Here is a 57,546-nt window from a genome sequence, read left to right on the forward strand (position 1 = left end):
GGGCGGCCCGGTTGCACCGCGAGCGCGGGGACCACGACCGGCATGTCGTGATCCGCCCCGACCGCTCGATCCCCGGCCAATCCCGCATCACCGGCACCCTGCCCGCCGACCGCGCCGCCGCACTCAACGCCCGCATCGACGCCATGGCTGCCGCCGTCCACCGCGACGACGGCCGAACCGTTGCCCAGCGCCGCGCGGACGCGTTGATCGCCCTGGCCCACGACGAACCGGCCCTGACCTGCCAATGCCCCGACTGCACTCCGTCAACCGCCGCGCCCTCGGCTGCCGAGAGGCCCATCTCCCGGTCCGGCCCTGCCGACTGCGCCGAGGGGCGGAGCACTGCTGACGGGCGGTCCTCCACCCCGCGCCCCGCATCACCGACAGCCCCGAAGCCGACCTTCCACATCATCGTCTCGCTCGCCACCCTGCTCGGCGCGAACAACTCCCCCGCCTACCTCGACGGCCACGGCGTCATCGACCCCGCCGTCGCCCGCGAACTGATCGCCGAAGCCACCCGCAGCTACATCCACACACCCCACACACCGGCCCTGCCACCCGGCTCACCACCCGGCGCCCTCCGCCCGGGCACTCCCGAACCGCCGGCCACACCGCCGGCGGCACCCGCTCCCGGCAGCAACAGATACGTTCCCAGCCGCTCCGTGCGCGCCCTGGCCACCGCCGCCGAACTGTGCTGCACCTTCCCCGGCTGCACCACACCGGTCCACCGCACCGACCTCGACCACACCACCCCGTACGCCACCGGCGGTGCCACCACCCCCACCAACCTCAAACCCCTCTGCCGCCCCCACCACCGCATCAAGACCTTCACCCCCGGCTGGCGCGACTACCAAACCCCGCTCGGCCACATCTTCTTCACCACCCCGACCGGACACACCTTCCTCGGCAACGCCTTCACCGGCCGCGACCTGTTCACCGAACTACGCCCACCACGCGCACGCAACATCACACCCGCACACACCAAGGTCATCCGACAGCGCCATACCCGCGCCGCGGCACACCACCGCGTGAGAGATCGGTACGACGCCGCCCACCCGCCGCCGTTTTGACGTAGGCGTCTCCCCAGGCCGCCACGGCGTCGAGCGCGGCCTCGAGACGTCGGCCGTCGTCGGTCAGGAGGTACTCGACGTGCAGGGGGTAGCCGGGGTACTGCCGTCGATCGACCAGGCCGTCGCGTTGCAGGTCGCTGAGCGGTTGGGCGAGGACCTTCTCGGAGATGCCGGGCATACCGCGGCGCAGCTCGGCGAAGCGGCGCCGGCCGGTGGACAGCAACCACAGGATGGTGGGCTTCCATTTACCGCCGACCACCCCGAACGCCACGTTGACGCCGCAGACCTGCGAGGTCTCGTCCGAAGGGTGCGGCGGGGCGATCACATCGGCATCGGGTGCGGCCATGGTCGAAGTGTGACAAACCGGACCGACACGGAGCGGGTGATACCCACCTGAAAGTGCGTACTGTTGCCCGCCCGCTCGGGCTGCGACGGTCGATCCATGACCGCACCGGATTCACCCTCCCCGACCCGCTCCACCACCTCGCCAACCGCGTCTACCGCGCCGACCATCGCCGTCCTCGGTCTCGGGCCGATGGGCGCCGCACTGGCCCGCGCCGCGAGGGCGGCCGGACACCCCGTCCACGTGTGGAACCGCTCCCCCAAGGATCTCGCCGCGCTCGGACTATCCGCCGCCGCGCCGATCACGGACCCGGCGGATCCGGGCGAGGTCGATCTCGTGGCGATCTGCGTGCGCGACCACGCCGCCGCCCGACCGCTCATCGATGCCCTGGCGGCGCGCGGAACGCGAGTGCCGGTGGTCAACCTGTCCACCGGCACCCCGCGCGAGGCCCGCGAGTCGGCCGACCACGCCCAACAGCTCGGCCTGACCTACGTCACCGGGGCGATCATGGTGCCCACCCCGATGGTCGGCACACCGGACTGCCTCGTCCTGTACGCGGGCGCCCCGGCCGCGCGGCCGGTGGTCGAACCGATCGTCGCGGCGTTCGGTGGCGCCGCCGAGTGGACGGGCGACGACCACGCGATCCCGCCGGTGCTCGACCTGGCGATGCTCGACCTCTACTTCGTCGGCATGTACGGATTCCTGCATTCCGCCGCGCTCGCCGAGGCCCACGGCATCCCACCGGAGCGGTACCTGCCGTTCGCCACGAGTATCACCGCCACCCTCGGCGCGTCACTGCCCGACCTGAGTGCGGCGATCACCGGACGCACCTACGACGGCGGGGAGGCGCGCCTGGACATGTGCCTGGCATTCCTCGAGAAGATCACCGCCGCCAGCGCGGAGTCCCGCGTTCCGGACGTACTGCCCGCCGTTGTCCGCGATGCGTCGCGATCCGCCCTGCAGCGCTGGTCGCCGGACACCGACTGGGACTGTGTGATGGAGGGGCTGCGCCGGCTCCCGGCCGACCCCCGATAAACCCGAACAACCACCAAACAATGGCGTCGCCACTCTCGTTACGCCATTGTTTGGGCGCGGCGGGTTGGACCCGTTCGATCGTCACGAGCGGACAAGGACTCGAGGAGCCGACACGGTTGAGCATCCGCGCGGCTACCCTGAAAGGACACGACCTGCGATAACAGTCGATCAGCCAACCGGCGGACATGTTGTAGGCGCTACACCTCACACAGCGGTATGTGCCCCGGGGCAGGATGAACCCCATGACCGCTACGCCCGCTCAATGGTTTGAAGGTGCCCGTCCCCGTACCTTTCCCAATGCCATCGCCCCGGTTATTGCCGGCAGTGGCGCCGCCGCCTCGCTCGGCTCCTTCCGACCCCTGCCCGCGGCGCTCGCGTTGGTCGTCTCGCTGGCACTGATCGTCGGCGTCAACTACGCCAACGACTACTCCGACGGCATCCGCGGCACCGACGACGACCGGGTCGGCCCGATGCGGTTGGTCGGTTCGGGGCTCGCGGCGCCCGGCCAGGTGCGGACCGCAGCGTTCATCGCCCTGGGTATCGCCGGGCTGGCGGGCATCGCGCTGGCGGTCATGACGGCGTGGTGGCTCGTGCTGGTCGGGCTGGTCTGCGTCGCCGGGGCCTGGCTGTACACCGGTGGCCCCAAGCCGTACGGCTACGCGGGGTTCGGAGAGATCGCGGTCTTCGTCTTCTTCGGCCTGGTCGCGGTGCTGGGCACCCAGTTCGTGCAGGCGGAGCGCGTCGACTGGGTCGGCCTGGCCTGCGCGATCGCGATGGGGTCGTTCTCGTCGGCGGTCCTGGTGACCAACAATCTGCGCGACATCACCACCGACGCCGTCGTCGGCAAACGCACCCTCGCGGTCGCGCTCGGCGATCGGGCCACCCGGATGGCACATGCGGGCCTGCTGCTGGTGCCGTTCCTTGCCTCGCTGGCGTTGATCGCGCGCACCCCGTGGGCGCTGCTCGCGGTGGTCGCCGTCCTACCGGCCGTGCGCGCCCACAAGCCGCTCTGGGACGGCGAAACCGGCCCCGCGCTGATCCCCGCGCTGCGCGATACCGGCCTGGCGATGCTGCTCTGGGCGGTGGTGACTGCGATCGCGCTCGCCGTGGCGGCATAGGCTCTTCGGCAGTCGCGGACGGTGGGGGTACCGACCGCGACGGGTGAGCACGACGACAGGGCCGTGCCCGGAGAGACGTGGGGGATGGCGATGTCGGGGTCGAGCGCGAATCTTCGACGTTCGGAGACCGCGAAGCGAGCGGACACGATCGGCGCGGTCCGCTACCGCATCGAACTCGACGTCACCGGCTCGGTCGACCCGTCGATCGCCGAGTTCCCCGTCGTCGCCACGATCAGCTTCGACGTCGCACCGCGGCCCGCGGACGTCGTCTGGTTGGACTTCCTCGGGGCCGCCATCGACGCGGTCCACATCGACGGCGCCCCGCAGGCGGTCCGCTACGACGGCGCCCGACTGCTGCTACCGGGCCTCACGCCGGGCGCGCGCAACGAGGTCGTCGTGCACGCCCGCGGCCGCTACAGCCGCAGCGGCGAGGGCCTGCACCGGATGGTCGACCCGGCCGACGGCGAAACCTACCTGTACACCCAGTTCGAACCGGCCGACGCGCGCCGGCTGTACCCGTGCTTCGAGCAGCCCGACATCAAGGGGACGTTCGAATTCGTGGTGCGCGCCCCGTCGGATTGGGTGGTCCTGTCGAACGGGTCGCTCGACCGGATCGACCAGGACGCCACCGCGACGTCCTCGTACTTCGCGGCGACCAAGCCGATCTCGACGTACATCACCGCGGTGGTCGCCGGACCGTACTACCGCGTGCAGGAGGGCTACCGGCGCGGCGATCTGAGCATCCCGCTGGGCGTCTACTGCCGCGCCTCACTGGCGAAGTACCTCGACGCCGACGAGATCTTCACCATCACCCGCGCCGGCCTGGACTTCTTCCACGACCTGTTCGACTACGAGTACCCCTTCGGCAAGTACGACCAGGTCTTCGTGCCCGAGTACAACCTCGGGGCGATGGAGAACCCCGGCTGCGTGACGTTCACCGAAAGCTACATCTACCGGGGTCGGGCGAGCCGGGCGCAGCGGGAACGGCGGGCGACGACGATCCTGCACGAGATGGCCCACATGTGGTTCGGCGATCTGGTGACGATGCGCTGGTGGAACGAGCTGTGGCTCAAGGAGTCGTTCGCCGACTACATGGGCACCCTCGCCTGCGCGGAGGTCACCGAATTCACCGAGGCCTGGGTCAGTTTCGCGATCCGCCGCAAGGCGTGGGCCTACCAGCAGGACAAGCTGCCGACCACCCATCCGATCTCCGCCGACGTCGAGGACATCGAGGCGGCGAAGCTCAACTTCGACGGCATCACCTACGCCAAGGGCGCCTCGGTGCTCAAGCAGTTGGTCGAGTACGCCGGGCGCGATTCGTTCATCGCCGGCTGCCGCGAGTACTTCGTCAAGCACGCCTACGGCAACACCACCCTCGACGATCTGCTGCACGAGGTCAGCCGGATGTCGTGGCGCCCGCTCGGCGAGTGGGCGAACGCCTGGCTGCGCACCACCGGGGTGACCACCCTCGGCGCGCGCCCGTCGGGGCCCTCGGCCATCGTCGTCACCCAGGATCCGGTGCGCCCGCAGCGCATGACGATCGCCCGGCTGTGCCCCGATGCCGGCGGCACCTTCCGCACCCAGTGGCGCACCGAAACCCGCCTGACCAAGGCGAAGACCAAGTTCGAGGTGCCGACGCTGCCGGCGCGCACCCCGGCGATCATGTTGCCCAACGACACCGATCACACCTACGCGGTCGCCGACCTCGACGAGCGCTCCCTCGAGACCGTCCGCACCTCCCTCGATCGGGTGGAGGACCCGCTGGCCCGCGCGGTGATCTGGTCGTCGCTGTGGGAGATGACCCGCGAGGCGGCGCTGCCGGCGCGCGACTACGCGGACCTGGCGATGCGCTTCGGGCCCAAGGAATCCCACTCCGGACTGCTCAGCGCGATCGTCGACAACACCGCGTATGCGATCGAACGGTTCGCCCCCGACGCCGACCGCGACACCCTGCGCGCCCGCTGGCTGGCCGCGACCTTTGCCGCCGCCAACGACCTCGACGAGGGCAGCGACGAGCAGCTGATCTGGTTCCGCGCCTACGCGGCCGCGGCGGCGCGCGACGCCGGGGACGTCGAACGCATCGCCGCCCTGCTCGCCGAGGATCTCGAGGTGCCGGGAGTTCCGCTCGACCCGCCGCTGCGCTGGACGTTGTGGCTGGCGCTCGCCGCACACGATCACGCCGACCCGGCCGACCTCGAGCGCGAATTGGCCGCGGACGGGACCTCCGCCGGGCGCATCGGATACCTGTCGGCGACCGCCGCCTATCCCGACCCGGACGGGGTCGCGCGGTTCTGGCGCAGCCTCACCGAGTCGGATGATTCGACCAACGACGAGGTCGACGCCACGATCCGCGGGCTGCGCGCCGGCCCCTCCGCCGAGTTGCTCGAGCCCTATCGGGCCCCCTACTTCGAGCTGCTGGAACGCTTCTGGTTCCAGCGCAGCATCGAGATCGCCCAGCGCCTGGTGATCGGGCTCTACCCGCGGACCGGGTCGACCGATGACGTCGACGCCTGGCTCGCCGCCCACCCCGACGCTCCCCGCGCGCTGCTGCGCCTGGTGAACGAGCAGCGCGACCACCACCGGCGTTCGATCGCCGCCCGCACCGCCGGCCGGTAGCCACAACCGCCGCGCGCCGCCGCCGTGATCCCGGGCGGCGGCGCGGTCCGACCCTGCCCGAACCGGCACCGATCTGCGGACTTTCCTTGACATCGCCGAAGTGAATGAGTATTCATCATAAGTGAGCACTCGTTCACTCGCCCCGGAGGGACCACATCATGGATCTCGCATTGACGCAGGATCAGCAGAGCTTTCGCGACCTCGCGCGCGATTTCCTGGACAAGGAGGTCATCCCCCACCGGCGGGATTGGGACCGCGCCGAGTCCGTCGACACCGCGATCATTCCGAAGCTCGGCGAGATCGGCTTCTTCGGGCTGACCATCCCCGAGGAGTACGGCGGCCTCGGCGGCGACTACATCACCTACTGCATCGGCATGGAGGAACTCGGACGCGCCGACTCGGCGATCCGCGGGATCGTGTCGGTGTCGATGGGCCTGGTCGGCAAGGTGATCCTGTCGCACGGCACCGAGGAGCAGAAGCACCGGTGGCTGCCCGGCATCTCCACCGGTGAGGTGCTCGCCTGTTTCGGGCTCACCGAACCCGACAACGGTTCGGACCCCGGCCATTTGAAGACGCGCGCGGTCCGTGACGGCGACGACTACATCATCAACGGGTCGAAGATCTTCATCACCAACGGCACCTGGGCGAACCTCTGCCTGGTCTTCGCCCGCACCGGCGGCCCGGGCCCCAAGGGGGTTTCCGCGTTCCTGGTGCCGACCGATACGCCGGGCTTCGAGTCCCGCGAGATCCACGGCAAGCTCGGCCTGCGCGGCCAGGCGACCGCGGAGCTCTACTTCACCGATATGCGAGTCCCGGCGAGCAGCCGGCTCGGCGAGGAGGGGCAGGGCTTCTCGATCGCGATGCACTCGCTCGACAAGGGTCGCGTCTCGGTGGCCGCCGGTTGCGTCGGCATCATCCAGGGCTGCCTGGAGGCGTCGGTCGAGTACGCCCGCGACCGCAAGCAGTTCGACCGCCCGATCGCGTCGTACCAGCTGGTCCAGGACATGATCGCGCAGATCTCCGTCGACGCGGACGCCGGGCGGCTGCTCGCCTGGCGCGCAGCCGATCTCATCGAGCGGGGCCGGCCCTTCGGCACCGAGGCATCCAAGGCGAAGTACTTCTGCAGCGAGGCCGCCGTGCGCGCGGCGAACAACGCGATCCAGATCTTCGGCGGCTACGGCTACGTCGACGAGTACCCGGTCGCGAAGTACATGCGCGATGCGCGCGTGATGACCCTGTACGAGGGCACCAGCCAGATCCAGAAGCTGCTGATCGGCCGCGCGGAGACCGGGATCAGCGCCTTCCTCTAGATTCTCGCGGCGCAGGTTCGGACCGGGGTGGCGCGGCTATGCTGAGCGCGACCCCGGGTCGAACCTTCGGGGGCCGAATCTCATGCAGGGGGATGCATGACATCGAGCGCGTCGTCGACCGATATCTGGCCGCAACTGGCCGTGGACAGCTGGCAACCGACCCGGCGCACCCTGCACATGTGGTTGCAGATCGTCGGCAAGGTGCAGTTGATGTCGAGCTTTCTGGTCAACCACTGGTGGAATGCGTCGTACACCGTGACCGCCCGGGGCCTGCGCACCGGGCTCATGCTGAGTCCGGACGGCAGGTTCGACGCCGAATTCGACTTCCTCGCCGATCGGTTGGTCTTCCGCACCGACAGCGGCGGCGAAGCGACCGTCGCTCTGGAACCGCAGTCGGTGGCCGACTTCTACGCCGCTACGATGCGGGCGTTGACCTCGCTGAAGCTCGACGTCGCCATCTACGCACGACCCAACGAAGTCTCGCCGGCCATCCCGTTCGCCGAGGACACCGCGGACGCGAGTTACGACGCCGACGCCGCGCGTACCTGGTGGCGACAGGTGCTCGCCGCCGAGCGGGTGATGTCCTATTGGCGAGCGGGATTCGGCGGGATGGCGAGCCCGGCGATGGTGTTCTGGGGGTCGATGGACCTCACCGCCACCCGGTTCAACGGCCAACCGGCGCCGCCACATCACGGGGGCAATCCGCCCAACTGTCCCGGGTGGGTGATGCAGGAGGCGGAAAGCCAGGTCAACGCCGCCGCCGGTTTCTGGCCGGGCGGCAGCGCCGAGGGCAGCTTCTACGCCTACCTCTCCCCCGCCCCGCAGGGTTACGACACCGGGAAGGTGTCGGTCGGCAGCTTCGACCCGGTCCTCGGCGAATGGATCCTGCCGTACGAGCAGGTACGCACGAGCGCCGATCCGCAGCAGACCCTGCTGACCTTCCTGAACGAGACGTACGCCCTGGGCGCCGACCTCGGCGGCTGGGACCGTCCTCGATTGGACATCAACCCCCGCCGCCTCGACTCGGAATTGTTCGATGGCGCACACGGCGGATCGACCCGACCGCCGACGCTCTGATTCCGAAGACCCTTCGCCTCATATAGTTTCGCTCTCCGCACGGGCCGCGGGCAGGTGACCGGACCGGGCGGGTGCGCCTGTCTCCGAGTCGCGAATCCGGACAAAACTGGCAAGCTGGAGGTAACGAGACGAATCGAGGGCGGATGAGCGACGTCGACACCGCGCAGCGCAACGAGACCGATCCGGACACCACCCATCCGGACGAATCCGTCCTGGACGCGCCCCACGCGGCGGAACCCGATCGGGTCCTTCGGGCATTGCAGGTATCCGAGGACGGACTGACCAGTGACGACGCGCAGCGTCGCCTGGACGAATACGGGCCGAACAAGCTGCCCGAGGCGAAGCAGTCGCACGTCATCGTCCGGTTCATCAAGCACTTCAACGATGTTCTGATCTACATCCTGCTGGTCGCGGCGGTCCTCAAGGCGATCTACCAGGACTGGATCGACTTCTGGGTCATCCTGGCCGTCGCGGTCGGCACCGCGGCGATCGGCTTCATCCAGGAGGGCCAGGCCGAACGCGCCCTGGCCGGAATCCGGAATCTGCTATCGCTCGAGGCGCGCGCCAGACGTGATGGTGAATGGTCGGATGTCGCTTCCGACGAACTGGTTCCCGGTGATGTCGTGCGTATTTCGCCCGGGGACAAGGTTCCCGCCGATGTGCGGCTGCTCTCGGCCAGCCAATTGCAGATCGACGAATCCGCTCTGACCGGCGAATCGGTGCCGGCGATGAAGGACCTCGAAACTGCTTCTGCGGATGCGGTTGTCGGCGACCGGCACGGTATGGCGTTCTCGGGCACCGTCGTCGCCACCGGTAACGCCACCGCGGTGGTCACCGGCACCGGATCGAATACCGAGATCGGCCGGATCCAGTCGATGATCAGCGATGTCGAGGATCTCGGCACCCCGCTGACCCGGCAGCTCGGGCGTATCGGCACCCGCATCGCCGGCGCGATCCTGGGTATCGCAGCGGCGATGATGCTCTACGGCAGGCTCGTTCACGACGACGACCCGCAGGAACTGATCGATGCGGCGATCACCTTCGCCGTCGCGGCCGTTCCCGAGGGGCTGCCGGCGATCGTGACGATCACCCTGGCGCTCGGCGTCCAACAGATGGCGAAGCGCCGGGCGATCACCCGCAAGCTGACCGCCGTGGAAACCCTCGGCCAGGTCACCACGATCTGCTCGGACAAGACCGGCACGCTGACCCTCAACGAGATGACGGTGCGCTCCGTCGTCACTCCGACGGGTCGATACGACGTCGACGGGGCCGGCTACGAACCGGAGGGGCGGATCACCGTCGCCGGCGGTGACGAGGTCGCACACGCCGCGGAGCACCCGGAGCTGACGGAATTGGTGTCGGCGATGGTGTTGTGCAACGACGCGGGCGTGCGCGAGGAGGACGGCACCTGGTCGGTGGTCGGCACCCCGACCGAGGGCAGCCTGATCGTGTTGGGCCACAAGTTCGACGCCGACTTCGGCGAGCACGAACGATTGGCCGAGTTGCCCTTCGATTCGGCCAACAAGTTCATGGCGGTCCTCGACCGCGCCCCGGACGGTGACGTGCGCCTGCTGGTCAAGGGCGCGCCGGACCGGCTGCTCGAACGCAGCACCCGGCAGGCCGGCGCGGACGGCTCGACCGAGGAGATCGACGTCGACCGGTGGGAGGCGCGGATCGAAGACCTCGCCTCGCAGGGGCTGCGGGTGCTCGCGGCCGCCTACGCTCCGGCGGACGCCGCCCCCGATTCCGAGGCCGTCAACGGCGAATCGCAGATCGACGTCGACGACGTCGCGGATCTGATCTTCCTGGGCATCGTGGGCATCGTCGATCCGCCGCGCGAGGAAGCGATCCGGGCGATCGCGGATTCGAAGCGCGCCGGTATCCGGGTCACCATGATCACCGGCGACCACGCCGCGACGGCGGCGTCGATCAGCAAGGAACTCGGCATCCCGAAGGGCGACGAGCCGGTGGTGGTCACCGGCGCCGAACTGCAGGAGATGAAGGACGCCGAGCTGATCGACATCGCCCCCGACGTCGATGTCTTCGCCCGCACCAGCCCCGAGCACAAGCTGCGGATCGTGCGCGCCCTGCAGAAGAAGGACCAGGTGGTCGCGATGACCGGCGACGGCGTCAACGACGCCCCCGCCCTCACCCGCGCCGATACCGGTATCGCGATGGGGATCGCCGGGACCGAGGCGACCAAGGACGCCGCCGATATCGTGCTGGCCGACGACAACTTCGCGACGATCGAAGCCGCGGTGTCCGAGGGGCGTCGCATCTACGACAACATTCAGAAGTCGCTGATCTTCATCCTGCCGACGACGTTCGGGCAGGCACTGATCGTGCTGACCGCGGTGCTCTTCGGCTTCACTCCCCCGCTGCAGCCGACCCAGGTGCTGTGGGTGAACCTGGTGACCGCGCTGACCCTGTCGCTGGCGTTGGCGTACGAGCCGGCCGAACCCGGGGTCATGTCGCGGCCGCCGCGCTCGGCGAAGGACTCGATCATCACCGGGCCGATGCTGCACCGCATCATCTGGGTGACGCTGCTGATCGCGGCGGCGACGATCGCGGTGTTCTTCTTCCTGCAGGATCGCGGCGCCTCGTTCGCCGAGGCGCAGACCGCGGCGGTGCTGATGCTGGTCTTGGGTCAGGTTGTGTACCTGTTCAATTCGCGGTTCGTCCGCAATTCGAGCATCACCCCGAAGGTCTTCGTCGGCAATCGGGTGGTGTGGTATTCGGTCGGCGGCCTGCTCCTGCTGCAACTCGGCTTCACCTACCTGCCGTTCATGCAGTCCTGGTTCCACACGGTGCCGCTGTCGCTGAACGAGTGGGGGCTGACGATCCTGCTGTCGATCGGCATCTTCTTCGCCGCCGAACTGCAGAAATGGTTCGCCCGCCGTTTCGGCGGTGAGGGCGCGGGCCGCTGAATCGGGTTGCGCCGGGCGGGGCCGTTGCAGAAGACGACCGAGAGAGCATCGCCGAGTGCATATGCTCCTCGGCGGCCCGCTCACAGAGATCCTCTGCAGCCGCCATCGATCGGGGCGCGGCTCTACGACATCTCGACCCGGCCGGCCATCCGCACCGGTACGCGCACGGGCCGGCGATCGCCTTCGAGCTCGGCGGCGCCGACACCCACGTGCCCCCGGCCGCGACCCGCGACCCGGCGGTCGTCGGCGCCGCCCTCGACTGGATGAGCGGTTAGGGCCGCCCGGGTCCAGCTGCTCGACAGTCTTCGGCGATCTCGGCCACCACCGTTCGGTAGGCGTCGGCAACGAAGTTCGGGGAGTCCGAATTGCAGAAGCCGTGGCGGAACGGCCGAATCTCGGCTCGGACGTTCGACCGCCCGGTCAGGGCGGTGACGACGGTACGCGGGTCGAAGCCCGGCTCGGCCTCGGCGAAGATCACCCGAGCCGGGCAGCGTGGACGAACATCGAGATGGTCGCGGATCCGCGAGCCGTAGAGGCAGTGCACGCTCGATAGCCGCGCGGAAGCGGATACCAACCATGTCGCCGTGGCGCCCACACTCATTCCGACGCAATGGATCTTGTCTGCGTCGAGGCCATCGATGAACAGACCCAGCCGAGTGGACAGTTCGACCACCCCGATCGTGTCCACGAATCTCGAGTAGGCCTCCTGCTCCCGCGCTCGCTCGAAGGGTCCGCTGCCGAGCAGGTGGGCGGCGTGCACCGGCAACCCGGTGGCACCGTGCAGGTCGTCCGCAAGGGCGCGGACCGCGGGCGTCACCCCGAGGATGTCCGGGCAAATCACAATCGTCCGCGGGTCATCGAGATCCGCGGTACCGATCGAGTACGAGGCGGCCACGGTCACCAGTCGTAGAAGCCCTTGCCCACCTTACGACCGACCTCGCCGGCGGCGACCTTGTCGCGCAGCAGCTGCGGCGGGTTGAAGCGCTCCCCCAGCCGACCGTGCAGGTAGTCGGCGACGGCGAGGCGGATGTCCAGGCCCACCAGGTCGGTCGAGCGCAGTGGCCCCATCGGGTGGCGGTAGCCCAATTCCATGGCGCGGTCGATCGATTCGGCGTCGGCGACACCCTCCTCGAGCATGCGGATCGCCTCCAATCCGAGCATGACGCCGAGGCGGCTGGTGGCAAATCCCGGCGAGTCGCGCACGACGATCGGGGTCTTGCCGAGCAGTTCCACCCAGCCGACCACCTCGTTCACGACCGATTCGGACGACCCCTCGGCGCGCACGATCTCCACCAGCTGGGACGCGGGCACCGGGTTGAAGAAGTGCATGCCGAGGAAGCGGGCCGGATTGTCCAGGGCAACAGCCAGTTCGGTGGGCGAGAGCGAACTGGTATTGGTCGCGATGATCGCGTCTTCGGTGATCACGTCCTCGACGGCGGCGAGCACCTCGAGCTTGAGCGCCGGGATCTCGGGTACCGCCTCGACCACCAACTCGACGTCGGACGGCAGGTCGGCGATCGCTCCCACGAAGGTCACCCGCCCGGCGACCACATCGACCCCGTCGGGAAGCTTGCCGCGCTCGGCGGCGCGGGTGAGGCTGTCCTCGAGGCGCTTGCGCGCGGCGTCGAGATCGCCGGTCTCGCTGACGGTCACCGTCGATCCCGGGCCGGCAAACGAATGGGCGATGCCGATCCCCATCCGTCCACCGCCGACCACCGCGACCCGTCCCGGAAGCTGCGTCACTGCATTCTCCTTCTGCTCTGTCTTGTCACCAGCGCTCATACCGATTCCACCACCATCGAAACACCCTGCCCCACACCGACACACAACGTCGCGAGGCCGCGCCGCGCACCCTCGCGCTCCAGCCGACCCAGCAGGGTCAGCACGATCCGCGCTCCGGACGCGCCCAACGGGTGGCCGAGCGCGATCGCCCCACCGTCGGCGTTGACGATCGATTCGTCGAGGTCGAGTTGGCGAATCACGCCGATCGACTGGGCGGCAAACGCCTCGTTGAGCTCGATCGCGCCGATATCGCCGAGGCTCCAGCCGACGCGGTCGAGCAGCTTGCGGGTCGCCGGTACCGGGCCCAGGCCCATGATGTTCGGCGCCAGGGCCGCGGAGGCGGAGCCGACGATGCGGGCGCGCGGGGTCAGCCCGTGGCGGCGCACCGCGTCCTCGCTCGCGAGCACCAGGGCGGTCGCACCGTCGGTCAGGAACGACGACGATGCGGCGGTCACGATGCCGTCCTTGCGGAAAGCGGGGCGCAGCCGGGCGAGCTTGGCCTCGTCGGAGCCGCGGCGCGGGCCCTCGTCGACGGTGACCACATCGTCGCCGACCGGCACCGGGACGATCTCCTTCTCGAAGCGGCCGGCGTCGATCGCGGCGATCGCCCGCTGCTGGCTGCGCACCGCAAACGCGTCGCTCTCGGCGCGGGTGATGCCGATCAGGGTGGCGACCTCCTCGGCGGTCTCCCCCATCGACAGGGTGGTCTCGGCGCCGAACTTCGGGTTGGTGAACCGCCACCCCAGCGCGGTATCGAAGATCTCGCCGGGCTTGGCCCAGGCGGCTCCGGGCTTGGCGAGCACCCACGGCGCGCGGGTCATCGACTCGACACCGCCGGCGACGACCACGTCCGCCTCGCCGGAGCGGATCGACCCGGCCGCGGTGGCCAGGGCGGTCATCCCGCTCGCGCAGAGCCGGTTGACGGTATAGGCCGGCACCGTCTCGGGCAGCCCGGACAGCAGCACCGCCATGCGCGCGACATTGCGGTTGTCCTCGCCGGCCTGGTTGACGCAGCCGAGCACCACCTCGTCGACGGAGTCGACGCCGATTCCGCTGCGTCCGACGGCCTCGTCGACCACCAGTGCGGCCAGGTCATCGGGGCGGACGGATGCCAGCGCGCCGCCGTATCGGCCCTGCGGGGTGCGAGCCCCGTCGACGATGAACACCTCGGTCATTCGTGATCTCCCTCCACACATCCGTGCCCTGTGACTCTTGACACTAGCACTCGGTGAATCTACGTTCATAGCTAGTGAAGCACTATTCACTTCACGTGAACAGAGCTTCGAAACATCTCGTCCGGCAGTCCGAGTACCGACCCCACCTGGAGGAACAGTGACGTTCGAAGACATCACCTACGAGATCGACGGCCCCGCGGCGATCATCACGATCAACCGCCCGCACCGCTACAACGCCTTCCGCGGACAGACCGTCGAGGAGCTGATCAAGGCCTTCCGCTCCGCGTGGGCGGACAGCCGGGTCTCCGCGGTCATCCTCACCGGGGCGGGCGAGAAGGCGTTCTGCACCGGCGGCGACGTCAAGCAGCGCGCCGAGACCGGCGACTACGGTCCGACCGAAAGCGGCATGTTCGAGATCGGCTACCTGCACAAGCTGATCCGCGACATCCCGAAGCCGGTGATCGCCGCGGTCAACGGCATCGCGATCGGCGGCGGCCACGTCCTGCACGTGCTCTGCGACCTGACGATCGCCTCCGAGACCGCCACCTTCGGCCAGGCGGGCCCGCGGGTCGGCTCCTTCGACGCCGGCTTCGGCTCCGCCTTCCTCGCCCGCGTCGTCGGCGAGAAGCGCGCCCGCGAGATCTGGTACCTCTGCCGCAAGTACGACGCCGCTACCGCCGAGCGCTGGGGCCTGGTCAACTTCGTCGTCCCCGCAGACCAGCTGCTGACCGAGGCCAAGGCGCTCGCCGCCGAGATCGCCGAGAAGAGCCCGACCGCGCTGCGCTTCCTCAAGCAGTCGTTCAACGCCGACACCGATCACCAGGCCGGCCTGAGCAACCTGGCGATGTCCGCGCTCGACATCTTCGGCAAGTCCGACGAGGGCATCGAGGGCGCCAAGGCGTTCGCCGAGAAGCGCCCCGCCGACTTCGGCAAGTTCGTCAAGGCCTGATCCCGCCCTCCCCCCTTTCGAAAGGAACTCACTGATGAGCACCATCGCACTGGTCACCGGCGCCGGATCGGGTATCGGCAAGGCGATCGCCCTGGCCCTGGCCGCCCGCGGCGACAAGGTGATCGCCGCCGACCTCGACATCGCGGCCGCCGAGGCGACCGCCAAGGAAGCCCCCGAGCTGATCACCGCGCTGCCGGTCGACGTCGCCAGCCGCGCCGCCGTCGACGAACTGCGCGACCGCACCGTCGCCGAGGTCGGCGTCCCGACGATCCTGGTCAACGCCGCCGGGTGGGACCGCACCGACCAATTCCTCAACGCCACACCGGAGTTCGCCGAGAAGGTCGTCGCGATCAACTACCTCGGCCCGGTGCACATGGCTTCGGCCTTCCTGCCCGGCATCATCGAAGCCGGCGGCGGACAGGTCATCAACCTCGCCTCGGACGCCGGCCGCGTCGGCAGCTCCGGCGAATCGATCTACGCCGGCGCCAAGGGCGGCGTGATCGCGCTGACCAAGTCGCTCGCCCGCGAGATGGCCCGGCACAACATCACCGTCAACTGCGTCTGCCCCGGCCCGACCGATACGCCGCTGTTCCAGGCGCAGGACGAACGCCTCAAGGCCGCGCTGATCAAGGCGATCCCCTTCCGCCGGCTCGCCCGGCCGGAGGAAGTCGCCGCGCCGGTGCTCTTCTTCGCGTCCGAACCCGCCGCGTTCATCACCGGACAGGTGATCAGCGTCAGCGGCGGCCTGACCATGGCCGGCTGACGGTCGAACGGGACGAGACCGAACAGGACAGGACGATGACCGCGACACCACACGCCGACCTCGACGCGGCCGGGCCGCAGGACAACAAGGCCGCGGCGACCTACAACGCCGACGCCTACCGGACCTTCTTCGAAAACGACTTCACCTATCTCAACGGCTTCCGCCGCAACACCAAGCGGTACGCCAACCGGATCGCGATCAGCGATCCGGACACCAAGGAGCAGCTGACCTACCAGCAGCTCGGCGAGCGGGTCGATCGGCTGGCCGCCGGTCTCGCCGCCGCCGGGGTGGGCGTCGGCGACGTCGTGGCCTACCAGCTGTTCAACGGCACCGCGTTCGCCGAGCTGTACCTGGCCACCCAGGTGCTCGGCGCGGTCGGCTCGCCGGTGAACTTCCGCCTGGCCGCGGGCGAGACCGCCTTCGTCGTCGACATCAGTCGGCCGAAGGTGTTCGTCTACGACACCGAGCTGACCCCGATGGTCACCGAGGCCCTCGGCTACGCGACGGCGACCCCGCAGGTGCTGGTGCCGGTCGGCGACGACGCCCCGATCACGACGACCGGCGCGACCGTCATCACCTGGGAGGACCTGCACGCCGATCACACCGACGTGCCGACCGCGGCGCGCACGGTCTGGGACGAGACCACCCGGCTCTACACCTCGGGCACGACCGGCATGCCGAAGGGTGTGCCGCTCAACAGCCTGATCGAGGTGTTCAGCGCGCACGACGTGATCATGCATTTCCCGCTCGGCCCCGAGGACAAGACGCTGAACATGACGCCGTGGTTCCACCGCGGCGGCCTGTACTCCGGCGGACCCAACCCCACCTTCTACATCGGTGGCCAGGTCGTTCCGCTGCGCGCCTTCGATCCGGACCGGGTCCTGGATCTGGTCGCCGAGGAGGGGCTGACGTTCCTGATCGGGGCGCCGACCAACCTGGCGATGCTCGCGACCGCCCAGGAGGCGCGCCCGCGGGATCTGTCGACACTGCGGGGCATCGTGACGATGGGCGCCCCACTCGAGCGGGAGGCCGCGCTGCGGTACCAGGATCTGCTGCACCCGCGGATCTTCAACGGCTACGGCAGCACCGAGGGCTTCTGGAATACCTTCCTGCGTCCCGGTGACCTGCCCGATCACGCCGGCACCGCCGGGCGCGCGTGCACCGACGACGATGTGCGTGTCGTGCACGTCTACGGCGATCATCTCGCCGAACCGGACGACGTGGTCGCCCGCGACGGCGAGGCGGTCGGCGAGGTGATCATCCGCTCCCCCAAGTGCGCCAACGCCTACTTCGACTCCCCGGAGCAGGAGAAGGCGAAGTTTCACAACGGGTGGCTGCACATCGGCGACCTGGCGACCTGGGACGCCGAGGAATTCGTGACGATCGTCGGCCGCAAGGACGACATGCTGATCTCCGGCGGTGAAAACGTCCACCCCGTGCAGGTCGAGGAGGCGCTCAACCAGCACCCGCAGGTGATCGACTCGCTGGTCGTCGGCATCCCCCACGACCGGTGGGGACGGATGGTTGTCGCCTACATCCTTTCCGAGACAGCAGATCTGACCCCGGAGGCGCTCGACGCGCATTGCCGGACCCATCCGATGCTGTCATCGTTCAAGCGGCCGCGGGCCTACCGCTTCGTCGAGGCACTGCCCGTCTCGGCCACCGGCAAGAAGTTGCACTACAAGGCGACCGACAGCGCCACCGCGGAGTTCGCCTCCGGCCTGTTCGTCGCCCCGACCGATCCGAGGACCTGATCATGTCGACCCACACCCCCACCAAGAAGTTCGACGCCCTCGACCCGCTGTCGATCGACTCGCTCTACGACGAGGAGGAACTCGCCGTACGGGATCTGGTCCGCAGCTTCTGCGCCGAGCACATCACCCCCTACGTCGGCGAGTGGTTCGAGGCGGGCGAACTGCCCGGCGCCCGCGACCTCGCCCGCGAATTCGGCAAGCTCGGCCTGCTGGGCATGCACCTCGAGGGCTACGGATGTTCCGGCTCGACCGCCGTGCACTACGGCCTGGCCTGCCTCGAGCTCGAGGCCGCCGACTCCGGCATCCGCTCGCTGGTCTCCGTCCAGGGTTCGCTGGCGATGTTCTCGATCTGGAACAACGGCTCCGAGGAGCAGAAGCAGCGCTGGCTGCCCGGCATGGCCGCCGGCGAGCTGATCGGCTGCTTCGGATTGACCGAGCCGGACGCCGGCTCCGACCCCGCCTCGATGAAGACCCGGGCCCGCCGCGACGGTGACGACTGGATCCTCGACGGCCGCAAGATGTGGATCACCAACGGATCGATCGCCGACGTCGCGGTCGTCTGGGCCCACACCGAGGACGGCATCCGCGGCTTCATCGTGCCCACCGATACCCCCGGCTTCGCCGCGCACACCCTCAAGCACAAGCTCTCGCTGCGGGCCTCGGTCACCAGCGAACTGGTGCTCGACGGGGTGCGGCTGCCGGCCGACGCGCTGATGCCCGAGGGCCGCGGGGTCAAGGCGCCGCTGCAGAGCCTCTCCGAGGCGCGCTACGGCATCGTCTGGGGCGCGATGGGCGCCGCCCGCTCGGCGTGGGAGTCCGCCCGCGACTACTCGATGCAGCGGGTCCAGTTCGGTCGACCGATCGGCGGCTTCCAGCTCACCCAGGCGAAGCTGACCGATATGGCGGTCGAACTGCACAAGGGGCAGCTGCTCTCGCTGCACCTCGGCCGGCTCAAGGACGCCGGCGGCCTGCGCCCCGAACAGGTCAGCTTCGGCAAGCTCAACAACACCCGCGAGGCGATCGACATCTGCCGCACGGCCCGAACGATCCTGGGCGGCAACGGTATCTCGCTGGAATTCCCCGTCATCCGACATATGGTCAACCTGGAATCGGTCCTGACCTACGAGGGCACCCCCGAGATGCACCAGCTCGTTCTCGGCCAGGCCTTCACCGGCGAAAGCGCATTCCGATGAGCCGCTCGACCTACGACTCCGAACATCTCGCCTTCCGGGAGATGGTGCACGACTTCGTCGAGCAGACGATCACCCCGGCCCACGAGGAGTGGGAGACCAAGGGCTGCCTCGACAAGGCGCTGTTCACCGAGGCGGGCAAGCTCGGTCTGCTCGGCTTCCCGGTCGCCGAACAGTACGGCGGCCCGGGCGTCGAGGACTTCCGCTACCACGCGATCGTGATCGACGAGGTCAACCGGGCGGGCAATGCCGCTGCGGGCATTGCCTTCTCGCTGCAGAACGATGTGGTCCTGCCGTACATCAACGAGCTGACCAACGACGAGCAGAAGGCCCGCTGGCTGCCCGGGACCGTCACCGGCGACACCGTGCTGGCGATCGCGATGACCGAGCCCGGCACCGGCAGCGATCTGACCGGTATCCGCACCACCGCGGTGCGCGACGGCGACGACTATGTGGTCAACGGGTCGAAGACGTTCATCTCCAACGGGTTCAACGGAAACCTCTTCGTCGTGGCCACCCGCACCTCCGATGATCCCCACAAGGGACTGACCCTGCTGGTGGTCGAGGGTGATACCCCCGGCTTCGAGCGCGGTCGCAATCTGGAGAAGATCGGCCTGCACGCCCAGGACACCGCGGAACTGTCGTTCACCGATATGCGGGTGCCGGTGGCCAACCGGCTCGGCGAGGAGGGCGAGGGCTTCTACCAACTGGTGCGCAATCTGCCGCAGGAGCGGTTGTCCCTGTCGATCGGCGCGGTCGCCGCGGCCGAGGGCGTGTTCCATGAGACGTTGGGATACGTCAAGGAGCGCAAGGCCTTCGGCAAGCCGGTGGCAACCTTCCAGAACACCCAGTTCGTGTTGGCGGAGATCGCGACCGAGCTCGACCTGGCGCGCACCTTCCTCGACGACTGCATCGCCGAGCACAACGAGGGCGGTCTGACCCCCGCCCGCGCGGCCCGGCTCAAGTGGTGGTCGACCGAATTGCAGTTCCGGACGGCGCATCGCTGCCTGCAATTGCACGGCGGCTACGGGTACATGCGCGAATACGCGGTCTCGCGGGCCTTCGTCGACGCGCGTATCCAAACCATCTACGGCGGAACGACCGAGATCATGAAGACGATCATCGCCAAGGATCTCGGCATCTAATCCGCTCCACCGCACAGGAACCGGGAGTCCGGCATGAGTGTCACCCTCGAACGTCATGATGCCGTCGGCGTCATCACCCTCGAACGTCCCCCCGCCAACGCCTTCGACGAGCAGCAGACCCAGCGGCTCGCCGAGGCGGTGGCCCGGTCCGGAGCCGATCCGGATATCCACGCCCTGTTGATCCGGGGAGCGGGGCGCCGCTTCTGCGGTGGGGCGGACATCACCATGCTGGACTCCTGGCGCGAGGCACCCGATCGGCGCGAGCGCATGGCGCGCTTCGCCGAAGGGTTGCAGACCGTCTTCGCCGCGATCGCCGACCTACCGAAGCCGTCGATCGCGGCGATCGGCGGGGCGGCGACCGGCGGTGGCCTCGAATTGGCGTTGGCCTGCGATTTCCGGATCGTCGGTGCCCGCGCAAAGGTGGGCCTGCCGGAGATCGCCCTGGGCCTGCTGCCCGGCGCCGGCGGCACGCAACGGCTGACGCGGCTCGCCGGCCCCGCCACAGCGACCCGGCTGATCCTGGGGGCGGAACTGATCGACGGGCTCGAGGCGCAACGCCTGGGGGTGGCGCACTGGGTGGTCGACGACGCGGACGTCGACGTCGAGGGCCTGCGGCATGCCCACCGGCTGTCCGAGCTGCCGCCGGACGCGTACGCCGCCGCCAAGCGCTGCATCATCTCCGCGGACGGCCCCGATGGCTACGCGGTGGAGGTCGACGAGATCAGCCAACTGATCGATACCGACGAGACATTGCGCCTCCTCGGCCGGTTCGTCGCGCGTGCCCGGTGACCTTCGACAGCGCTCACGGGGCGGAGCGCCGGTACTGTGAGGCAAGATTTCCCGGCCCGAGGAGCACGACGATGACCACCGACAACGACGCGACATCCCTGGATGCGTTGTCGGTGGACGAGGCGGTACGCGCCGTCCGGGCCAACTCGCGCCGCAAGCAGGTCCTCGACGCCGCCGTGCGGGTGATGGAGCGCACCGGCTTCCACCAGATGTCGATGCAGGCCCTCGCCGACGAGGCGGGGGTCAGCGTCGGGCTGATCTACAAGTACTTCGGCGGCAAGGAGGACATCCTGCTCGCCACGATCGTGGCGATCCTCGATGCCTTCCGCAATCAGCTCGAACCGGAGATGGACGCCGCCGGGGACGACCCGGTCGAGCGGCTGGTCGCCGGTATGCGCCGGTACATGCAGATCGTCGGGGAGAACCTCGACGCGGTCGTGCTCACCTATCGGGAGAGCCGCACCCTCGACGCCGCCGGCCGCGCCCGGATCAAGGATCTGGAAATCGAGACCGCCGCCCCGTTGCGTTCGGCTCTCGAGGACGGAATCGCCGCCGGGCTGATCAACCCCGTCGACGCGGAGCTCGTCACCTTCGACATCATCCTGCTCGCGCACGGATGGGCGCTCAAGCACTGGGCGCTGGGCCGCCGCTACACGCTCGAGGACTACATCAACAAGCAGACCCTGCTGATCCTCAGCGTCCTGCTGCCCGAGGACCGGCGCGACCAGTACGCACACCTAGCGCGGGCTGACAGCTGACCATGGGCGGTAGACCTCTCGGCCGTCAGCTGGATGGGTGAACTGATCAGACCCAACCCGATCCTCCAAGAGCAGTTTGTCCAGAACGATCTCGATCTCGTCGGGTGCTCTACTGCGTCCTCTTGATAATCACGTCGAGACCTTGGCTGGGGTTGTACGACCACGTGGCTTCGAAAGGGCCCCAAGAACTGGACTGAACACCGCTAAAGGCGGTCGTACTATTCATTTGGTTCCTGATCGCATCCGGAATATCAAGCGCGTGGAGAACGCAAGCGGCCTGCTCAATCGACAGATCGCCGGAGTCGCTACTGTTCCCGGCAGTATCCAGAAATATGCTTGCACCGCCGTCCTGCACTACGCCCGCAGGCAATCCACACAGCGTTGCAGCGGTGGGGATCAACCTCTGAAGGGCCGCCAACTCGGCCGCAGCCTGCTGTTCCGCGGCTTCTCTATCCGCCTCCGCCTGCTCGGCAGCTGCGCGCTCCTCGACGACCCGTTGAGAGGCGGCTCTGGAGTTCATGACGTTGATAGCCAGAAGCCCTACGGCGGCCGCCACAAGCACGAGGAGGCCGACGATGATCACGACTCGGAACCACGTCGGCTGCATGAATGCAGATCTCCCGGAAATTCTCCGAGGTTGCCACGGCGCGGGCGGCGCAGTCTGGATTCGATCCGGGACCAGTTCCGACTTCAGTCGGGTGTACTCAGTCCATTCCGCGCCAGACCACCATCGGTAACGCGTGGGGTCAGTCTCATCCGGGAACCAACCCGGCGGGATCTGCTCGGGGGGTTGCGCCTGAACTCCCTCGGAGGTGACCATTCGCGCCCCTTGCGGCCGACCAATAGAACTGCCAATGATAATAGGGATGCCGACCACGCTTAAGAACGACGGGCATCGAGGCCCCGAAATGAAGCCAACCAGGCCGCTTGGACCGTGAACCTTGTGTAGGACTGGGCCCGGATGCGACAACTGCTCGCGGATGGCGTTGTTCGGCTCCAATTCAGATGTTGTGTGGGATTGCCGATGAACCCCGTGAGGCGTTGTCATATCGGATGCGGCCGCAGCAGGGAGCCGAGGCCTTGGAACGGGCGTGATCGCGACCGTTCGCGGTTGACGTGATCGCCGCCTGTTCAGGCACGGTCGCGCTGCGCGCAGGTACCGGACGGGACGACCGACGCCGTCGGGCGGGCTGATCCCGGCCGTCGTCGGCGAAGTACGTCGACACCCGTAGACTCACCCCCGTGCGAATCACAGGACTCGGACATGCCGGGATGTTCATCGAAACCACTGGCGGAAGCATCCTGTGCGATCCCGTCATCGGTCCCAGCTTCTTCGGATCCTGGTTCCCGTTCCCGGACAATCGGGGTCTGGACTGGGATTACTTCGGCGCCGCCGACTTCCTGTACATCTCCCACCGGCACCGCGATCACTTCGATCCGGAGCTGCTGCGCAGGCACGTCCGCACGGATATCACGGTGCTTCTGCCGGATTATCCGACCGAGGATCTCGAGAAGGACATTCGCGCACTCGGGTACAACAACATCATCTACACCCAGGCGGCGGTGCCGCTCGAGTTCGGGTCGATGAAGCTGATGATCACCCCGCTGCGGGCGCCGAGCGACGGCCCGATCGGCGATTCGTCGCTGTCGGTGGACGACGGCACCGCGAGCATCCTCAACCAGAACGACTCGCACCCGCTCGACGTCGACAAGCTGCTGGACTTCGGCAAGCCGGACGCCTACTTCACCCAGACGTCCGGGGCGATCTGGTGGCCGATGGTCTACGACCTGCCGCACGACGCGAAGCAGAACTTCGCCCGCCTCAAGCGAGACGCGCAGAACAAGCGCGCGATGTACTACATCGAGAAGGTCGACGCGCAGTACGTCTTCCCGATGGCCGGCCCGCCGATGTTCCTGCGCGGTGAGCTGTTCAAGTACAACGGCTGGGGCAGCGAGGACGACTCGATCTTCACCGATCAGCGCCAATTCCTCACGCACATGCGCGAATTGCGACCCGAGCAGGAGGGCTACGAGTTCGTGCCCGGCACCGTCGTCGACCTGACCGACGGCCGGCTCGAGGTCACCCAGACCCTGTACACCGAAGCCGAGTTGGACCGGGTCTTCGACGACAAGTGGACCTACCTGACCGAGCAGCGCGACTCCCGGCAGGCCGAGGTCGCGGCCGAGGAGGCCGCCCGCGCCGCCGTGCTGCCCCCGGACGAGATGCTCGAGGCGATCAAGCAGTGGTGGGAGCCGCTGCTGCGCCGCGCCCGCACCATCCGCAAGGGCGTCGGCGGCAATGTGCGCTTCCGGATCGGCGAACTCGACATGGTGGTCGACTTCATGAAGGGGAAGGTCCGCGAATACGCGGGCGAGGAGTGCATCTACTGGTACACCATCTCCCCCGACCTGGTCTCGACCAATATCGCCGACCACGAGATCGACTGGTCCAACTCGATCTTCCTGTCGATGCAGTTCGACGTCGGCCGCGCCGGGAAGTTCAACGAATTCCTGACCACGTTCCTCAAGTGCCTGTCGAAGGACCGCATCGAGTACGTGGAGAACTGGTACGCCGAGCAGGCCGACCTGACCGAGGACGCGCAGATGGGCGACTGGACGGTGCAGCGCCGCTGCCCGCACCTGCGCGCCGACCTGACCCGGACCGGCAAGGTCGAGGACGGCATCCTCACGTGCTCCCTGCACGACTGGAAGTGGGACCTGTCCACCGGCAAATGCCTGACCACCAACGGTCACAGCATTCGCGCGTCCCGAGCCACCGAATCCGCGTCCGCCTAGAACGGTCCGCCCGGAACGGTAGGACCCGTACGGGCCGACTCAGCCCGCTTCGCCGCGCAGGCGCGATTCCAGGTCGGCTCGCGCCTGCCGCCGCTGCTCGTCGACATCGGCGATGTCGGCGTTGACGCGCTTGCGCAATCCGGTGAACAGGAACAGCGACAGCGGCATCGCGATCAGCACCGCGAAGACCGCCCCGACGATCAACGGCACATCGACGCCGACCACCCGCGGTAGGTAAAGGATGAGCGCCGCAAGCACGACAACCAGCCCCAATCGGGCAGCGGTGTAGGCGGCGAGGCTGCGCACCAGACGTCCCTTCGGCGACCCGGAAGCGCTGGTAGGAGCATCGGCGGGGGCGTCGGAGGGGCCTGTGGAGGGCGATTCCGGAGTACTCACGACCCACATCCTAGTCGTGCCCAGTTTCACCGTTTTGTCCATTACCTCCCCTTTACCAACTGTAGATGGTTCGAGTACCCGGGGTGTCCGGTGCCACCATGGGTCGCGGAGGTTCGCCGGAGTGCGACGAACCGTTCGACAACAGGCACCGCACCGCGATGCCGATGAAGAACGCACGAGTGAGGCCGGAATATGACAACTGCGACGACAACCATCCGCGATGCGCTGATGACGCCCGGGCAGGTGGCTGCTCTGTTCCACGTCGATCCGAAGACCGTGACGCGGTGGGCACACGCCGGACGGCTCGGATCGGTGCGCACGCCGGGTGGACATCGCCGGTTCCGCCGGAGCGAGGTCATGACCCTGCTGGAATCGCTGACCACCGACGCCCATCCGCACAGCGCCTGACCCGACCGACCCGGTGGCCCGGGGACTCGCACCAGGCGAGCTCCCGGGCCGCCGCCGCTCACTGCCGAGCACCGATGACGCCCGAACGGGAATAGGCCCGGACCATCCCGCTCGACAGGTCTATCCTCGGAGGGTGGGAGGTGCGACGTGATCTACCTATTGGCCCTTATCGCGGCTGTGGCAATCGCGGTTCTACTGTGGCGGGCCTTCGGTCCGCAGCGTGGGACGCCTCCGGTACGCCGACCGGGCCCCAAGGGTCCCGACGACGATCCCGATTTCCTCTGGCGGCTCGATCGCCAGGCCAAGAAGTCTCGCGACGAGGATCAGTCCGGCCGCGAAACGGAATGAGCGTGGGCCCGCGGGTTACGCCCAGCCGTCCTGACCGCGGCCCGGCCGGGAGAGCGCAGTGCGCCCGGGAGGCCCGGAAAACGTCTGTGCCACCGCCGCAGCCAGTTCCAGCAGGGCGGTGCGCGTAGCGGGCTTGAGCATGTCGAGCGAGATCTCGCCGCCATCGGCGAGGTGCGGATCGTGCGGTACCACGCGCACGGCCCGACAGCGCTGCTCGAAATGATGCAGCACCCGCGACATGTCGACCGGATTCGAGCGGGACCGGACCCCGTTGATGACCGCCACCGAGTTGGCGACCAATTCGCGGAAGCCGTGCGCGTCGAGCCAGTCGAGCGTGGCCGAGGCGCTGCGGACCCCGTCGACCGAACCGGAACTGACCACCACCAGGCAGTTGGCGCCCTGCAGGATCGCCGGCATCGCCGAGTGCAGCAGGCCGGTCCCGCAGTCGGTGACCACGATGCTGTAATAACGCTCGAGCAGATCGAGAACCGTCGAGTACTCGCTCGCGCTCAGCGATTCGGAGATGCTCGGGTCGGTATCGGACGCGAGCACCTCGAGCCGGCTGCGCGCCTGCGAGGTGAAGGCCCGTACGTCGCTGTACTTCGACAGCGAACCGATCGAGTCGAGCAGATCGCGTACCCCGGCGGTGGTGTCCTGGGGGCCGCGCTGGACCAGCGTGCCGCGATCGGGGTTCGCATCGACCGCGATCACCCGGTCCCCGCGCAGGTTGGCGAAGGTCGACCCCAGCGTCGAGGTGATCGTCGTCTTGCCGACGCCGCCCTTGATGCTGAGCACCGCGATGGTGAAGCAGCCGTGCACCGGCTGGTTGATCTGCTTGGTCAGCTCGATCCGGCGCTGTTCCTTGGCGCTGTTGCCGGGGTTGAGCCGGCCACCGCTGAGCAGGAAGACCCGTCGCCGCCACCCCGCGGTCGGCGGCGCGGGACGCTGCTTGAGCAGCAGTGCGTTCGACAACGCCGCCGCGGAGTTGTTCTTACCGTTGGCGCCGCCGGTACCGACCGGCACCGGGACCGGCGAGGTCCGCTCGAGCGCGGTGGACATCGACGGGGCGGGCAGCACATCGGGTTCGTCGTCCGCGTGCCCCGCCGACTCGATCGCGGTGTAGACGTAGTGACCGCGCACCGGGCTCGGCAGGTGGCCGCTCTGGGCGATCTCGCCCGGCCGCGGCAGCGGGCTACCCGAATAGGACCGTTCGGGTCCGACGTCGGCCCCGCGCCGTTCGACGGCGCGGCGATCCGATTCCCGTTCCCCGCCGGCACGACCCTCGGACCCGTCCGCGCGGCCGGCGCCGACGGTGCCGTGCACCGGCGACCAGCCGTTGAAACCCGAGTCGGTCATACCCGCGGCCTCCTCAGTTCAGTCCGGCGTACGAGTGCAGACCCGAGACGACCATGTTGATGAAGAACAGGTTGAACACCGTCACCAGGAAGCCGACGACGTTGATCCACGCCGCCCGGGTGTCGCGCCATCCGGATGTCGCCCGCGCGTGCAGGTACGCCGCGTAGACAACCCAGGCGATGAACGAGACCGTCTCCTTGGGGTCCCAGCCCCAGAACCGGCCCCAGGCCGCCTCGGCCCAGATCGCGCCGAAGACGACGCCGAAGCCGAAGATCGGGAAGCCGAAGATCGTCGCCTTGTAGGCGATCGAGTCGAGGGTGCGCGCGTCGGGCAGGTTGCCCAGCATCCGGACGAACCAGTGCGAGGAATCGCTCCCCGAGCCGGGGAAGCGCAGCCGCAACAGGAACAGCAGGCTGGCGACGCCGGCGACCAGGAAGACGCCGGAGCCCAGGCTGACGACCGAGACGTGGATCGGCAGCCAGTACGACTGCAGGGCGGGCACGACCGGTGCGGCGGCCGAGTACAGCCAGACCACCGAGACCGTCATCAGGACCAGCGCCGGGATCAGCACGAAGACCCACATCGGGCGCAGCGCGGGGCGCCGCAGCATCACCAGGCCGGCGAGCAGCGCGAACAGCACGGTCACGTTGACGAACTCGTACATGTTCCCCCACGGGAACCGGTTGGTCGCCAGACCGCGCAGCACCACCGAGGCGAGCAGGCTCAGCGTGCCGACGCCGACCAGCAGCATCCCCGAACGGCCGAGCGATTCGCCGAGGGGCCGCTTCTCCGGGGTGACGACGCGGCCGGGGACGGCGGAGCCGATCGGCGGCGAGCCGGATCCAACGGAGCTGCCGACCTCGAGCAGTTCGCGCTCGTTGTCGCGGGCCTGCGCGCGGCGGCCGCGGGAACCGGCCAGCTCGGCGGTCAGCATCAGCAATGCCACGACCAGCAACACCAGTGAGGTGGAGAAGGCCAGGTCACTGTAACGCGACAGGTTCTCGTTGATCTCCATGTCCGATATCACCCACCATCCTGAAGTGCCCCGCCGGGGCTCGTATCGCGGTGGCCCGAGATCCGGCGCGTGACGCGCTCGAACTCGTCGCCCCAACCGGCCTGGTCGGTACGCGCGAGCCCGCCCAATTCCACCACGATCATTCCGTCGGCGTCGGCCGGGTGCGCTCTGACCCAGATGCGACGCCGCTTGATCATCAACGACACGATCAACCCACCGAGCGCGGACAGGGCGAACACCAGCACCCAGATCTGCGCGGGGTCGTAGGAGAACTGCAGGTTGACGAACTCCTTGGCCCCGTCGAAGCGGACCGTGGTGCCGTCGTCGAGGGTCACCGTCTCCCCCGGCCGCAGGTTGACGCGGGCCTGCTGCACGAGCCGACCCTGATTGATCAGCTCCTGGTTGAGCGAGAAGATGCTCTGCGGGAAGCCGGTGTCGAGACCGGAGTCGCCGCGGTAGACGTCGACCGCGACCGCCGGGTCGGTCATCGCCGGGAAGCCCGAGGTCAGCAGGGTGTCGTGGAAGAGCGCGGTCGGCGCGAAGAGCCCCTCGATCGCGATCTGCTGGCCGCGCCGCTGGTCGGCGTCGGGATACATGCCGGCCGGCGGGTCGAAGCGCAGCGCCCCCGAGGACAGGAAGCGGGTCAGGTCGGTCGGCTCGAAGGGCACCGTCTCGGTGCGCGATTCCCCGTTCGGCCAGGTGACGGTGAACGTGGGCGCGAAGCCGTGGCCCTGCAGGTAGATGCGGTCACCGCCGACGCGCAGCGGGTCGTTGACCCGCAGGGTCGCGTCGTGCCAGGTGTCGCCGGACAGCTCGGCGCCGGTCTGGTAGCGCACCTGCGAGGTGAACATCTTGGCCTGGCCGCTGTCGAGGTAGTCGGCCTGGAAGGTGTCGACCTTGACGCAGACCGGGTTCAGGCCGGTGCCGTCGAGCATATTTCCGGCGCGGAAGGTGTCGAAGGCAGCGGGCGAGGTGCTGCAGGTGCCGGGGCCGTCGGGGTCGGCGATCACCACGACATTGCCCTCGTAGCCGATCAGCTTGCCCGCGGCGACCGCGATCAGCAGGCCGACCAGCGAGATGTGGAAGATCAGGTTGCCGAACTCGCGCGAGTAGCCCTTCTCCGCGGACAGCGTGGTCGCACCCGAGGCCTCGGTGCGCCGGATCTTGCGCCAGCCGCGCAGCTGCTTGGCCGCGACGTCCACCGGGTCGCTACCGTCGGCCGGCCACTCGAGGGTCGCATGGTTGGGCAGTCGGGTCAGCCGGCGCGGCGCGGCGACCGGGTCGGTGCGCATCGCCTTGTAGTGCGCGACGGTGCGCGGCAGGATGCAGCCGACCAGCGAGACGAACAGCAGCACGTAGATCGCGGTGAACCACACGCTGGAGAAGACGTCGAACAGCTGGAGGCGATCGAAGATCGGCCCGATGACGGTGTGCTGGTCGAGGTATTCCTGCACCCGGGTGCGGTTGAGGCTGCGCTGCGGCAGCAGAGCGCCGGGGATCGCGGCGAGCGCGAGCAGGAACAGCAGCACCAGCGCGGTGCGCATCGAGGTCAGCGACCGCCAGGTGTTGCGGATCAGCGCGACGATGCGGCCGATCGGCCCCTGCCGCGGCGGGGGCTGGGGGGCTTCCGGCGCCTGTGCGGCGGGCGGGGTGTCGAGGCTGGTCATACCGGCAACACCACGTCGGTGACGAAGGCGTCGCGGATGTAGACGACGAACAGATCCCACCAGCCGATCAACAGGGCCACCCCCACCAGAATCATCACGACACCGCCGACGAGCTGAATGGTCCGGCTGTGCTTGCGCAGCACCGAGGCGGCGCGTACCGCGAAGGTCGAGCCGATCGCCAGCGCCACGAACGGCAGGCCCAGGCCCAGGCAGTAGGCGACGATCAGGGACACGCCGCGCGCGGCGGTCGCTCCCTCGGTGCCGGCGGTCAGGCTGATCACCGCGGCCAGGGTCGGACCCAGGCAGGGCGTCCAGCCGAGCGCGAAGGTCGCACCGAGCAGCGGGGCGCCGACCAGCGAACCGACCCGCCGCGGGGCGAAGCGCATATCGCGCTGCAGCCACGGGACCAGACCCATGAAGGTCAGGCCCATCAGGATCATCACGACGCCGCCGAGACGTTGCAGCAGTTCCCGGTTGAGCGCGATCGTGCTCATCAGGCCGAAGATCGTCGCGGTGCCGGCGACGAAGACCACGGTGAAGCCGAGCACGAACAGGGCGGTGGCGCCGGCGACGCGGCGGCGAGCGGCCCGCGATATCGGCGCCGGCGCGGTATCCGGATCGGCGGACCCGGCGGCGCCGGCCGCGGCGGGCACCCGCATCGGCGCGGCGCTCTCGCCGACCAGTCCGGCCAGGTACGACAGGTAGCCGGGGACCAGCGGGATCACGCAGGGCGAGGCGAAGGAGACCAAACCGGCGATCGCGGCGACGACCAGGGCGAGCAGCAGCGGCCCGGTGGTGGCGGTATCGGCGAACCACTCACCGAGCGAGAAGCCGGATCCGTCAGCCCCCATCGGCCACCCGATCGACCACGGGTTGCAGATCCTCGACCAGCAGATCGCGCAGGAAGACCGCGGCCACCCGATGCTCGCTGTCGAGCACGACGGTGGTCGGCACCACCGAGGTGGGATAGCCGGAGCCGAAGGCCGCCAGGGTGCGCATCGGCGGATCCCAGATCGACGGGTAGCCGACGGAGCGGTCGATCACGAAATCGCGGGCCTTGTCGATCGTGTTGTCCCGCACGTTGATGCCGAGGAACTGGACGCCGCGATCCTTGCTGTTCTGGTAGACCTGCTCGAGCTGGTCGGCCTCGGCGCGACAGGGTGCGCACCACTGGCCCCAGACGTTGATCACCACCGGCGAGCCGGCGAAATCGTCGAGCGAGATCGTGCGGTCGGTGTCCATCAGGTCCGGGCCGGAGATCGAGCCGATCGTGCCGCGCTCGGAGGGCGGGTCGAAGAACAGTTCGGTCTTGCCGCCCGGAGAGACGAAATCGAAGGTGCCACCGCCGCCCTGGGCCACCGCATCCGTGCCGGTGGCACAGCCGGTGAGGACGAGAGCGGCCACCGCTACGAGCGCGGCGGCCGGCCGCGCCCCGCGCAGCGGGCGACGACGTCGGGTGGAACGACGTCTCATGCGCCGGTCACCGACGGGTCGGAGGCCCCGGCCGGCTCGGAGTAGACGATGTCTACCAGGGTGTCACCCTGGTAGACCAACGAGGTCAACGACGCCAGCGAGCACTGCCGATGCCGCGGATCGTGCCAGAGCCGCTCCCCCTGCAGGAAGCGGCGCAGCGTCCACACCGGCAGCTGGTGGCTGACGCAGACCGCCTCGTGGCCGACCGCGGCGACCCGCGCGGCGTTGACCGCCGCGAGCATCCGGTGCGCGATCTGCAGGTACGGCTCGCCCCACGAGGGGGTGAACGGGTCGCGCAGCTTCCACCAATGCTGCGGGCGCCGCAGGGCGCCGTCACCGACGCCGACCCGCAGGCCCTCGAAGTCGTTGCCGGCCTCGATGAGGTTCTCGTCGGTGTGCACGGTCAGCCCGTGGCTCTCGGCGATCGGCGCTGCGGTCTCCTGCGCGCGCTGCAGCGGGGAGGCGACGACGTAGGTGATGTCGTGATCGGCGAGGGCGCCGGCGACCGCGCGGGCCTGATCGCGACCCTTGACCGACAGCCGGAACGACGGGAGTCGGCCGTAGAGGATGCCGCGCGGATTGTGCACCTCGCCGTGGCGCATCACGTGCACGATCGTGTGGGTATCGACGTGCGGGTAGTCGAGCCCCAGGAAATTGCCCTGTTCGACCGTCGTCTGCTCGCCGAGGCCGTGTCCGCCGGCACTGTGCTCCATCATTCCCCGTTCCGGGTCGAACCATCGAACGCGACGGCCGCCGCTTTGGCGGCGCTGGTCAGGCCGGCCTCGATCGTGGCGAAGGCGTCGTCGTCCAGTGCGGTCGAGACGAACCACGCCTCGTAGGCGCTGGGGGCGGAGTAGACGCCCGCGTCGAGCAGGGCGTGGAAGAAGGCCGGGTACAGGTCGGTGCGCGTCGCGGTCGCCGCGGCGTAGGTGGTCACCGGGTCCTCGGTGAAGAAGACGCCGACCATATTGCCCGCCCGCTGGACGATATGCGGGACACCCTCGCGGGTCAGCGAGGTGTCGATCAGGCCGGAGAGCCGGTCGGCGTTGGCGTCGAGCGCCGCGTAGGCGGCGGCGTCGGCGGCGCGCAGGGTCGCCAGGCCCGCGGCGACGGCCACGGGGTTACCGGAGAGGGTGCCGGCCTGGTAGACCGGGCCGAGCGGGGCGAGGCGGTTCATGATCTCCGCGCGCCCGCCGAAGGCCGCGGCGGGCAATCCGCCGCTCATCACCTTGCCGAAGGTGTACAGATCGGCGGCGACCCCCTCGAGGCCGAACCAGCCGCTGCGCGAGACGCGGAAGCCGGTCATCACCTCGTCGATGATCAGCAGTGCGCCGTAGCGGCTGGTCAGCTCGCGCAGCTTGGCGTTGAACCCGTCGACCGGCGGGACGACGCCCATATTGCCGGGCGCGGCCTCGGTGATCACGCAGGCGATCGCGTCCGGGTTGGCGACGAAGGCGGCCTCGACGGCGGCGGCGTCGTTGTAGGGCAGCACGATCGTGTCGGCGGCCTGGGCGCCGGTGACGCCCGGCGAGGTCGGCAGGCCCAGCGTGGCGAGCCCGGAGCCCGCTTCGGCGAGCAGCGCGTCGACGTGGCCGTGATAGCAGCCGGCGAACTTGATGATCTTGGTGCGGCCGGTGTAGCCGCGGGCGAGGCGCACCGCGCTCATCGTCGCCTCGGTACCGGAGTTGACCAGTCGGATCCGCTCGACCGGGTCGACCCGGTCGATGATCTCCTCGGCCAGTTCGATCTCCGCCTCGGTGGGTGCGCCGAAGCTCAGGCCGTGGGCCGCCGCGGCGGTCACCGCTTCGACCACCGCCGGATGGGCGTGGCCGAGGATCATCGGCCCCCACGAGGACACCAGGTCGACATATCTGCGACCGTCGGCATCGACCAGCGTGCAGCCGCTGGAGCGGACAATGAATCGGGGAGTGCCACCCACAGATCGAAAGGCTCGAACCGGCGAATTGACCCCTCCGGGGATCACGCCGCTCGCACGCTCGAAGAGGGCGGCCGACTCGGGAACGTCGTCGACGATGCCGTCATTCACGTGGTCCAGTGTTCCAGCCCGCGAACGGTCGATGCGCGCCGGGTTGCCCCGGGCCGGCTAGGAGACGTTGCGCTGCTCGTCGTAGGCGTCGCGGGCGGCGACGATGTCGCCGAGCCCGGACTCGAGCACCTCGATCAGGGCGACCAGGGACTCGGCGGCGCGCACCCCGAGCGGGGTCAGCGAGTACTCGACGCGCGGCGGGATCGCCTGCACGACCGTCCGCACCACCAGTCCGTCGCGTTCGAGGGATTGCAGCGTCTGGGCCAGCATCCGCTCGCTGACGCCGTCGACGCGTCGCCGCAGTTCGTTGAAGCGGAACGTGCCCTCGGCCAGCGCCGCCAGGGCCAGCGCGCCCCACCGTCCGGTGACGTTCTGGAGGGCCTCGCGCGACCCGCAGGCACGTGCGAAGACGTTGGCCTCCAGGTTGTCGTCGTGCGCGTTCACAAGCGCCACCCTACCGCTTCCCATTCCGCCGCGCTACCAATATTTGCGTGCATGAGTTTTTGTTTGCACCATACGAAAAGTTAGTGCACAGTGGAGACGAGCACGACGACACGACAAGCCCGCGACGCTCGCCGAGTTGACCGATCGCTTCCACCGCACCGACGAACAACACCACCGACGAACGACACCACCGACAGGGGCACGACATGAGCACCGAATCCACCACCACGATCGCGGTCACCGGCGCGGCCGGACATCTCGGCCGCCTGGCCGTCGAGGGCCTGATCGCCTCCGGCCACCCGGCGGACAAGATCGTGGGCGTGGTGCGCAATCCGGCCAAGGCCGAGGCGCTCGCCGCGCGCGGTGTGGACATCCGCACCGCCGACTACACCGATGTCGCGGCGCTCGAGGCCGCCTTCGCGGGCGTCGACTCGGTGCTGCTGGTCTCGGGCTCCGAGGTCGGACAGCGCCTGGCGCAGCACACCAACGTCATCACCGCCGCGCAGACCGCGGGCGTGCGGCGACTGGTCTACACCAGCCTGCTCGAGGCCGATACCTCCACGCTGGCCCTCGCCGGTGAGCACCTCGCGACCGAGAAGGTCCTCGCCGAGTCCCCGCTGGCGGTCACCATCCTGCGCAACGGCTGGTACTGGGAGAACTACGCTGCCGACGCCGACACCGCCGCGAAGACCGGCACCCTGCAGGGCGCCGTGAACGACGGCCGGGTCGCCGGCGCCGCGCGCGCCGACTACGCCGACGCCGCCGTCGCGGTGCTGACCGGCACCGGACACGAGGGCAAGGTCTACGAGCTCGCCGGCGACGAGCACCTGACCTACCCGCAGCTCGCCGAGGCGATCGGTACCGCGCGCGGTACCGCGGTCACCTACACCAACCTCACCGGTGAGCAGCTGACCGCCGCGCTGCTGAGCGTGGGTCTCGACGAGGGCACCGCGGCCTTCGTGGCGGGCCTGGACGCCGGCATCGCGCGCGGCGACCTCGACACCGACTCGACCGATCTGCACGACCTGATCGGCCGCTCGTCGACCCCGGCCGCGAAGGTCCTCGCCGGCTGATCGAACTGCGACACCACAAAGCCCATCGGCGCGATCGCCGATGGGCTTTGGTGTGCGGTGGGGATGCGAGCGGTCTACTTGCTCAGGTCGACCAGGATCTTGACCGCGGTCTCGTTGCGCTTGATCAGCGTCTCGAAGCCCTCGTCGATCAGGTTCTCCAGCGCGATCTTGCCGGTGATGAACGGGCGCAGATCGACCTTGCCCTCCTTGACGAGCTTGATCGTCTCGGGATGGCTGTTGACGTAGGCGATCGTGCCGCGCAGGTCGATCTCCTTGAGCACGAGCTTCTGCATCTCGAGCGACGCGGGGTGGCCCCAGATCGACTCGACGACGATGACACCGGTCGGCTTGATCGCGTCGAACAACGTATCGAGCGCGGGCTGTACCGACGTGCATTCGAAGCCGACGTCCGCGCCCTTGCCGCCGGTCAACGCCTTGACCTCGGCGACGACGTCGGTGTCGATCGGGTTGAAGACGTGGGCGGCGACACCGGTGTCGAGTGCCTTCTTGCGGCGCAGCTCGCTCGGCTCGGAGATCGCGACGGTGATGCCCTCGGCCTTGAGCACCGCGGCGGTCAGCAGACCGATCGGGCCGGCGCCGGTGATCAGCGCGAAGTCGCCGGTCTTGGCGTCGGAGCGCTTGAAGGCGTGGAAGCCGACGGACAGCGGCTCGATGAGCGCCGCCTCGTCCAGCGGGATATCGCCGACCGGATGTACCCAGCGGCGGGCGACGACGATCTTCTCGGCCAGGCCGCCACCGTGTCCGGCGAGCCCGATGAAGTTCATATCGTCCGACAGGTGGTACGTGGTGCTGTCCGGGCCGGTGTCGACGCTGTCGCGGATGATGTACGGCTCGACGACGACATGGTCACCGGGAGCGATGTCGGTGACGCCCTCACCGACGGCGTAGACGACGCCGGACATCTCGTGACCCATGGTCACCGGGGCCGCTTCACCGGAGATGGGGTGCGGATGGCCGTGCGGCGGAACGAAGATCGGCCCGTCGAGGTACTCGTGCAGGTCGGTTCCGCAGATACCGCAGAAGGCAACGGAGATTCCCACCGTGCCCGGCTCGACGGTGGGTTCGGGGATGTCCTCGATTCGGATGTCCCCGCGGTCGTAGTAACGGGCGGCTTTCATCAGGTCGCTCCTCGTGAATCGTCAGATGCCGGGCGCACCGGGCTCCCGGATGAGAGGCACCTTCGCCTCCACCTCTGGTATTACCACCGCTGGTGTCCACTCGCGTTGTGACAATCCGGACCTGTGACGATGTCAACGTTCCGCAGGCGTCGGAAGGACCGTTTCGGCCCGGCGGGCGCCGAGTAATCCGGCGGTCAGCGCGGCCAGCGATTCCCGCAGCGCGACCTCCCCCTCGGTACCGATCGCGACGACGTTGACGAAGCCGTGCACGTGGCCGGTGACCTCCTGCAGGGTCGCGGCAACTCCGTTGGCCCGCAGCAACTCCGCATAGGCGATCCCCTCGTCGCGCAGGACGTCGAATCCGGCGACCACCACATGCGCGGGTGCCACCCCGACCACCGACCCGAGCAACGGCGACGCCTGCGGATCGCTCGCCAACTCCGGATCGCCCAGATAGGTCTGCTTGTACCAATCGGTATTGCTCTCGGTGAGCATGAAGCCACTCGAAAACTGGCTGTACGACTGCCTTTTGACGCTCATATCGGTCGCCGGGTAGTAGAGCAGCTGGAAGTCCGGACCGCCGTCGGGCGCATCGACGGTCGCCTGCGAGACCACCGCCGCCAGGTTGCCGCCCGCCGAGTCGCCCGCGACGGCGACCACCGAACCCCACAGCGGGTGGCGGCGCACCCACAGATAGGAATCGATCGCGTCGTGCACCGCGGCGGGGAAGGGATGCTCGGGGGCGAGCCGGTATTCGACGGAGATCACGGTGACGTTGGCATTGGTGGCGATGAATCGACAGGTGGCGTCGGCGGATTCCAGTCCCCCGACCACCCAGCCACCACCGTGGTAGTAGACGACGGTGCCGTGTGGTTCGAGCGGCCGCTGCGCGCGGTAGACCCGCGCCGGGACCTGCCCGTCGCGGGTCGGGATGGTGATGTCCTCGACGTGGTCGACCGGGATGTGGCCGCCGAAGATGCGCGCCTGCAGGTCCATTTCGACGCGCTGGTGTTCCGGATCCGCGGCGGCGAGATCGCGCGGCGGGGCCAGGTTCGCCAGCCGCAGGAACACCTGTACCTCGGTGAACAGTCGACGTCCGTCGACCTCGATCGGTCGGCCGGCGATCGCCCGGAGTACCGGGCCCGGCAGGTTCGCCAGCGCGCGCAGCAATCCGCGGGCGACATTTTCCGAAAATGCGGAGACTCGATCGGACATGGCCGCCTTCTTCCGACTCGCGCGTACCGTCGCCGACGGCCGACGGTGCCGAGACTACCCGCCGTTCACGCCGACTGCCGGTCCCCCAACGCGGTCAGGGTGCCCCGCGCGGACGCCGACCAACTGAAGATCTCGGCCCGGCGGCGGGCATCGCGCCGGCGGATGTTCTCGGGTCGTCCGACCACGGTGGTGACCGCGGCCGCGATCGCCACCGGGTCGTTGTCCGCGCAGGCCCCGCTGTCGTCGGTGAGGATCTCGGTCAACGCCGAGGTCCGGGAGACCACCGCCGGGGTGCCGCAGGCCAGCGCCTCGAGCGCGGCGAGCCCGAAGGTCTCGTGCGGGCCCGGCGCGAGGGCGACGTCCGCGGAGGCCAGCAGCCCCGCGACCACCGCACGGTCGGTCACGAAGCCGGTGAAGTCGACCGGCAGCCGGGCCGCGCGCCGTTCGAGGCGGCGACGCATCGGGCCATCACCGACGACCAGCAGCCGCGCGTCGATACCCGAGTCACGCAGTGCGGCAACGGTGTCGATGCTGCGGTCGGCGCATTTCTCCACCGACAGCCGACCGCAGTGGACCAGCAGGAGTTGCTCGTCGCGCACCCAGCGGCGGCGGATGTCGGCGTTGTAGCGGCTCGGGTGGAACAGGTCGAGGTCGACGCCGAGCGGGACGGTGACGACGTTCGGCGCGTCGATGCGCTCGAACTCCTCGCGCGCGAAGTCCGTGGTGCACAGCACGACGTCGTAGTCGCGCGCCGATCGCCGGTTGGCGACGTCGGCGAATCGGCGGGCGGCGCCGGCGGGCAGCAGCTGTCCGGCGATCCGGTCGAGCCGCTCGTGGGAGATCATCACGGTGCGCACCCCGTGCCGCGACCCCCAGCGCCCCAGCGAACGCAGGGTGAACCGGTCGGACACCTCGATCGCGTCCGGACGCAGCTGTTCGAGGGTGGCGACCACCGGCTGCGGCAGCACGGCCCGGTAGCCACCGGTGAACGGGATGCGGCGGGCGGGCACCTCGATGCGCACCACCCCGGAGGGCAGTCGGACCTGCCGGTGGGTCGGGCCCGGCACGATCAGGTACGCCTCGTGTCCCGCAGCGCAGTACTCCGCGCCGAGCCGGTCGACCGCCGTGCGCAGACCGCCCGATCGCGGTCCGTAGAAGTTCGCCACCTGGACGACCCGCATCATGGGCCCATCAGACCCGGTGGGCGTGTGCGATCCCCAACGCTGCGCCGACCGGCCCCTGACCGATAGGTGAACACTGTCCGGTACCGCGCCGCCGTCCGGTCGCACCCCGTACATGCCCCTTTCACCTGCGGTGATACCGACCGCAGCGGCGCTGAAACCGGGCTGAAACCGGACGGCGGCAGGGTGGTGGCATGACATCGATCGATGACTCAGCCGCGGTGATGGCCCGCGGGCTGGTGAAGACCTTCGGCGCCAACCGCGCCGTCGACGCCATCGACCTCGAGGTGCGTCGTGGCGAGATCTTCGGCGTCCTCGGTCCGAACGGCGCGGGCAAGACCACGATGGTCCGCATGCTCGCCACCCTGCTCCCGATCGATGGCGGCCGGGCGTCGGTGCTCGGGCACGACGTCGCGCACGAGGCCCACATCGTGCGCCAGTTGATCGGCTTGACCGGCCAGTACGCATCGGTCGACGAGGATCTGACCGGTTCGGAGAATCTGCGGCTCTTCGGCCGGCTGCGCGGACTGTCCCGTTCGGCCGCGCGCGGTCGCGCCGAGACCCTGCTCGAGCAATTCGGGCTCTCCGACGCGGCCGGACGCCCGGCGCGCACCTATTCCGGCGGTATGCGTCGGCGCCTCGACCTCGCCGCCAGCCTGATCACCCGGCCGCCGGTGATCTTCCTGGACGAGCCGACCACCGGCCTCGATCCGCGCACCCGCGGGCAGATGTGGACGACGATCCGCACCCTGGTCGACGAGGGCGCCACCATCGTGTTGACCACCCAGTACCTCGACGAGGCCGACCAGCTCGCCGACCGCATCGCGGTGATCGATCACGGCACCAAGGTCGCCGAGGGTACCCCCGACCAGCTGAAGACCCTGGTGGGCTCCTCGACCCTGCAGCTGACGCTGACCGATCCGATGCAGCTGTCCGCGGCGGCGTCGGTGCTGCAACAGGTGATCGGGGAAACCCCCGCTCCCACACCGGAGCTGGTGCGGCTGACGGTGCCGCTCGCCGACGCCGACCGGACCGCCGACGCGTTGATCGCCCTGCGCGAGAACGGGATCGGCGTCGAATCCCTGGCCGTACAGAAGCCGAGTCTCGACGAGGTCTTCCTCGCCCTGACCGGCAAGGACACCGAACCGTCCGCAACGGACGTTCAGACCCGGAAGGAGGTCGCGTGATGACCGCGGTCGACGTGCGCGAATCGGTACAACCCAGCCCCCCTGTCGTCGATCTCTCGCGCGGCCCCAGCCTGCGCGATTCGGCGAGTCAGACCGTCGACATGGCCTGGCGCGCGCTGATCAAGATGCGTCGCAAGCCCGAACAGTTCATCGACGTCGCGGTGATGCCGATCCTGTTCACGGTGATGTTCGCCTACGTCTTCGGCGGGGCGATCAGCGGTGACGTCAGCGACTATCTGCCGCTGATGATTCCGGGCATCCTCGCCCAGACGGTGCTGATCGCCTCGATGACGACCGGCACCCAGCTTCGCGACGACATGGACAAGGGCGTCACCGACCGGTTCCGCTCCTTCCCGATGTCCCGCCTGGCGCCGCTGGCCGGTCCGATGCTCGCCGACGTGCTGCGGTACGCGATCGCGATCGTGCTGACCTTCTCCACCGGTTGGGTGATGGGCTACCGCCCCGACGGCGGGATCTTCGGGGTGCTCGGCGCGAGTGCGCTGCTGATCATCGCGGGCTGGTCGCTCGGCTGGGTGTTCTGCTGGATCGGGTCGATCGCCCGGTCGGCGCAGAGCGTGCAGGGCCTGTCGATGATGATCATGTTCCCGTTGACATTCCTGTCGAACGCCTTCGTCCCGACCGACACGATGCCGGGCTGGCTCAAGGCCTTCGCCGACATCAACCCGGTGTCGTTCATCGTCACCGCGGTGCGGGATCTGGCCAACAACGGCACGGTGACCGGCGCGGTCGGCTGGTCGCTGGTGGCCTGCGCCGCGCTGATCGCGGTCTTCGCCCCGCTGGCGATGATCGGCTACAGCCGGGCCCGCTGAGCGGATGTCAGTCGGGGGGCAGGGCGGCGAGCACCTCGGCCAGACGCTCGAGCAACCCCGCGGTATCCACCCCGTCCACCTCGTCCCGGGCGCGTGCGAGCGCGCCCGGGATGTGGTGGTCGAGCAGGGCGACGCCCGCCGACCAGTCCGGGATCAGACTGGGCCGGCCGTACCCCATGCGATCGGCCAGCGCCACCAGCGCGGCCGCGTGCTCGGGGGCACAGCGCCGACGGGTGGCACCCCACAGGCCGAGGGCGAAGGCCGCGACGCCGGCGACCGGATAGTCGACCGCGTCGTCGCGCGGGATGCCGGCGGCCAGGTCGCGGCGCACCCGCCGCCACAGGTCGTCCCCGTCGGTTCCGGTCTCCACCCGCGCCGCCGCGGCCAGGGCGATCGCGCCGGCGGAGAGCACCAACCACGGTTTCACCGGACCGATGAGCTCGGCGACGATCGGCAGATGGTTGTCGATCTCGTGCAGCACGCGACGCCGCAGATCGCGGGCGGCGGCGAAGTCGCCGGACGCGGCGCTGACCTCGGCGAGCCAGCCCTCCCGCGCCCCGATCGCCCAGAGGCTGCCGCGCAACCCCTGGGCGCGTTCGCCGAGCACCCGTTCCATCAGCGCATCGGCGTCGGTGGTGCGACCGGCGGCCAATTCGGCCATCGCGATCACCGGGAGCAGATCCTCGTGGGCGTACCGGGCACCGAGGTCCTCGAGGATCGTCAGGGCGCGGCGGGCATCGATCGCCGCCTCGGCGAACCGGCCGACCTGCTGGAGCATCGCGGCGCGGGTGCGCAGCAGGTCCGCGCCGGCGGCCGGGCCGTCGAGCGCCGGATCGTGCAGGTCGATCGACCCGTCGATGATCTCGATCGCGGTCGTGACATCCCCGCGGCTCTCCGCGCGGTGGCACCACCAGCGGCGGGCGACCAGCGCGACCTGGCGACGCGGATCGCGGGCCAGCCGGGTGAGCAGCTCCTCGAGGCGATCGACACCCCCGGTCGGCCCGGTGTCGTCCGCCTCGATCGCGGCGAGCACGACGATCGCGAAGGCGGAGGTATGCGGGTCACTGCCGGGGCCGAGGGCACGCAGGGTGTCCCGCCCGCGGTCCGAGGGCCGATCGCGCAGCATCACGTCGAAGGTCAGCGAGATCGACAGCACCTCGCGCGCGGCATCGAGCGACTCGGCCGGTAGGTCGACCCCGGCGGCCGGGTCGGGTCCGATGATCGTATCGACCACCGTTCCCAACAGGTCGAACATCCGCTGGGTATCGCCGTCGACATCCCAGAAGGTGAACAGCGCGGCCGCGATCTCGGCGACCGCCTGCCGGGCGCCGGTCCCCTCGCCGACGGCGGCCAACGCGGCGAGCAGTTCGGTGATCAGGTTGGTCTGTTCGGCGCGCACGCTCGCGACGGCCGACGCCTGCTTCGGTCCGGACAGCAGCGGGCGGATCATCCGCGAGAAGTGCGTGGCCCAGGTGCGCAGGGCCGCCGCGGCGACGTCGCGCTCGTCGGCGTCGGCCAGGCGGTCGCGCCCGAACTCGCGGACGGTCTCGAGCATGCGGAAGCGCATCGTCGCGTCGTCGACGACCGTCAGCAACGATTGTTCGATCAGGCGTTGGATCAGATCGGTCGCCGCGACCGGGTCCGCCGGCGTCGGCTCGTCGGTGGAGAACGCCGCCAGATAGTCGGCGGCCGCGTCGAGGGTGAACCCGTCGTGGAAGACCGATAGCCGCGCCAACGCGGTGCGATCGTTGGGCGACAGCAGATTCCACGACCAATCGATCACCGCCTGCAGGGTGCGGTGCCGATCGGGCACCGAGCGGTCGCCCGCCCGCAGCAGGGTGAACCGCTCGTCGATGCGCGCCAGGATCTGCTCCGGGGACAGCACCCGCACCCGGGCGGCCGCGAGTTCGATCGCCAACGGCAAACCGTCCAGCCGCTCGACCAGCGTCGCGACCACCGCGGGATCGAGCGGCACGTTCGGCCGGGCGGCGCGGGCGCGCTCGGTGAACAGGCGCACCCCGCTGTCCTCGTCGAGCTGGGCGGGCAGATAGCAGTACTCGGCGGAGATCGACAGCGGCGCGCGGGAGGTGGACAGCACGGTCAGCTCCGGCAGGTTGGCGGTCAACACCCCGACCGCCTCGGCGACCGTGTCGATGATCTGCTCGCAGTTGTCCAGGATCAGCAGGGTCGGGGGGCCGGCGAGCAGCTCGAGGACGCGGCCGCGCGGATCGATATCGGCACGCATCGGCCGCCCGCGCGGCGTGGATTCCGCGGTGCCCAGGGCCGCCCCGAGCGTCGGCCAGAACGCCTCCGGGGTGCGGGCGCCGACCAATTCGACCAGGTGCACCACCGGCTGCTCGGCGGCGCGAGCCACCACATGGGCCAGCCGGGTCTTGCCGAGACCACCGGGACCGAGAATCGTCACGACCCTGCGGGTGCGAACCAGCCGATCGAGCGCGGCGATATCCGCCGCGCGCCCGACCAATTCGGTGGCGTCCTGCTGGATTCCGGTGCGCACCGGCCGATCGGCGGCCAACAACTGCGCGTGGGCGCTCCGGACGACCGGAGCCGGGTCGGTCCCCCAGCGGTCGGCCAGGACGGCCCGATAGCGCGCGTACCGCTGCAACGCGGACGGTATCCCCCGTTGCGCGGCGGTACTTTTCAGTATCGCGACCGCCACCCGGTCCTCGCGCAGCGCGTCCTCGTCGGTCAACAGATCGAGCGCCTCGGCGTGCGCGCCGAGGCGGGAGGCGCCGATACCGGCCAGCACCCGGCAGCGATCGGACGCGGCGGCCGCCGCCAGGCGCAACCGACCGAGGCTGGTATCGGAGTCGCCCCCGTCGCCGGTCGGTACCGCCAGCGCCTCGCGAGCCAAGGTGCGCGCCCGGGCCCACTCGTCGGCGGCCGCCGCCGCTGCCGCCCGATCGGCACGGTCGAGCAGGGTCAGCACGTCGACATCGTCCGCGGTGAGCGCGAGACGGTAGCCGTCGCCGACCCGCTCGAGCACGCTCGCGTCGGTGGCCTTGCGCGCCCGGACGGCCACCACCTGGAGGGCCTTGGCGGCGTTGTCGGGGGCGCCGTCCGGCCAGATCTGCTCGATCAGTCGATCCGCGGAGGCCGGGCTGGTCTCGATGATCGCCGCCAGCAGGGTGCGCTGGCGTTCACCGGGAACGGGCACGCCCCGCCAGCGCACGTCGTCGAGCACCTCGAGCGGGAACGTCACAGGCCAAGGATACGAAGACCCGCCCCGCCACCGGGGTCCGACGCCGGGCACATTTGGACGCAGAAACGTTTTTACGTATTATCGACGTCATGACCGATCCCGATGCCCGGCTCGCAGCGCTCGAAACGGCGGTGGCGAACCTGACCAGTCGGCTCGACGCCCTCGCACCGGCGCAGTCCGCGCCGGCGGTCGATCATCCCGTCGAGACCATGTCCGACAGCCTCGACCTGTGGCTGCTGGACAACCTGCGCAGCCGGATGCCCGACGGCGCGATCAGCTACGGCGGTATCGCGACCGTCGGCGACGAGCCGGTGCACTGGCAATGGACGGTCCCCTCCGCGCCGCTGCTGGACGAGGACTGGTCACAGTCGGCGGATCGTATTGCCGCGCTGTCGCATCCGGTCCGACTGCGGTTGCTGCAGCGGGTGCTGCACGGCACGACCAAGACCGCCGACCTCGGCGACGATCCCGAGCTGGGGACCACCGGGCAGTTGCATCACCACCTGCGCACCCTGGTGTCGGCGGGTTGGCTGCAGACCCGCCGCCGCGGCCACTATCACGTGCCGCGCGAACGGGTGATCCCCCTGCTCGTCGTCCTGACGGCCGCCGCCGCCTGAACAAACCGCACAGGAAGGAAACGGCATGACCACAACCACTCCCGTCCGCCCCTCCCGATCGGTACGCACCCTGGCCGTCGTCGCCCCGACGGTGGCCGCGCTGATCGGCGCGGTCCTGATCACCATGTTCGGACCGCAGGGCCGCATGAGCGACGACCGCAGCGGCGACGCCGATCTGATCGCCGACACCGAGGCCGCGATCGACTCCCCCGCCGGGCTGCGCTCCCTGTCGGTCGGCCGCATCGACAACGGCGCGACCGCCACCGCCGGCCTCGGTGATGCCGGCGCCGGCACCCCCGGGCCGGCCACCGCCTACGAACTCGGCTCGATCACCAAGACGTTCACCGGCATGCTGCTGGCGGACGGTATCGAGCGCGGCGAACTGACCCTCGACGACCCGCTCGCCCGGCATCTGCCGGAGCTGACCGATACCGTCGCCGGGTCGATCACCTTGCGCGCGTTGGCGACCCACACCAGCGGGCTGCCGACGATGCCCTCGTCGTCGGTGATCCCCAACCTCGCGGCCGGGGCGACCGATGGCGACCCCTACGGGAGCTGGACCACCGCGCGGGTGATCGACGCCGCCCGCACCGCCGAGGTCGACAATCCCGGCGAGAGCCGCTATTCCAACTTCGGCATCGCCCTGCTCGGCGCCGCCCAGGCCCGCGCCGCGAGCGCCGATGCCTGGTCCGACCTGGTCCGCGAACGGCTGCTCGACCCGCTCGGCATGACCGGAACCACGTTCGGGGACACCCCGGAGGCCTTCGCCGCACCGCATCGTTCCAACGGCCGGCCGGTCTCCCCGTGGGTCGGCGAGGGTTTCCTGCCCGCCGGGACCGGTACCCGCTCGACGGTCGACGACATGCTGCGCTACGCCGAGGCGATCATCGACGGAAGCGCGCCGGGGATCGCCGCCCTGCAACCGCTGCACCGCGACGACGACACCGACGCGACCGGCATGGCCTGGCAGATCGACACCGATCCGGCCACCGGCCGACAGATCCTCTGGCACAACGGCGGCACCGGCGGCTCGCGCACGATGCTGACCATCGACCTCGAACAGCGCAGCGCGGCGATCGTGCTCGGCAACTCCGACCTGTCGGTCGATGGGATCGGCTTCCGACTGATCGGCTCCGACGGCCCGACGGCCCGCGTCGAGACCGTCACCACGATCATCGGATTCGCCATCCTCGCGGTCGCGATCGGGGCCGTGGCGACGCTGCTGGTGCGAGTCCTGCGCGGGCCGACGCTGGTCGCCCAGCTCTCCTCGGTGGCGTTTGCGATCTTCATGTCCGCCCTGCTGCTGCGGCTCGGCCCATGGCAGCTGCTGCCCGCCGGAATCGCCGGCGTTCTGCTCGGTATCACGATCGGTGCGCTGGTACCGATCGCCGCCGGAAAGCTGATCGACCGCACGCCGACGCTGCCCCCGAAGAACCGTTGGGGGGCGGGTCTCGACCTCGCGATCAGCACGGCGCTCGCCGCATTTGCCCTGTGGGCGTTGTGAACCCGGCGCCGCCGCGTGCTCAGTCGATGCGGATGATCGCGCCGCTCACCGGGTCGATGTGGACATCGACGTCGTCACGTCCATCTACGCGGTCGACGGACACCTCGATATGGAAGGCGCCGTTCTCCTCCTCGAACTCCGCGTCGTCGAGGACGCCGCCGGTCTCGTTGAGGGCGGTGGTGATCGCCTCGGCCAGGCCGATCCGGGCGGCATCGAGCGCACGGCGATCATCGTCATCGAGCGACTCGTCCTCCACCCGCACCACCGCGCCGTCGGGCCCGATCAGCACCTCGCGAGCGGTATCACCGGTGCGGACGCCGACCTCCCAGCTGCTGTCGTTGTCGGCGTCGTCGATCTCGTAGGCGACGCCGCCGACCTCGGCTTCGGCAGTGGCGATGGCCGCGATCGGGTCGCTCGCCGCGGATGCGGTCGCGGTGGATGTGGTCGCGGTGGATGTGGTGGTCGTCGCGGTCTCTGTCGCGGCGGTTGTCGTGCTGACCGCAGCTGTCGGCTCGCCGTCCGTGGAGCCTCCGCAGGCGGTGAGAGCCAGCCCGATCGCGACCGCCGCGCTCAGGGACAGGACGGGCCGCAGAGTGATCGTCACGCCACCACCGTAGCGACAGAACCTGACCAATGCGACGAAGCGGACAGGAGGGATCTGGCGAATTCATCGATCACCACTACCGTGGGGTACATGACGTCAACGGCCCAGCACCTGACCACAGCCCTCGACGGACAGTGGGCGAAGGTTCGCCAAGATGTTCGTCGGCAGCTCTCGCGCCCCGAGTTCGCTCCCCATTACACGCCGAATACCCTGATCGCGCGCACCAAGGTCAACGAGCAGTTGCGTCTACTCGCCGCCGAGAAGGTCGCCGAGCCCGGCTTCCGCACCGAATCCGGTGGGACCGGCGACCCGGGCGCCGCGGTGACGATGATCGAGATGCTGGCGATGTCCGACCTGTCGCTGATGGTCAAGGCCGGCGTGCAATGGGGCCTCTTCGGCGGAGCGATCGAAAACCTCGGCACCACAAGACATCACGAGGCGTACATTCGCCCGCTGATCGAGCTCGAGCTGCCCGGCTGCTTCGCGATGACCGAGACCGGCCACGGATCGGACGTACAGTCGATCGAGACCACCGCCACCTACGATCCGACCACCAAGGAATTCGTGATCGACTCGCCGACCGAGTCGGCGACGAAGAACTACATCGGCGGCGCCGCCGAAACCGCCCGCACCGCAGCGGTCTTCGCCCAGCTGATCACCGCCGGACCCGGCGAGGAACCCACCGGCCACGGCGTCCACTGTCTGGTCGTACCGATCCGCGACGCCGACGGCACCGACCTGCCCGGCGTGACGACCTCCGACCACGGCTACAAGGGCGGTCTGCCCGGCGTCGACAACGGGCGCATCGCCTTCCACGGGGTGCGGGTGCCGAAGGACAACCTGCTCAACCGATTTGCCGATGTCGCCGACGACGGTACCTATTCGTCGTCGATCGAGAATCCCAATCGCCGCTTCTTCACGATGCTCGGCACCCTGGTGCGCGGCCGGGTCACGGTCGGCGGCGCGGCGGGCGCCGCGGCGCAGGTGGCGCTGACCATCGCGGTCCGCTACGGCCTCGAGCGCCGGCAGTTCCACAACACCGATACCGGCGAGGAGGTGGTGATCATGGACTACCTCTCGCATCAGCGTCGGCTGCTTCCGCTGGTCGCCAGGTCCTATGCGCTGCGCTTCGCGCAGAACGAATTGGTCACGCGGATGGCCGATATCCAGTCCCGCAGCGACGTCGACGCCACCGAGCAGCGCGAGCTCGAGGGCCGCGCCGCGGGGCTCAAGGCGGCCAACACCTGGCACGCCTCCCGCGCGATCCAGGAGGCCCGCGAGGCCTGCGGCGGCGCCGGCTATATGGCGGAGAATCGGCTGATCGGGTTGCGCGCCGATACCGACGTCTTCACCACCTTCGAGGGTGACAATGTCGTGCTCTCACAGTTGGTCGCCAAGGAACTGCTGACCGCCTACGCCGACGAGGTGCGCTCGCGGGATGCGATCGGCTGGATCAAGTTTGCCGCCTCGACCGTCGGCGACGAAGTGATGAAGCGGACCGCGGCAGCACCGTTCATCCAGACCCTCCTCGACACCCGCCAGGACAACGAGGAGGAGGGCAGCCTGTTCAACCGCGGCACCCAGATCAAGATGCTCGAGGATCGCGAGGAGTACCTGATCTACACCGCGGCGATGCGTCTACGCGCGGCGGACAAGCGACTGGAGAGCCAGTTCGAGGCGTTCAACTTCGTGCAGGACCACATCCTGCACGTCGCGCAGGCGCATATCGAGCGGGTCGAGCTCGAGGCCTTCGTCGCGGCGATCGAGAGGTGCGAGGACCCGCCGGCCAAGGAGATCCTCGAGGACCTCTGCGATCTCTACGCCCTCGACGTGATCGCCGCCGACCGCGCCTGGTTCATCGAGCACCGCTTCATCTCGACCGAGCGGGCCAAGGCGGTGACCCGCGGGCTCAACGAGCGCTGCCGCACCCTGCGCCCGCACGCGCGGATCCTCGTCGACGGCTTCGGGGTGCCCGAGGCGATGCTCGACGCCCCGATGCTGACCGACGACTGAGGTCGCCGAATCCGGAGCAATTCCGGGCAACGTATTGACGTTCGTATCACTCGAACGTATGTTCGATGCATGTCCACTGCAGTCGATCGCCACGTCGACATCCGCTCCGGAACGGATCGGGTGCTCGATCAGCTCGGCATGGACACGAAGCTCGGACCAACCGAGCTGGTGTCGATTCTGACGCACTGTGCGGCGGTCACGGCCTCGGCGGACTACCGGCTGCTGCAGGCCGCGTCACTGCTGTTCGAGGACTACACGCTCACGCACGAGACGCGGGTCGCCGCCGCCCTCGGGGACGAGCCCGCCCCCTCGGTCGCCGGCCTGTTCGTGCAGGCGTGCACGGCCGCGCGTACCCGCGCACGGTTCGGTCCAGACGGGATGGAGCAGGCGATCGGCGCGGTCGGGTCCGCCCTGAACGCTCCTGCGGCTCGCGCCCGCGAATTGATCATCGCCGGTGCCACCATGCGTCACCAGCTGCCGCTCACCGGCCGGATGCTCGCGCGCGGACGGATCGACCTGGCCCGGTTCCTGCTGATCGTCAACCGCACCACCCTCTGCGAGGAGGCGATCTTTCCCGAGCTCGACGCCGCCCTGGCCGAGGAGATCGAGCACCGGGCACCGATGTCGTCGGCGCGCTTCCGCACTCTGGTCGACGCCAGCATCGCCCGGATCGATGCCGCTTCCGCCGTGCGCCGGCTCGAGGAGGCCGACCGGTCCCGCCACATTCGCGTGCGGCCGGATCGGCATACGCCCGGCCAATCGCGCATCACCGGATCGCTGCCCGCCCATCGGGCCGCGGGTGTGGACGCTCGACTGAACGCGATGGCGCAGGCGGTCCATCCCGCCGATCCGCGCAGCATCGCCCAGCGTCGCGCGGACGCCCTCGTGGCCCTCACCGATGGACACCGGGAACTGGCTTGCATCTGCCCGGACTGCACGGCTTCGTCGGCAGCAGCGGCTTCGACACCGGTAGCGGCTTCGACACCGGCAGCGGATGCCTCACACCAGCTCGCCACGCCGCCCAACCGCGACAATGTCGCCACCTCGCCCGGCACCGCCGGCCGGCCCGAAGTGCCCACGCCGTCCACCCGGCCCGGCGACCCCGACTCGCCCGGCGCGCTTCGCCCGCGGCCGACGTTCCACATCATCGTCAGCCTCGCAACGCTTCTCGGCGCGAACGACTGCCCCGCCTTCCTCGACGGTCACGGCATCCTCGACGCCGCGGTGGCACGCGACCTCGTCCGCGAGGCGAAACGCAGCTACGCGCACACCACCGGCGGCCCTCCCACCTCGGCCGCGCCGGGCGGCGACGCCGCACCTTCCGATCGCCCCGCCTCCGGGTACGCGCCGAGCCGTTCGCTGCGCGGCTTGGTCGCCGCGGGTGAACTGTGCTGCACCTTTCCCGGCTGCACCACCGCGGTATCCGCCTGCGATCTCGACCACACGATCTCCTACGCGGACGGCGGTCGGACGCGGCGGGACAACCTGAAACCGTTGTGCCGCTTTCACCACCGCCTGAAGACCTTCGATATCGGGTGGCGCGACTATCAGGATCCGCTCGGTACCGTCGCCTTCCGCGCCCCGACCGGGCACTACTTCATCGGCAACGCCTACACCGGCTACGACCTGTTCACCGAACTGCGCCCGCCCGCACCGCGTCGGCATCCTGCCCGGGGGGATCTCGACCGCGCCCGGCGCGACCGGATCGATGCGCATACCCGGGCGCGCGATCGATGGGAACGCGCCCATCCGCCGCCATTCTGAGCGGCACGGCTGCGGTCTGTCACATTTGTGGCGGGTAGTTCGTCAGTCGGGTGCGGGCCCGGACGGGCCCCGGAACCGAAAGGACGGCCATGGCCAGGATGAAGATGCAGAAGGTGCTCCCCGGTGCGTACGCGCCGCTGCTGGGTCTGGAGGCCTACGCCCGCACCCACAACGACAAGCGGACCTTCGAGCTGGTGAAGATCCGTGCGTCGGCGCTCAACGGCTGCGGATACTGCCTGGCGATGCACACCCGCGACGCCCGGGCGGCCGGGGAATCCGAGGATCGGATCACCGCGCTGCAGAAGCAGTGGCGCGATACCGACCTGTTCTCCCCCGCAGAGGAGGCCGCCCTCGCCCTGACCGACGAGGTGACTCGGCTCAGCGCCGACGGGGTCTCCGACGCGGTCTGGGACGAGGCGGTCAACCGCTGGGACCTCAAGGGCACCGGCCGGTTGTTGATGGCGATCATCGCGATCAACTGCTGGAACCGGCTGGCGATCACCACCGGTTTGGAGGCCGAGGATCTGTGACCGATCAGCCGCCGGCCGCGCCCGAGGCGCTCGACCGGGACCGATTCGAGCGATTCAACAGCCGCCTGCTCGGCGTTGCCTACCGCATGTTGGGCAGCTGGGCGGAGGCGGAGGACGTCGTCTCGGAAACCTGGCTGCGCTGGCACGACCGACGGCCGACCGATCTCGAGGAGCCGGTCGCGTGGTTGACCACGGTCACCACGCGGCTGGCCCTCGATCGCTGGCGGACCCTCGCGCGGCATCGCGAGGAGTACATCGGCCCGTGGCTGCCCGAGCCGATCGACCCGGGGCGCCTGCCGCACGAGACGGTCGAGCAGCGCCAGTCGTTGGCGTTCGGGCTGCTGCACCTGATGGATCGCCTCGGGCCGGAGGAGCGGGCGGTCTACGTGCTGCGCTACGCCTTCGACCATTCGTACAACGAGATCGCCACGATGCTCGGCCGCACCCCGGCGAGCTGCCGCCAACTCGGGCACCGGGCCCGCGCCAAGATCGACTTCGACCCGGACGATGTCGGCTCCGGCCGGGAGATCCCGGCGATGGAGGCCCTGCTGACGGCGGTGCTGAGCGGTCGCTCCGCCGAGGCGGTCGCCCTGTTGACCGACGACGCGGTGCTGATCGCCGACGGCGGCGGCAAGGTCTCGTCGGCGCTGCGCCCGATCGTCGGGCCCGACAGAGTCGTGCGCTTCCTGCTCGGCATCATCGGCAAGATCGGCGAGGCTCGCGTCGAGATGGTGTCGATCAACGCGGGCGCCGGGCTGGTCTACACGATCGGGGACATCACCCGCGTCGCGATCGTCGAGGTGCGCGACGGCCGGGTTGCCCGCCTGCACCTGCTGGCGAACCCCGACAAGCTGACCGGCCTGCCCGAGCCCCCCGAAGCCCCTTAGGAGAGCGATACCCGGTTGACCTCGACGGACCCGTCCGGACCGCAGGACGAGGCGGTCGGCGTGGGGTCGGCGGCGGTCAACCGATCGCTCACCCAGGAGAACACCCGCTGGAAGTGCAGCGTCTCGGACACCAGGTGCTCTGCCGGGCCCTCGAAGTACTCGACGGAGACCCCCAGGGAGCACTGCTCGGTCGCCAGCGCGCGGGCACCGGAGGCCGGGATCCACGGATCGGTCGCGCCGTTGTAGACCAACAGGTCCGTACCGGCGGCGATATCCGGCATGCGCAGCCGCTTGAACAGCGCCGCCACCTCGGGCCGGTCGAGGGCCTGCGGGTACAGGAAGGTCTCGAGCGGCAGCGCGCCGAGCCCGCCGGCGGTCAACGCGGTCGAGCACAGCCGCCGCACATCGGAGGTGGCCAGTCGACGGCCGTCGTTGCTCATCAGCGTCAGCACCTCGGGATGAGCCCGACCGACCCCGAGCGCGGCGGCCGCGAGCAGCCCGGACGCGAGGTTGCCGTTCATGGTGGTCATCAGCTGCGCGTAGTCCAGCGGGATGCCGCCGATCGCGGCGCCGACGATGTCGTCGGCAAGTTCGGGGGCGTAGCTGTCGATCAGCTTCACCGCACCGTGCGTGGCGATCGCGCCGCCGGAGTAGCCGGACATCGCGAAGCGGCTGCCGTCGAATTCGTCGGGGAACTGTCCGCGCACCGCGCGAATGCCGTCGAGGATCGCGTGGCCGGCGACAAACGGCTCGCCGTAGTTCATGTTCGGACCCTCGTGGTCGGTGGTCAGCACGGCGAAGCCGCGCGCGAGGGCCGTGGCGGTGATCGGCGGGAAGTCCTTGTCCGGCGGCTCGGGATGCGTGGTCTGGCCGGTCATCAGGTAACTGGGGCTGCACCCGCGGCCGAGGGCGTTGATCGCCAGGTTGTTGACGTAGACCGGGCGCTTGCCGGGCCCGAGCCACGGGGCGGCCGGAACGGTCAACGAGGCGGTCGCATAGGTGGCATCCGACGAATCGGAATCGGCGCCCGTGGTGCGGTACTTGAGCAGGTTGACCCGCGACGGGACCACGAACAACGGGCCGGCCACGGCGGTGATGTCCCGAAAGTCCAGGACGGTGCCCGGCTCGAGATCGACCAGCCCGGGCGGGGTGTCATCGAAGAACGGATCCCCCACGGGAGGCGGCAGCACGTCGGCCAGCAGCTGTGCGACATCCTCCTGATTCGGTTGGGCGGGAACCGCCGCGGCAATGCCGCTTCCCGCCATTCCCAGCGCGACCGTGAGCACCGATAGCAGCACCTTTTGTGCGACCGTTCGACGACGTGTCGACGTCCTACCCACGAACACCCTCTTCACGTGCGCTATCCGCCTTCTTCGACGCAGATTTCCCCGGCGGCTCGGATGCAACACCGATCCCCGACAACCAGGCTGTTCAACCGACCGGTCTCATTACCGACGGACGTCCGAATTTTACTGGGAGCCCACTCCACACAAATCGGACAGTCCCCGTCGCCGAATCGGTCCGGTAATGGCGGCGCTCCACAATCCGCCGAGCGCACGACAATGTCGCCGATCCATAACATACCGATCGCCACGAAATGGCCGGTCCGGTCGGGTGACGATCGACGCCGAAGCGAGAATACCGACCACGCGAATCGCGACCCATATCACTTTCGGACCCCGATGGTGACCGAAAGTCCGGCCGGTCCCCAGTAGACTGCGACGCTGTGAACGACGCCGCCACCCCTCGCGCACTGATCCTCGCCCTGGGCGACCTGCGGCCGAATATCGCCGCCGACGCCTGGGTCGCCCCGACCGCCTCGGTGATCGGCGCGGTCAATCTGGCCGACCGGGTCGGCATCTGGTACTCGGCCGTTCTCCGAGCGGAGTCGGAGTCGATCGACATCGCCGAGGGCTCGAACCTCCAGGACGGCGTCACCGCCCACGTCGATCCCGGCTTTCCGCTGCGCGTCGGCACCGGGGTCAGCGTCGGTCACAACGCGGTCCTGCACGGCTGCACGGTCGAAGACGATTGCCTGATCGGTATGGGCGCGGTCGTGCTCAACGGCGCGGTGATCGGGACCGGCAGCCTCGTCGCCGCCGGCGCACTGATCCCGCAGGGCATGGTGGTGCCGCCGCGCTCGCTGGTCGCCGGCGTGCCGGCCAAGGTGCGCCGCGAGCTCGGCGAGGACGAGGTCGCCGCGATCCGCTACAACGCCGAGCACTACGTCGGACTGCTCGAGTCGCACCGCACGGCGACCCCGCTCGACTGATCAGTCCGACTCTCGGGCGCCGACCAGTTCGGTCAGCTTCTCGCGCAACGTTTCGTGGTCCCGCGCCCAGGCCTGCGCCACGGTGCCGTCCCGGAGTCGGACACCGATGCCGGTGCGTTTGCGGGGCACATTGCTCAGCCCGCCGAGTGCCGGGGCGCTCTCCCAGGCCGCCGACCTCCCCCGGCTGCGGGTGTAGTCGGTCGGCGGAATGACCTCGACGATGTCGTCGATCGGCACCGTCTGATCGCCCTGCCGCAGCTCGTTCGGGGTCAGGAAGACGCTGACGTGGATCCGGGACGCGTGGACGACCAGGGCGGAGAACGACGCGAGGATGACGGCGACACCGGCCAGCGCGCCCCAGTGGATCGCCGGCCCGGTCGCCAACTCGACCACCAGCGCGATCACGCAGATGATCGGACCGATCCACACCACCCGCCAGCGCGCTCCGATCTCCTCGAAGAGCGTCTCGTCGGCCGGTTCAGGTGCGGGCACGCGCGAACCAGGCGCCGGCGGCCGGTCGATAGCTCAGGACCGAGGCCACCACCAGCAACACGATCAGCGCCACGACGATCAGCGGGGGCACCGGAACGGCGCCGGCGGCCAACGAGACGAAGCTGACCGCGGCGAAGAGCCCGCTGACGCCGACCACGATGCGGCGCGCCACCCGGCCGCCGTCGCGCACCGCCCCGAGCAGCGCGGCGATCACCAGCCCGAGCAGGGCCAGGACCACCGAGAGAGTGCGGACGAAGGAGACATAGGAATTCGCGGAGTCCGACGACATGCCCTGGTCCAGATAGGCCTGCCGCAGATCGCTTCCGCTGGTGAATCCGATCAGCCCCAGGGCGATCAATGCCATCGCCCCGATCGCCCAGGCGACGACGGCGACGGTGAGCACCCGAGGCGGTCCCTGCGGTTCGGTCACGCGGTCATCGTGGCATGGAGTAACAACGGAACCCGCGGGTGGGGGTATGTCGAGCGGGGAGGGTCGGATCAGCTCATCAGGCCCGGCAGGGCCAGCGCGGTGGCCGCCAGAATGCCGACCAGTGCGATCACGACGATCAGCAGAGCTTCCAGTCGCGAACTCCGGCTGCGCTCCATCCGAACCTGCACCGTGACCTCCACGTCAACCCCGTACATGTGGCATCTCCCGGGGTGGTGACGCCGGTCACCCGAGCCGGGGAGACAAAGGTCACTGTACACATCGATACTCTGAAAGGCACACCAACAGTCAGGATCGTTCACGTGGAGTCAGCCCCCCTGCATCGACGAGTGGCGGTCGTGGGTGCCGCGGCGTCGGTGCTCGCCGCCGCCCTGGCCGGCCTGCGCGCCCACACCTTCCTGCCCTCGTTCCTGTTCGTGCTGGCCCTGTGCCTGGCCGCGGTCGGTGTCGGCCTGTGGACGCTGCGCTCGATCGCCGCACGTTCAGCGGCCGACCGGCAGCCGGAGCCGACCGACGGCGACGACACCCTGGCCGATCTGACGATCGAGGACCGGGGGGCGATCGTCACCCACCTGCGGTCGGCGGGCTGCGTCTTCGCCGAGGACGAGGCGACCATTCTGACCTCCGCCGCGATCGACGACGCCGACCTGCGATCGATGCTCGAGCTGCGAGTGTCGGGCTATCCACTCGAGCAGATCGTCGGCTGGACCGACTTCTGCGGGTGGCGGTTGGCGGTGACGCCGGGCGTCTTCGTCCCGCGCCGCAGCACCCAGCTGCTGGTCCAGGAGGCCACCGCGATCACCAGCCCGCACGCGGTTGTCGTCGACCTGTGCTGCGGTACCGGAGCGATCGGCCTGGCCCTGTTGTCGGCGGTCGGCGACGTCCAATTGCACGCCGCGGATATCGATCCGGCGGCGGTGGCCTGCGCCCGCGGCAATATCGGTGTCTCCGGCACCGTCTACGAGGGCGACCTCTACTCGGCGCTACCGCACGAGCTGCGCGGCACGGTCGACACGATCACCGCCAACGTGCCCTACGTGCCGAGCGATGCGATCGACCTGATGCCACGGGAGGCCCGCGACTTCGAACCGCGGGTCGCCCTCGACGGCGGTGCCGACGGGCTCGACGTCGTGCGGCGGGTCGCCGGGGAGGCGTCGAAGTGGTTGCGACCGGGCGGCAATCTGTTGGTGGAGACCGCTCCCGATCAGGCGCCGACCGCCCGGACGATCTTCACCGCCGCGGGCCTGACCGCGCGCACGGTCGCCGACGAATCCTCGACCGCGGTCGTGGTGATCGGCACCCGCCCCGAGTAGATCCGGAGCGCCCCGCAGCAGCTCAGGCGCGGGCGAAGTGCGCGTTCGAGTCCGGCCGGAACATCATGACGATCGCGGCGCCCGCCGCGAGGGCCTGCAGGATTCCGCTGACCGTGCCGATCACCCCGGCCAGGCCGGTCGCCGAGAGCACATCGGTCAAACTCAGCAGCGCGGGTACGGCGTTGAGCACCATCAGGGTGCCGAAGGCGGTCAACACGATGCGCGCCCAGTTCGTCCCCGCATGCATCCGGCGCACCACCCACATGAAGACCGCGGCCAGGCCGACCATCAGCGCGAACGCGGGCACCATCGACACCACGACCATCAGGTCGGACGGCCGCTCGAGCTCCGGATCCATCGCGGTGATCGTCGGGTCGAGCAGGATCTCGCGCTTGTCGAGCATCAACACCATCGACGAGACCGCGCCGATCAGCCACAGCACGGTGGCCGCCCACCACATTTGACGTGCGGCCTCGATATCGATCGGCCGCTCGTCGGGTTTGGTCTCGGGGTGGACCGGATCCATCGGTTCGGGAGGCAGGGACGCCTCGAAGCCGCCGTTCATGGGCCGGTCCTCTCCGCTACAGCCGGTTGGCCACCTCGGTAGCCCAGTACGTGAGGATGATATCCGCGCCCGCACGTCGGATACACAACAAGGACTCGAGGATCGCCGCGTCGCGGTCGATCCACCCCTGCTGCGCGGCGGCGGTGATCATCGCGTACTCCCCCGACACCTGGTAGGCGGCCACCGGGACCGGCGACCGGTCGGCGACCTCGCGAACCAGGTCGAGGTAGGCGAGCGCCGGCTTGACCATCACCATGTCGGCGCCCTCGGCGATGTCGAGTTCCACCTCGTGCAATGCCTCGCGGCGGTTGGCGCTGTCCTGCTGGTAGCTGCGCCGGTCACCGCGCAACGACGAGCCGACCGCCTCCCGGAAGGGCCCGTAGAACGCCGACGCGTACTTCGCCGCATAGGCGAGCTGCGAGACGTCGGTGTACCCGGCGCTGTCCAGCGCGGAGCGGATCGCACCGATCTGGCCGTCCATCATGCCGCTGGGTCCGACGACCTGCGCCCCGGCCTCGGCCTGGGAGACCGCAAGCTCCGCGTACCGCTCGAGGGTCGCGTCGTTGTCGACCCGACCGTCGCCGGTCAGCACCCCGCAGTGGCCGTGGTCGGTGAACTCGTCGAGGCAGGTATCGGCCATCAGGACGGTGTCGTCGCCGAATTCCTTGGTCAACAGCCGCAGCGCCCGGTTGAGCACCCCGTTCGGGTCGCTGCCGGCCGAACCGATCGCGTCCTTGTCCTCCGGACGCGGGACACCGAAGAGCATCAGCCCGCCGACACCGGCCGAGATCGCCTCCTCGGCGGCGACGACCAACGACTGCTCGGTGTGCTGCACGACGCCCGGCATCGAGGAGATCGGCGTCGGAACCTCGATACCGTCGGCGACGAACATCGGCAGGACCAGTGCCCGGGCCTCGAGCGAGGTCTCCGCGACCAGGTTG

At 69.3% G+C, this 57,546-nt stretch carries 53 protein-coding genes and 1 pseudogene (1 of these 54 only partly in view); 28 read left to right on the plus strand and 26 right to left on the minus strand.

Annotated elements, in window-relative coordinates; translation table 11 throughout:
* Positions 1 to 1,067 (plus strand): HNH endonuclease signature motif containing protein (locus MB1_RS19550; RefSeq protein WP_157084176.1); only part of this gene is annotated, 1,067 nt, incomplete at its 5' end.
* On the opposite strand, the gene MB1_RS19555 is transcribed toward MB1_RS19550, so the two are convergent.
* Positions 985 to 1,413, minus strand: coding sequence for a winged helix-turn-helix transcriptional regulator (locus MB1_RS19555; RefSeq protein WP_084352241.1), 429 nt, complete (start codon positions 1,411 to 1,413; stop codon positions 985 to 987). The genes MB1_RS19550 and MB1_RS19555 overlap by 83 nt on opposite strands.
* Positions 1,414 to 1,509: 96 nt before the next feature.
* Between MB1_RS19555 and MB1_RS19560 the strand changes: the two genes are divergently transcribed.
* The 6 genes from MB1_RS19560 (at position 1,510) to MB1_RS19585 (ending at position 11,493) form a co-directional block, all read left to right on the plus strand.
* Entirely contained in the window at positions 1,510 to 2,445 is a 936-nt protein-coding gene (locus tag MB1_RS19560) for an imine reductase family protein (protein ID WP_066911407.1), read from the plus strand.
* Positions 2,446 to 2,687: 242 nt separating this feature from the next.
* Positions 2,688 to 3,563 (plus strand): 1,4-dihydroxy-2-naphthoate polyprenyltransferase, encoded by an 876-nt coding sequence (locus tag MB1_RS19565; protein WP_066911412.1) that lies wholly within the window; start codon positions 2,688 to 2,690, stop codon positions 3,561 to 3,563.
* An 84-nt stretch (positions 3,564 to 3,647) separates the two neighbouring features.
* Positions 3,648 to 6,179: an aminopeptidase N gene (gene pepN, locus MB1_RS19570; protein WP_066911415.1), complete on the plus strand. Its 2,532-nt coding sequence runs from the start codon at positions 3,648 to 3,650 to the stop codon at positions 6,177 to 6,179.
* 158 nt (positions 6,180 to 6,337) lie between these two features.
* Positions 6,338 to 7,489: an acyl-CoA dehydrogenase family protein gene (locus MB1_RS19575; RefSeq protein ID WP_066911417.1), complete on the plus strand. Its 1,152-nt coding sequence runs from the start codon at positions 6,338 to 6,340 to the stop codon at positions 7,487 to 7,489.
* Positions 7,490 to 7,585: 96 nt separating this feature from the next.
* Complete coding sequence (locus MB1_RS19580) at positions 7,586 to 8,566, plus strand: DUF5996 family protein (RefSeq protein WP_066911419.1); 981 nt, start codon at positions 7,586 to 7,588, stop codon at positions 8,564 to 8,566.
* A 143-nt stretch (positions 8,567 to 8,709) separates the two neighbouring features.
* Positions 8,710 to 11,493 carry a cation-translocating P-type ATPase gene (locus MB1_RS19585; protein WP_084352243.1) on the plus strand — a complete coding sequence of 928 codons (2,784 nt, stop codon included), beginning with the start codon at positions 8,710 to 8,712 and terminating at the stop codon, positions 11,491 to 11,493.
* Positions 11,494 to 11,764: 271 nt separating this feature from the next.
* On the opposite strand, the gene MB1_RS19590 is transcribed toward MB1_RS19585, so the two are convergent.
* Genes MB1_RS19590 through MB1_RS19600 form a run of 3 tightly spaced genes read right to left on the minus strand, consistent with a single transcriptional unit; the run spans position 11,765 to position 14,450 of the window.
* Entirely contained in the window at positions 11,765 to 12,394 is a 630-nt protein-coding gene (locus tag MB1_RS19590; RefSeq protein ID WP_066911421.1) for a dienelactone hydrolase family protein, read from the minus strand.
* On the minus strand, positions 12,391 to 13,275 hold the full coding sequence (locus MB1_RS19595) for a 3-hydroxyacyl-CoA dehydrogenase family protein (RefSeq protein WP_066911424.1): 885 nt from the start codon (positions 13,273 to 13,275) through the stop codon (positions 12,391 to 12,393). Before MB1_RS19595 ends, MB1_RS19590 begins: the two co-directional genes overlap by 4 nt.
* On the minus strand, positions 13,272 to 14,450 hold the full coding sequence (locus tag MB1_RS19600) for a thiolase family protein (protein WP_066911427.1): 1,179 nt from the start codon (positions 14,448 to 14,450) through the stop codon (positions 13,272 to 13,274). Before MB1_RS19600 ends, MB1_RS19595 begins: the two co-directional genes overlap by 4 nt.
* 157 nt (positions 14,451 to 14,607) lie before the next feature.
* On the opposite strand from MB1_RS19600, the gene MB1_RS19605 reads away from it, so the two are divergent.
* The 7 genes from MB1_RS19605 (at position 14,608) to MB1_RS19635 (ending at position 21,798) form a co-directional block, all read left to right on the plus strand.
* Positions 14,608 to 15,399 carry an enoyl-CoA hydratase-related protein gene (locus MB1_RS19605; protein ID WP_066911429.1) on the plus strand — a complete coding sequence of 264 codons (792 nt, stop codon included), beginning with the start codon at positions 14,608 to 14,610 and terminating at the stop codon, positions 15,397 to 15,399.
* A gap of 34 nt (positions 15,400 to 15,433) precedes the next feature.
* On the plus strand, positions 15,434 to 16,162 hold the full coding sequence (locus MB1_RS19610; protein ID WP_066911432.1) for an SDR family NAD(P)-dependent oxidoreductase: 729 nt from the start codon (positions 15,434 to 15,436) through the stop codon (positions 16,160 to 16,162).
* Positions 16,163 to 16,197: 35 nt separating this feature from the next.
* Entirely contained in the window at positions 16,198 to 17,916 is a 1,719-nt protein-coding gene (locus MB1_RS19615; protein ID WP_066911435.1) for a class I adenylate-forming enzyme family protein, read from the plus strand.
* A 2-nt stretch (positions 17,917 to 17,918) separates the two neighbouring features.
* Complete coding sequence (locus MB1_RS19620) at positions 17,919 to 19,109, plus strand: acyl-CoA dehydrogenase family protein (RefSeq protein ID WP_066911437.1); 1,191 nt, start codon at positions 17,919 to 17,921, stop codon at positions 19,107 to 19,109.
* The gene (locus MB1_RS19625) at positions 19,106 to 20,251 is read left to right on the plus strand and encodes an acyl-CoA dehydrogenase family protein (RefSeq protein ID WP_066911440.1); all 1,146 of its coding nucleotides are present in this window, start codon (positions 19,106 to 19,108) and stop codon (positions 20,249 to 20,251) included. Before MB1_RS19620 ends, MB1_RS19625 begins: the two co-directional genes overlap by 4 nt.
* Positions 20,252 to 20,284: 33 nt before the next feature.
* Positions 20,285 to 21,040, plus strand: a complete 756-nt coding sequence (locus MB1_RS19630) for an enoyl-CoA hydratase/isomerase family protein (protein WP_066911443.1) — start codon at positions 20,285 to 20,287, stop codon at positions 21,038 to 21,040.
* Between the two features lie 71 nt (positions 21,041 to 21,111).
* Positions 21,112 to 21,798 (plus strand): TetR/AcrR family transcriptional regulator, encoded by a 687-nt coding sequence (locus MB1_RS19635; protein WP_066911446.1) that lies wholly within the window; start codon positions 21,112 to 21,114, stop codon positions 21,796 to 21,798.
* A gap of 109 nt (positions 21,799 to 21,907) precedes the next feature.
* On the opposite strand, the gene MB1_RS19640 is transcribed toward MB1_RS19635, so the two are convergent.
* Both MB1_RS19640 and MB1_RS26985 read right to left on the minus strand, forming a co-directional pair.
* Complete coding sequence (locus tag MB1_RS19640; RefSeq protein WP_245650270.1) at positions 21,908 to 22,381, minus strand: hypothetical protein; 474 nt, start codon at positions 22,379 to 22,381, stop codon at positions 21,908 to 21,910.
* A gap of 123 nt (positions 22,382 to 22,504) precedes the next feature.
* Positions 22,505 to 22,846, minus strand: a pseudogene (locus MB1_RS26985) (hypothetical protein); the annotation flags it as partial.
* 194 nt (positions 22,847 to 23,040) lie between these two features.
* On the opposite strand from MB1_RS26985, the gene MB1_RS19645 reads away from it, so the two are divergent.
* On the plus strand, positions 23,041 to 24,594 hold the full coding sequence (locus tag MB1_RS19645) for a Rieske 2Fe-2S domain-containing protein (RefSeq protein ID WP_066911451.1): 1,554 nt from the start codon (positions 23,041 to 23,043) through the stop codon (positions 24,592 to 24,594).
* 39 nt (positions 24,595 to 24,633) lie between these two features.
* On the opposite strand, the gene MB1_RS19650 is transcribed toward MB1_RS19645, so the two are convergent.
* Positions 24,634 to 24,990, minus strand: a complete 357-nt coding sequence (locus MB1_RS19650; protein WP_439646963.1) for a DUF4229 domain-containing protein — start codon at positions 24,988 to 24,990, stop codon at positions 24,634 to 24,636.
* A 192-nt stretch (positions 24,991 to 25,182) separates the two neighbouring features.
* On the opposite strand from MB1_RS19650, the gene MB1_RS19655 reads away from it, so the two are divergent.
* Both MB1_RS19655 and MB1_RS26655 read left to right on the plus strand, forming a co-directional pair.
* Complete coding sequence (locus tag MB1_RS19655) at positions 25,183 to 25,398, plus strand: BldC family transcriptional regulator (RefSeq protein ID WP_066911457.1); 216 nt, start codon at positions 25,183 to 25,185, stop codon at positions 25,396 to 25,398.
* 147 nt (positions 25,399 to 25,545) lie between these two features.
* A complete protein-coding gene (locus tag MB1_RS26655) occupies positions 25,546 to 25,746 on the plus strand; it encodes a hypothetical protein (protein WP_084352247.1) in 201 nt (66 codons plus the stop codon).
* A gap of 15 nt (positions 25,747 to 25,761) precedes the next feature.
* On the opposite strand, the gene MB1_RS19660 is transcribed toward MB1_RS26655, so the two are convergent.
* From MB1_RS19660 to MB1_RS19695, 8 genes are all read right to left on the minus strand, one after another.
* Positions 25,762 to 27,102, minus strand: coding sequence for a MinD/ParA family ATP-binding protein (locus tag MB1_RS19660; protein ID WP_066911460.1), 1,341 nt, complete (start codon positions 27,100 to 27,102; stop codon positions 25,762 to 25,764).
* Between the two features lie 13 nt (positions 27,103 to 27,115).
* Positions 27,116 to 28,126: a c-type cytochrome biogenesis protein CcsB gene (gene ccsB / locus MB1_RS19665; RefSeq protein ID WP_066911714.1), complete on the minus strand. Its 1,011-nt coding sequence runs from the start codon at positions 28,124 to 28,126 to the stop codon at positions 27,116 to 27,118.
* Positions 28,126 to 29,784: a cytochrome c biogenesis protein ResB gene (resB, locus tag MB1_RS19670; RefSeq protein ID WP_066911463.1), complete on the minus strand. Its 1,659-nt coding sequence runs from the start codon at positions 29,782 to 29,784 to the stop codon at positions 28,126 to 28,128. Before resB ends, ccsB begins: the two co-directional genes overlap by 1 nt.
* On the minus strand, positions 29,781 to 30,635 hold the full coding sequence (locus tag MB1_RS19675; protein WP_066911466.1) for a cytochrome c biogenesis CcdA family protein: 855 nt from the start codon (positions 30,633 to 30,635) through the stop codon (positions 29,781 to 29,783). The genes resB and MB1_RS19675 overlap by 4 nt, the downstream gene beginning before the upstream one ends.
* The gene (locus MB1_RS19680; RefSeq protein WP_084352249.1) at positions 30,625 to 31,257 is read right to left on the minus strand and encodes a TlpA disulfide reductase family protein; all 633 of its coding nucleotides are present in this window, start codon (positions 31,255 to 31,257) and stop codon (positions 30,625 to 30,627) included. Before MB1_RS19680 ends, MB1_RS19675 begins: the two co-directional genes overlap by 11 nt.
* Positions 31,254 to 31,859: a histidine phosphatase family protein gene (locus MB1_RS19685; RefSeq protein WP_066911717.1), complete on the minus strand. Its 606-nt coding sequence runs from the start codon at positions 31,857 to 31,859 to the stop codon at positions 31,254 to 31,256. The genes MB1_RS19680 and MB1_RS19685 overlap by 4 nt, the downstream gene beginning before the upstream one ends.
* A 110-nt stretch (positions 31,860 to 31,969) precedes the next feature.
* The gene (gene hemL / locus MB1_RS19690) at positions 31,970 to 33,304 is read right to left on the minus strand and encodes a glutamate-1-semialdehyde 2,1-aminomutase (protein WP_245650271.1); all 1,335 of its coding nucleotides are present in this window, start codon (positions 33,302 to 33,304) and stop codon (positions 31,970 to 31,972) included.
* 57 nt (positions 33,305 to 33,361) lie between these two features.
* On the minus strand, positions 33,362 to 33,772 hold the full coding sequence (locus MB1_RS19695) for a winged helix-turn-helix transcriptional regulator (protein ID WP_066911475.1): 411 nt from the start codon (positions 33,770 to 33,772) through the stop codon (positions 33,362 to 33,364).
* A 182-nt stretch (positions 33,773 to 33,954) separates the two neighbouring features.
* Here MB1_RS19695 and MB1_RS19700 point away from each other — a divergent pair, with 182 nt between their 5' ends.
* On the plus strand, positions 33,955 to 34,821 hold the full coding sequence (locus MB1_RS19700; RefSeq protein ID WP_066911478.1) for an SDR family oxidoreductase: 867 nt from the start codon (positions 33,955 to 33,957) through the stop codon (positions 34,819 to 34,821).
* Between the two features lie 74 nt (positions 34,822 to 34,895).
* On the opposite strand, the gene MB1_RS19705 is transcribed toward MB1_RS19700, so the two are convergent.
* The 3 genes from MB1_RS19705 to MB1_RS19715 form a co-directional block, all read right to left on the minus strand.
* Complete coding sequence (locus MB1_RS19705) at positions 34,896 to 35,960, minus strand: 2,3-butanediol dehydrogenase (RefSeq protein ID WP_066911481.1); 1,065 nt, start codon at positions 35,958 to 35,960, stop codon at positions 34,896 to 34,898.
* A 132-nt stretch (positions 35,961 to 36,092) separates the two neighbouring features.
* Entirely contained in the window at positions 36,093 to 37,175 is a 1,083-nt protein-coding gene (locus MB1_RS19710; protein ID WP_066911484.1) for an alpha/beta hydrolase, read from the minus strand.
* Between the two features lie 65 nt (positions 37,176 to 37,240).
* Entirely contained in the window at positions 37,241 to 38,356 is a 1,116-nt protein-coding gene (locus MB1_RS19715) for a glycosyltransferase (RefSeq protein WP_066911720.1), read from the minus strand.
* Between the two features lie 194 nt (positions 38,357 to 38,550).
* Here MB1_RS19715 and MB1_RS19720 point away from each other — a divergent pair, with 194 nt between their 5' ends.
* Positions 38,551 to 39,543, plus strand: a complete 993-nt coding sequence (locus tag MB1_RS19720) for an ATP-binding cassette domain-containing protein (protein WP_066911487.1) — start codon at positions 38,551 to 38,553, stop codon at positions 39,541 to 39,543.
* Positions 39,543 to 40,373: an ABC transporter permease gene (locus tag MB1_RS19725; protein WP_066911490.1), complete on the plus strand. Its 831-nt coding sequence runs from the start codon at positions 39,543 to 39,545 to the stop codon at positions 40,371 to 40,373. Before MB1_RS19720 ends, MB1_RS19725 begins: the two co-directional genes overlap by 1 nt.
* A gap of 7 nt (positions 40,374 to 40,380) precedes the next feature.
* Here MB1_RS19725 and MB1_RS19730 read toward each other — a convergent pair whose 3' ends face one another.
* A complete protein-coding gene (locus tag MB1_RS19730; RefSeq protein WP_066911493.1) occupies positions 40,381 to 43,596 on the minus strand; it encodes an ATP-binding protein in 3,216 nt (1,071 codons plus the stop codon).
* Between the two features lie 89 nt (positions 43,597 to 43,685).
* On the opposite strand from MB1_RS19730, the gene MB1_RS19735 reads away from it, so the two are divergent.
* Both MB1_RS19735 and MB1_RS19740 read left to right on the plus strand, forming a co-directional pair.
* Positions 43,686 to 44,213 carry an ArsR/SmtB family transcription factor gene (locus tag MB1_RS19735; RefSeq protein ID WP_066911496.1) on the plus strand — a complete coding sequence of 176 codons (528 nt, stop codon included), beginning with the start codon at positions 43,686 to 43,688 and terminating at the stop codon, positions 44,211 to 44,213.
* A gap of 25 nt (positions 44,214 to 44,238) precedes the next feature.
* Positions 44,239 to 45,717: a serine hydrolase domain-containing protein gene (locus MB1_RS19740; RefSeq protein WP_084352254.1), complete on the plus strand. Its 1,479-nt coding sequence runs from the start codon at positions 44,239 to 44,241 to the stop codon at positions 45,715 to 45,717.
* Between the two features lie 19 nt (positions 45,718 to 45,736).
* Here MB1_RS19740 and MB1_RS19745 read toward each other — a convergent pair whose 3' ends face one another.
* Positions 45,737 to 46,321, minus strand: coding sequence for a PepSY domain-containing protein (locus MB1_RS19745; RefSeq protein ID WP_066911502.1), 585 nt, complete (start codon positions 46,319 to 46,321; stop codon positions 45,737 to 45,739).
* Positions 46,322 to 46,411: 90 nt separating this feature from the next.
* Here MB1_RS19745 and MB1_RS19750 point away from each other — a divergent pair, with 90 nt between their 5' ends.
* The 4 genes from MB1_RS19750 (at position 46,412) to sigJ (ending at position 51,515) form a co-directional block, all read left to right on the plus strand.
* The gene (locus tag MB1_RS19750; RefSeq protein WP_066911505.1) at positions 46,412 to 48,334 is read left to right on the plus strand and encodes an acyl-CoA dehydrogenase family protein; all 1,923 of its coding nucleotides are present in this window, start codon (positions 46,412 to 46,414) and stop codon (positions 48,332 to 48,334) included.
* Positions 48,335 to 48,403: 69 nt separating this feature from the next.
* Complete coding sequence (locus MB1_RS19755) at positions 48,404 to 50,098, plus strand: HNH endonuclease signature motif containing protein (protein WP_066911508.1); 1,695 nt, start codon at positions 48,404 to 48,406, stop codon at positions 50,096 to 50,098.
* Between the two features lie 89 nt (positions 50,099 to 50,187).
* Positions 50,188 to 50,628 (plus strand): carboxymuconolactone decarboxylase family protein, encoded by a 441-nt coding sequence (locus MB1_RS19760; protein ID WP_066911511.1) that lies wholly within the window; start codon positions 50,188 to 50,190, stop codon positions 50,626 to 50,628.
* Positions 50,625 to 51,515: an RNA polymerase sigma factor SigJ gene (gene sigJ / locus MB1_RS19765; RefSeq protein ID WP_084352256.1), complete on the plus strand. Its 891-nt coding sequence runs from the start codon at positions 50,625 to 50,627 to the stop codon at positions 51,513 to 51,515. The genes MB1_RS19760 and sigJ overlap by 4 nt, the downstream gene beginning before the upstream one ends.
* Here the strand turns inward: sigJ and MB1_RS19770 are convergent.
* Positions 51,512 to 52,801, minus strand: a complete 1,290-nt coding sequence (locus tag MB1_RS19770) for a lipase family protein (protein WP_157084180.1) — start codon at positions 52,799 to 52,801, stop codon at positions 51,512 to 51,514. The genes sigJ and MB1_RS19770 overlap by 4 nt on opposite strands.
* Positions 52,802 to 53,268: 467 nt before the next feature.
* Here MB1_RS19770 and MB1_RS19775 point away from each other — a divergent pair, with 467 nt between their 5' ends.
* A complete protein-coding gene (locus tag MB1_RS19775; protein WP_066911726.1) occupies positions 53,269 to 53,787 on the plus strand; it encodes a gamma carbonic anhydrase family protein in 519 nt (172 codons plus the stop codon).
* Here MB1_RS19775 and mce1N read toward each other — a convergent pair whose 3' ends face one another.
* The 3 genes from mce1N to MB1_RS25765 all read right to left on the minus strand — a co-directional run bounded on the left by mce1N (position 53,788) and on the right by MB1_RS25765 (position 54,924).
* Positions 53,788 to 54,279 (minus strand): transport-regulating membrane protein Mce1N, encoded by a 492-nt coding sequence (mce1N, locus tag MB1_RS19780; RefSeq protein WP_066911517.1) that lies wholly within the window; start codon positions 54,277 to 54,279, stop codon positions 53,788 to 53,790.
* A complete protein-coding gene (locus MB1_RS19785) occupies positions 54,266 to 54,709 on the minus strand; it encodes a hypothetical protein (protein WP_157084181.1) in 444 nt (147 codons plus the stop codon). The genes mce1N and MB1_RS19785 overlap by 14 nt, the downstream gene beginning before the upstream one ends.
* A gap of 68 nt (positions 54,710 to 54,777) precedes the next feature.
* Positions 54,778 to 54,924: a hypothetical protein gene (locus MB1_RS25765; RefSeq protein WP_157084182.1), complete on the minus strand. Its 147-nt coding sequence runs from the start codon at positions 54,922 to 54,924 to the stop codon at positions 54,778 to 54,780.
* A 105-nt stretch (positions 54,925 to 55,029) separates the two neighbouring features.
* Between MB1_RS25765 and MB1_RS19790 the strand changes: the two genes are divergently transcribed.
* Complete coding sequence (locus tag MB1_RS19790; RefSeq protein WP_245650273.1) at positions 55,030 to 56,040, plus strand: putative protein N(5)-glutamine methyltransferase; 1,011 nt, start codon at positions 55,030 to 55,032, stop codon at positions 56,038 to 56,040.
* Between the two features lie 22 nt (positions 56,041 to 56,062).
* Here the strand turns inward: MB1_RS19790 and MB1_RS19795 are convergent, their stop codons facing one another.
* Together MB1_RS19795 and hemB are read right to left on the minus strand one after the other, a co-directional pair.
* A complete protein-coding gene (locus MB1_RS19795) occupies positions 56,063 to 56,605 on the minus strand; it encodes a hypothetical protein (protein WP_066911523.1) in 543 nt (180 codons plus the stop codon).
* Between the two features lie 16 nt (positions 56,606 to 56,621).
* Positions 56,622 to 57,546, minus strand: the 3' portion of a protein-coding gene (hemB, locus tag MB1_RS19800) for a porphobilinogen synthase (protein WP_066911526.1). The gene runs 59 nt beyond the window's last position; the window shows 925 of its 984 coding nt (coding positions 60–984); its start codon lies beyond the right edge, outside the window; the stop codon is at positions 56,622 to 56,624.

Source organism: Millisia brevis NBRC 105863 (assembly GCF_001552615.1).
Taxonomy (GTDB): Bacteria; Actinomycetota; Actinomycetes; order Mycobacteriales; family Mycobacteriaceae; genus Millisia; species Millisia brevis.

Coding starts and splice junctions, on each gene's coding strand:
- MB1_RS19750 (WP_066911505.1), top strand. CDS start 46,412: ATGACGTCAACGGCCCAGCACCTGACCACAGCCCTCGACGGACAGTGG.
- MB1_RS19705 (WP_066911481.1), bottom strand. CDS start 35,960: ATGAAAGCCGCCCGTTACTACGACCGCGGGGACATCCGAATCGAGGAC.
- MB1_RS19755 (WP_066911508.1), top strand. CDS start 48,404: ATGTCCACTGCAGTCGATCGCCACGTCGACATCCGCTCCGGAACGGAT.
- MB1_RS19710 (WP_066911484.1), bottom strand. CDS start 37,175: ATGTCCGATCGAGTCTCCGCATTTTCGGAAAATGTCGCCCGCGGATTG.
- MB1_RS19725 (WP_066911490.1), top strand. CDS start 39,543: ATGACCGCGGTCGACGTGCGCGAATCGGTACAACCCAGCCCCCCTGTC.
- MB1_RS19795 (WP_066911523.1), bottom strand. CDS start 56,605: ATGAACGGCGGCTTCGAGGCGTCCCTGCCTCCCGAACCGATGGATCCG.
- MB1_RS19685 (WP_066911717.1), bottom strand. CDS start 31,859: ATGCGCCACGGCGAGGTGCACAATCCGCGCGGCATCCTCTACGGCCGA.
- MB1_RS19615 (WP_066911435.1), top strand. CDS start 16,198: ATGACCGCGACACCACACGCCGACCTCGACGCGGCCGGGCCGCAGGAC.
- MB1_RS19695 (WP_066911475.1), bottom strand. CDS start 33,772: ATGGGAAGCGGTAGGGTGGCGCTTGTGAACGCGCACGACGACAACCTG.
- MB1_RS19760 (WP_066911511.1), top strand. CDS start 50,188: ATGGCCAGGATGAAGATGCAGAAGGTGCTCCCCGGTGCGTACGCGCCG.
- MB1_RS19625 (WP_066911440.1), top strand. CDS start 19,106: ATGAGCCGCTCGACCTACGACTCCGAACATCTCGCCTTCCGGGAGATG.
- MB1_RS19675 (WP_066911466.1), bottom strand. CDS start 30,635: ATGGGGGCTGACGGATCCGGCTTCTCGCTCGGTGAGTGGTTCGCCGAT.
- MB1_RS19715 (WP_066911720.1), bottom strand. CDS start 38,356: ATGCGGGTCGTCCAGGTGGCGAACTTCTACGGACCGCGATCGGGCGGT.
- MB1_RS19610 (WP_066911432.1), top strand. CDS start 15,434: ATGAGCACCATCGCACTGGTCACCGGCGCCGGATCGGGTATCGGCAAG.
- MB1_RS19635 (WP_066911446.1), top strand. CDS start 21,112: ATGACCACCGACAACGACGCGACATCCCTGGATGCGTTGTCGGTGGAC.
- MB1_RS19580 (WP_066911419.1), top strand. CDS start 7,586: ATGACATCGAGCGCGTCGTCGACCGATATCTGGCCGCAACTGGCCGTG.
- MB1_RS19720 (WP_066911487.1), top strand. CDS start 38,551: ATGACATCGATCGATGACTCAGCCGCGGTGATGGCCCGCGGGCTGGTG.
- resB (WP_066911463.1), bottom strand. CDS start 29,784: ATGACCAGCCTCGACACCCCGCCCGCCGCACAGGCGCCGGAAGCCCCC.
- MB1_RS19630 (WP_066911443.1), top strand. CDS start 20,285: ATGAGTGTCACCCTCGAACGTCATGATGCCGTCGGCGTCATCACCCTC.
- MB1_RS19700 (WP_066911478.1), top strand. CDS start 33,955: ATGAGCACCGAATCCACCACCACGATCGCGGTCACCGGCGCGGCCGGA.
- MB1_RS25765 (WP_157084182.1), bottom strand. CDS start 54,924: ATGTACGGGGTTGACGTGGAGGTCACGGTGCAGGTTCGGATGGAGCGC.
- MB1_RS19575 (WP_066911417.1), top strand. CDS start 6,338: ATGGATCTCGCATTGACGCAGGATCAGCAGAGCTTTCGCGACCTCGCG.
- MB1_RS19680 (WP_084352249.1), bottom strand. CDS start 31,257: ATGAGACGTCGTTCCACCCGACGTCGTCGCCCGCTGCGCGGGGCGCGG.
- MB1_RS19600 (WP_066911427.1), bottom strand. CDS start 14,450: ATGACCGAGGTGTTCATCGTCGACGGGGCTCGCACCCCGCAGGGCCGA.
- MB1_RS19595 (WP_066911424.1), bottom strand. CDS start 13,275: ATGAGCGCTGGTGACAAGACAGAGCAGAAGGAGAATGCAGTGACGCAG.
- MB1_RS19560 (WP_066911407.1), top strand. CDS start 1,510: ATGACCGCACCGGATTCACCCTCCCCGACCCGCTCCACCACCTCGCCA.
- MB1_RS19655 (WP_066911457.1), top strand. CDS start 25,183: ATGACAACTGCGACGACAACCATCCGCGATGCGCTGATGACGCCCGGG.
- MB1_RS19660 (WP_066911460.1), bottom strand. CDS start 27,102: ATGACCGACTCGGGTTTCAACGGCTGGTCGCCGGTGCACGGCACCGTC.
- MB1_RS19565 (WP_066911412.1), top strand. CDS start 2,688: ATGACCGCTACGCCCGCTCAATGGTTTGAAGGTGCCCGTCCCCGTACC.
- MB1_RS19555 (WP_084352241.1), bottom strand. CDS start 1,413: ATGGCCGCACCCGATGCCGATGTGATCGCCCCGCCGCACCCTTCGGAC.
- pepN (WP_066911415.1), top strand. CDS start 3,648: ATGGCGATGTCGGGGTCGAGCGCGAATCTTCGACGTTCGGAGACCGCG.
- MB1_RS19735 (WP_066911496.1), top strand. CDS start 43,686: ATGACCGATCCCGATGCCCGGCTCGCAGCGCTCGAAACGGCGGTGGCG.
- MB1_RS19620 (WP_066911437.1), top strand. CDS start 17,919: ATGTCGACCCACACCCCCACCAAGAAGTTCGACGCCCTCGACCCGCTG.
- MB1_RS19585 (WP_084352243.1), top strand. CDS start 8,710: ATGAGCGACGTCGACACCGCGCAGCGCAACGAGACCGATCCGGACACC.
- MB1_RS19740 (WP_084352254.1), top strand. CDS start 44,239: ATGACCACAACCACTCCCGTCCGCCCCTCCCGATCGGTACGCACCCTG.